Origin of the sequence: Parasphingopyxis sp., from assembly GCF_028279465.1 — a bacterium.
Lineage (GTDB): Bacteria > Pseudomonadota > Alphaproteobacteria > Sphingomonadales > Sphingomonadaceae > Parasphingopyxis.
On sequence record NZ_JANQNS010000015.1, the window covers coordinates 112662 to 168555 of the forward strand.

Here is a 55894-nt window from a genome sequence, read left to right on the forward strand (position 1 = left end):
GACCCGCGATACGGGGTCATAGCTGTTCTGCTGCACGGTGTGGTTCGGCGTCGTATTGTCGCCCCAGACGCGGCGAAACAGCCGTTGTTCGACATCGTAGACGGACGCGAATACCCGCGATGCCGTCCCGCTTGTCGCGTTGATCCGCGTCGCGGCGGGGGCGCCTGTGTTCCAATATTGGGTGAAGAAATAGGTGTTGTCCGGATGGGTCAGCCGCGTCCGCACGCCATCGTCGCGATAGGCGGACTGCACCGTGCCCAGCGGCCCGGTCTCCGTCAGCTGGCGACCGAGCGCGTCATAGGTGAAGGTCAGGTTGTGACCGGTTTGCGATGCCGATGTCAGCCGCGAGAAATTATCATAGGCGTAGGTGACATCCGGTGCGGCGCCTGGCGGGTCCATGAGCGTCCGGCGGTTGAGATTGTCATAGGCAAAATTAATTGCTGCGCCTGTGCGTGGCCGGAAAGATTCCAGGTTGGAATTGGCGTCATAGGTATAGGTCTCCCGGTCGGTGATCGATGAACCGCCGCCGGTGGCGTTAGGATACCGTGTCTGTATCAGCCGGTCATGGCCGTCATATACATATGTCGTGCGATTATCTTCGCCATCCTCGACAAAGCGGACCGTGCCGTTGGGATTGAAACGCATATCGAAGGTTGCGCGCTGATCAGGCGTGTTGATGGCCTCGATACGCGCATAGAGCCGATTGTCGGCGAGATAATAGTTGCGCGATATGCGGTCGGGCCCGAAACTTCCCACAGTGCCGATCGTGCAGGCATTGGTCGGCCCACCGCCCGCGAAAAATGCCGGGTTCATGCGCACGGCCGTGCACAGGGGCTGGCTTTGCTCGTTATAGTTATAATCGGTCCTGGACGTGACGACATTGTCCGATCCGCGCAGGCGCGCGCGGACGCGCCGGCCGATATCGTCATATTCGAACAGCCGGGTCGTCGAGACATTCAGCGTGTTGAGATCAGTAAGCGTGGCGCCGTCCGTCCAGCCGCTAATCTCTTCGGTGACATTGCCATTATCGTCATAGACAAAGCGTTGCGCACGCCGCTCGATATCCGTGCCCGTGCTCGGGTCCATGCCGATCACGCCACGTAGCTGGATCCCGGCATTGTAGAAATAATAGGTTTCGTCGTCGGGGATCGGGCCATCATGGATGGTGAGATTGCCGAACGGATCGTAGGTGTAGCTGTTCGTTGCCGAAACAGAAGCGTCGCCGGCTTGCGTGGTAACCTGGGCGAGCAACAGGTTTGTCGCAGTGCTGCCGTTGTCATAGCTCAGGATCGTTTCGGTTTCATCGTCGGTTCCGTCGCATGTCGAGCCAGTCGCACAGCTTTCGGCACGCGTCAGCCGCCAGACATCGCTCGGTGCATCGATTGGTGAGCCGCCTGAGGACTGGATATAGCGCGCGGTCTGTTCTTCATAGCTATAGCGCGTCTGCGGACTCACCTGAGGGCCGCCACCGTCCGGATCGGGCAGCGTGACGCTCAACAAGCCGCCATGCGTAGCGCTCCAGTTATAATTGGTGACATTGCCCTCGGCGTCGGTAGTTGTAGCAGGCCGGTTGCAGGTGACGCTGCTCGTGCAAGGATAGGTTGCGGAGGTTTCGATTGTATCCGTGCCGGATTTCGGGCGACGAATGACGGTCGTGATATTGCCGTTGCTGTCATAGCTGTACTCGACCGAATTGCCCTCCGGCATTGTCATCTCTGTCATTCGTCCGAAGCTGTCATACTCGTAGGTCGTTTCATTGCCTGCGCCGTCGGTCACGGATGTGGGGCGCAAACTTTGCGGTGGGTCGAATTCGACCACAACGTCGCCGCCTACAGGCGCATCGATAGTGGTTTGAAGGAGGGTTCCACCCGGAAACGCATAGCTGTAGTTCCAGACACCTGCGCCGTCGTCGACCGACGATACGCGACCATCGATCCCATAGCTGATATCTATCGGTTCATCGCCAGCCTCCGGCCGTTCGACCCGTGTAACCCTGAGCGCGCTGTTACGGGTTACGCGCGTCGTGCGGCTCAGATTATCGGTTGCGGTTATGATGGTCGGCGCACTGACATCATTGTAGGTAAATGTAACGCTTGGCCAGTTTTGCGTCAGGCTGCAGCTGTCTGCCAGTGGATCGCAATACTCCTCGGCATTGTTGATCGCGATTACGCCAGTGACGAGGTTGAATCGGTCGAGCGTAGTGACACCGGTAATGAAGTCGGACAGATAATCGATATGGAGTTGATAGCCGAGATTGTTAGTGATCGACTGAACACGGTCAGCGCGAACAAGCACGACCTGTCCTTCATAGTCGATGACGTCTTGCTCGGTCTTGTAGTGGAATGTCGTGACGATACCTGATGGCTCACTGATTTCCGTCACCCGGGCGATGATATCTTCTTCCGGATAGTCAGCGTTTAGCGACGTATCGAATTCATAGGCTGTGCCATTCGTCTGCGCATAGGTGTAGATACCGCTCCCGCCATTGAAGGCCAGTGTCGATCCTGTGCCTTCCTGCGCAGTAAACACGCCAGCGGTTTCGGTGAACGATTCGGAAGTATTGCCGAAGGTCACATAGTAGGTGGTACCCGTGCTATCGGTTATGCGCTGTATCCAGCCAAGTGTAAGATCGCGGCGCGCTGTACCATAGAATTCCATCGCGAAGCCCAGCGCCTCACCGACCGATCCGCCTGTGGAAATTTGGCCGAACGTAAAGTTGAACTCGCCGTTAGACAGGTTGACGCCGTTCGTATCGATTGTCTGATAAGGTTCGGGAGGGTTCGCTGGATTACTTGGCGGTCCAGACTGTGAAACAGCCGGCGCGGCCAGGCCAAAGCTCAGGATCGTGGTCAGGAGGAATTTGGCGGCGCGGCGGCGGGTATTGGTTTTCGGTGCGGTCATGGCGGTCTCTCATCAGCATTCGGGTTTCGGATTGGGCGGATTTCGGCCGGAGTTAGTCGGGCTGGGCCGCTTGTCCGGGCTGCGCAGTGCTCAAGGGTTCGGGAGGTACCGCCGCTGATGAGGTCGTTTCGGTGACACCCGCCGATGTCCGGTTGTCGGCAGCGTCATAAGAAAATTCGAAATCGACCGTTTCGGTTGAACGATCCGATTCAACTTCGATGACACGCCCGAGCGCGTCATAGGTGAATGTAGCAGTTTCGGCCTGCATGGCGTTTGCGGCTGCGCTTTGGGTGGCCAAAGCCGCCGAGGCGAGAATGGCTGAAACGATGTGGCGATTGGTCATGGTGATCTCCCGGTTACGAATCAGGAGGTATCAACGCATTTCCAACATTAGAACAAAAAAAGAACAAATAGGTGGCGATGGCCTATCGAGCCGCTATCACGCTCTCTTTTCTGGTATATTAAGCAATATGTTAGACGAGAAGCCCGTGAGAAGACGCGGAATTGGACGTCTCGGATTGATCGCAGTCTGGACTAAGGACCAAGCGGTTGCTCCAGATCTGAATCTAGTACGTAGCGCCATCGCCTCTCAATCTCCGACTGTAAAAGGCAATTGCCGTCAGACGTCGATCGCCTCTTCATCCAGCATCGCCGCATTCTCCTGGATGAAGACGAAGCGGTGCTCGGGATGCTTGCCCATCAGCCGGTCGACGAGATCCTTCACTCCGGCCTCTTTCTGGAATTCCTGCGGCAGCGTGACTTTCAACAGCGAGCGTGTGTCCGGGTCCATCGTCGTCTCGCGCAGCTGTTTCGGGTTCATCTCACCCAAGCCCTTGAAGCGCGCGACATCGACCTTCTTGCCCTTGAATACGGTCGCTTCGATCTCGGCGCGCTCGGCATCGTCCTGCGCATAATGGCTCGTGCCGCCCGCAGTCAGGCGGTAGAGCGGCGGGCGGGCGAGGAAGACATGGCCGGCCTTCACTATTGCGCCCATCTCCTGGAAGAAGAAGGTCATCAGCAGCGTTGCGATATGCGCGCCGTCGACATCTGCATCTGTCATGATGATGATTCGTTCGTAGCGCAGCTGATCGGGATCGCATTGCTCGCGCGTGCCGCAGCCGAGCGCGAGGATGATGTCGGCAATTTCCTGATTTGCCAATATCTTGGCGGAGGTTGCTGAGGCGACGTTGAGGATCTTGCCGCGAATCGGGAGGATCGCCTGTGTCTTGCGGTTGCGCGCCTGCTTGGCCGATCCACCCGCGCTGTCGCCCTCGACGATAAAGAGCTCGGTGCCTTCGGGCCCCGCTTCAGAGCAATCGGTCAGCTTGCCGGGGAGGCGCAGTTTGCGGGCGCTCGTCGCGGTCTTGCGCTTGACCTCTTTTTCCGCCTTGCGCGCGAGCCGCTCTTCCATTCGCTCGACGCAATAGGTGAGCAGTGCTTTGCCCCGCTCCATATTGTCCGTGCAATAATGGTCGAAATGGTCGCGGATCGCATTTTCGACGAGTTTCGCGGCTTCGGGACTCGTTAGCCGGTCCTTGGTCTGGCTCTGAAATTGCGGATCCTTGAGGAACACCGAGAGCATCAGCTCGCTGCCGGACATGATATCGTCGGCCGTGATGCCCGACGCTTTCTTGATGCCGACCAGTTCGCCGAAGGCCCGGATGCCTTTGACGAGCGCTGCGCGCAGGCCCGCTTCGTGGGTGCCGCCGTCGCGGGTCGGTATCGTGTTGCAATAATAGCTGTAGGCGCCGTCCGAATAGAGCGGCCAGGCGACCGCCCATTCGACCGAGCCCAAGCCATCCGGGAAATCCTGCTTGCCCGCAAAGAAGTCCGTCGTCGCGCAGGGGCGCTCGCCGACTTCTTCGGCGAGATGGTCGGCGAGACCGCCGGGAAACTGGAAGACGGCCTCGGGCGGCGTATCGTCCTTGATCAGGCTTTCGTCGCATTTCCAACGGATCTCGACCCCGGCGAACAGATAGGCCTTGGAGCGCGCGAGCTGGTGCAACCGCTGCGGCTTGAACTGTGCTTTCTTGCCGAAGATTTCGGGGTCGGGAATAAAGGCGACCGTCGTCCCGCGCCGGTTCGGCGTATCGCCGACCTTTGCGAGCTTCGACGTCACCTCGCCGCGCGCATAGGTTTGGCGATGGACTTCCTTGTTCTTCGCCACCTCGACGATCGTTTCCTTGGACAGCGCATTGACAACGCTGACGCCGACGCCGTGCAGCCCGCCTGACGTTGCATAGGCTTTGTCGGTGAATTTGCCGCCCGAATGGAGCGTCGTCATGATGACTTCGAGCGCCGATTTCTTTTTGAATTTCGGATGCGGATCGATCGGAATGCCCCGGCCGTTATCGCTGATCGTCAGCCGGTTTCCCGGTTCGAGGCTGATCTCAATCCGGCTCGCATGACCCGCGACTGCCTCGTCCATCGCATTGTCGAGCACTTCGGCCGCAAGATGATGCAGCGCGCGCTCGTCGGTGCCGCCGATATACATGCCGGGCCGCCGCCGGACGGGTTCAAGCCCTTCCAGCACCTCGATCGCGGAGGCGTCGTATTCGTCGGAGGCGCCGCCTCCCGATGATCCGGAGAACAGATCGGTCATGCCAATCGATATAAGAATCGCGGAGTCGCTGCGCTAGCGCTCGGTCGGCGACTTATCCCCAACGTCGCGCCAGGGCTGCCCGACAAAGCGTTTCCAGCGATCGCGAAAGCCCCAGAGATAGTTCACGCGCCGCTCGGCGATGCCGGACAGGCTGAACGGATCGAGGCCGGTCCATGGGAGATAGGGATTGCGCCGGCCATAGGCCCAGATCTCCACGCGCGTGGAGGGCCGCACGGACGGCCCGCGCGCGTGAAAGCCGAACGTGTCGCCGACGACGAGCGTGTTGGCGAGTACAGCGAAGGACTGGGGCTCTGGTAAGCGGAGGCCGGGCAACTCTTCGCGCGTCACCCGGAAGGAACCACGCGATGAGAGGCGATCGACACCGTCCGGCGCCTTGATGCTCATCTGCCGTTCCCATTCCAGCCGCTCGGGCGTCAGCCGATGCGAGCCGGGCACATAGCAAAACGGCCCCTCGTCCTCGGCGACATCGGTCAGGAACAGCCATGCCTTGACCGTCGGATGAAACGTATCGGCGTGGAAATGGGTCTGCGGGTCGGGATCGGCGTCGCGCATATGCGAAAGGATCGATTGAATATATGTGAGCGGCTCCTGGTCGAAGCTGCCCGCATAGCGGATCAGTCCGCGCCAGTCGGGATTGGACAGCAGCGCGCGGGCCTCTGGAATCTTCGCAAGCAAGACCGGGTCGAGCGCGAACCGCCGCGTGATCGTGTCGCCCTGCACCATGTCGCGGGCCGGGCCGCGATGGGCGAGCACCGCATCGCGCAGCCGCGCGAACTGGTCCGCCGGCAGGAAATCGGGCTTGGCGACGAAGCCGTCCCGGTCGAACGCCGCGCGGTCCGCCGGATCGATCAGTTTCGCGAGTCTTTCACGCCGCTTCCACGCCATCGCATGCGCGCGCTTGACCCGCGTCGCATGCAGCCCGCGGGTATTGAGCCGGTGCGAGCCGATGATCGGATTCTTGCTGAAATTCTTCGCGCCCGTAGCGAGCTGCGCGACCCATATTGGAGCAAGGAGATAGCGGGCAAGACGCATAGGGGCTTTCTGGCAAAATCGATTAGCGATGTTATTAGCCGGAATTGTCAGCGAAAAGGAACGGGATATCGAGCAGAAAGCCAAGCGCCTCGTTGTGCATATCGGAATGCCGAAAACCGGAACGTCCGCGCTGCGGCATCTTTTGGCCGACAATGCCGATTACTTGGCCTCACACGATATTCTCGTGCCGATGCCGATGGCGGACAAAAAAGCCTGGCATCGTAGATTCGCGCGCGAATTGGCTGGTCGCTCGGAAGAGGGTAGTGCGACGGGCTATTGTGAGCGCATGTCTCACGCCATCGGCGGCTCGGGCGCGACAACAGCAATTTTGTCGGCGGAGACATTCTCGACGCTTGGGCCATCTTCGGATGTCGCGAACCGCCTTGCCGATTTCGCGCAGTCGATTGGCCGACGTGTCACCATAATCATCTTTCTCAGGCGGCAGCAGGATTATGCGGAATCGCTATACGTACAACGAGTCAAAACGGGATATCTAAACAGCGATTTCGAGACATTCGTAGAAGAGAATCTCGGAAAACCGGTGTTCGACTATACGAAGCTGTTGGCGCCCTGGGAGACTGCCTTTGACGACATCGTCGTGCGCAAATTCGTCCCCGAAAACATCGCTACGGATTTTTTCGATGCGACGGGCCTCCATGTTTCACCCGAGCAGCTGCCGGCGCCCATCGGGCGGTACAATCTCAGGATGACAGCACGAACAGTGGAGCAATTGCGCTTCTGTACAAGTCTGTTGGAGAAAGAGGGTGTCGGCAGGTTCGAACGGGGCAAGTTGCTCGCTCGTGTGATGGAGGTGTTGCCCGATTCCCATGGCCCGGCCTTTCACGCGCTGACGCCCCAACTGTCGGAACGTATCCGGCGGACATGCGATGACACGAATGACGAAATTGCGCGCCGCTATTTCGATAGCCCACCACTGTTTCCGGATACCGGCCCATTACCCGAACCGACGGTAGTGCGAATCGACGACCCTCAGGAACAAGCGCGATTAACCGACTTGGTGGCGCGTCTCCACGGACCGTAGAGCCGCCTCCTACCGCACCCGCGGACCGCCGAAGGGCAGGGGTGGCGGCGGGCGTCGGTCCTTGCGCGGGAGCTGCGCCTGATAGGCGCGGCCGCAATGCTCGACGCAATAGGGAAAGCCCGGATTCACCGGCTTGCCGCAGAAATGGAAATCGGATTCGCCAGGATGGCCTATCGGCCATTTGCAGATCCGCTCTGTTAGGTCGAGCAGGCCCGTCTTGTCCTCATATTCGGGATCGAGCTTTTGTGGAACGAGTCGGCGCGGCGGCGCTGGCGGCAGTGGCTGCTGATCGGCCGGCGATTGGCGGGTAAAGCCGCCCGGACCAATCGAACGGTACTGCGGCCCCGAAGGCGCGGGTGCGGCTTTCTGTTGCGGCGCTTCCGCGGGCTTGGCCGTTTTTGCGGGCGTTTTCGGCGCGGTTTTCGCTTTCGCCTTAGTGGCTGTCTTGGTCTTCGGAGCGGCCTTCTTCGCAGCAGGCTTTTTCTTCGCCTTCGACTTGGCTTTCACGGGCGAGGGGCGGGATTTGAGGCCCAGGCGATGGGCCTTGCCGATCACCGCGTTGCGGCTCACGCCGCCAAGCTTCTCGGCGATCTGGCTCGCCGTCATGCCTTTTTCCCACATCTTTTTCAGATCATCGATGCGTTCGTCGGTCCAGGCCATCAATATTCCTTCTTTAGTGCAAAGCTCATCTGGCTTGCCGGAGCGTGCCGCAGCGGATAATCGCGTTGGCAATGTCAGACCAGCCCAAATCGCACCAGACCCAATCGCGCGATACCGATTTTCCAATACCGGAAGCCCGAACACTGCCCGAACCGGGCGTACCCTCGATCGCTTTCGTCAACTGGGTTGGATTACGAACGCTCTACATTAAGGAGGTTCGCCGTTTCTTCAAGGTCCAGCTGCAAACCGTCTGGGCTCCGGCCGTCACGACATTACTGTTCTTGGTGATATTCACTGTGGCGCTCGGCCGTGGCGATCGCGAAGTGCTGGGCGTCCCGTTCAACACCTTTCTCGCGCCCGGCCTCATCGTGATGGGCATGATTCAGAATGCCTTCGCCAATTCCAGCTTCTCCCTGCTCGTCGGGAAGATCCAGGGCACGATCGTCGACTATCTGATGCCGCCATTGTCCACGCTCGAACTGCTCATTGCGCTCGTCGCCGGTGCCGTGACCCGGGCGTTCTGTGTCGGCATCGCCGTTTGGGTTGCGATGTGGCTCTGGGGTATCGACGTTTCGACAGAGCATGTCTGGGCCATCGTCTATTTCGGCCTGATGGGCTCGATCATGCTCGCCTTTCTCGGCGTGCTGACATCGATCTGGGCAGAAAAATTCGACCATGCCGCAGCCGTGACCAATTTCGTCGTTGCTCCGCTCGCCTTGTTGTCCGGCACCTTCTACACGATCGAGCGGCTCGATCCGATCTTCCAGGCGGTGAGCGCGCTCAATCCGTTTTTCTATGTGATTTCCGGTTTCCGATATGGGTTTATCGGCGCGACGGATTCCAATCTGGCGATGGGCGTTGTCGTACTGCTGGCCCTCAACGTTGCCCTGTGTGCGCTGTGCTACTGGCTGCTCGTGCGCGGGTGGAAGATAAAGAGCTGAGGCGCGTTTTCGGCATTTGACGGACTCGTTCCGCGCTCGGTATAAGGCGGTCCGATTGGCGGCCATCGGGGCCGCCTTTTGCTTTTGCGAACGCCGAACAGGAACGCCACAATGACGATCACGCCGCTGATGCCCGTTTATCCCCGCAGCCCGGTGCGTCCGGTGCGCGGCGAGGGCGCCTATCTGTTCGGCGAAGAGGGCGAGCGCTATCTCGATTTCGCAAGCGGCATTGCGGTCAACCTGCTCGGCCACAGCCATCCGCACCTGACGAAGGCGATCCAGGACCAGGCGGCGCAGCTCGTCCATGTCTCGAACATGTATGGCTCTCCGCAGGGCGAGCATCTGGCGCAGCGGATTTGCGATAACAGTTTCGCCGATACGGTCTTCTTCACCAATTCGGGTGCCGAAGCGGTCGAGTGCGCGATCAAGACGGCGCGGCGCTATCATCACGCGAACGGCGCGCCCGAACGCAAGAAGCTGATCACCTTCTCCGCCGCTTTCCACGGCCGGACGATGGCGACGATCAGCGCTGCGGGATCGGAAAAAATGGTTGGGGGCTTCGAGCCGGTGCTGCCGGGTTTCGAAACGGTCGAGTTCGACAATCTCGACGCAGCCGAAGCGGCGATCGATGCGCACACGGCGGGCTTCCTCGTCGAGCCCGTGCAGGGCGAGGGCGGTATCCGCCCGGCTAGCGAAGAGTTCATGCAGGGCTTGCGCAAGCTTGCGGACGAGCACGATCTGATTCTGGCGCTCGACGAGGTGCAGTGCGGCTATGGCCGGACCGGCACCTTCTTCGCCTATGAGCAATATGGGATCGAGCCCGATATCCTCGCCTCGGCCAAGGGCATTGGCGGCGGTTTCCCGTTGGGCGCGTGCCTCGCGACCGAAAAGGCAGCCTCCGGGATGGTCATCGGCACGCACGGTTCGACCTATGGCGGCGGTCCGCTCGCGATGGCGGCGGGCGAGGCGGTGCTCGACGTGATCCTCGAAGACGGCTTCTTCGATCATGTGAAGCAGATGGGCGACCGGCTCCGCCAGGCGCTGGAGCAGATGCTGCCCAATCACGATCATTTGTTCGAAGGCGTACGCGGCAAAGGGTTGATGCTCGGCATCAAGATGAAGGTCGATAGCAAGCCGTTCGTCCCGTATCTGCGCAGCAAGGGCCTGTTGATGGTCGCGGCGGCCGGCGATGTGGTCCGCGTTCTGCCACCGCTCAATATCGAAGAAAATCATATTGCCGAGTTCATCGAACTGCTCTCCGACGCCGCGCGGGATTACGAACCGCCGCAGGACTCATGACGCGGCATTTCCTCGATATCGCGGAGCTGGACGGCGACGCGCTGGCGGCAATCCTCGACGATGCGCTGACGGCCAAGGCCGCGCGCACCGGCAAGCCGAAGGGCGCGGCTGACGATGACGCGTCGCTGGCGGGCCATGCGCTGGCGATGATTTTCGAGAAGAATTCGACCCGCACGCGTACCTCATTCGATATGGCGATCCGGCAGCTCGGTGGCTCGTCGATGGTGCTGGAGTCCGGTGCAATGCAACTCGGCCGCGGCGAAACCATCGCCGACACCGCCCGCGTACTTTCCCGTTATGTCGACGCGATCATGATCCGCACCGATGATCATTCGAAGCTCACGGAAATGGCGGACTATGCGAGCGTGCCTGTCATCAATGGGCTGACGGACCGTTCACATCCCTGCCAGATCATGGCGGATATGCTGACGGTGCTGGAAAAGCTTAACCGCCTAGCGAGAACGAAATGGGCCTGGCTGGGTGATGGCAATAATGTTCTGACCTCGATCATCGAGGCAGGCAGCCTGCTCAAATTCGATGTCGCTGTCGCCTGTCCTGAAAATCTGCCGCCTCCCGAGGATGTCGTAAGCGCCGCGCGCAAACGGGGCGGCATGGTCGAGATCACGCGCGATCCGATGATTGCGGTCGTCGATGCCGATGTCGTCGTAACGGACACCTGGATTTCGATGGGTCAGAAGGGCGGGGAGGCTAAGCTTGCCGCGCTCGAACCCTATCAGGTGAGGGAAACCGTAATGGCCGCCGCGAAGCCCGATGCGATCTTCCTCCACTGTTTGCCCGCGCATCGCGGTGAGGAGGTGACGGCGGAGGTGATCGACGGGCCGCAATCGGCGATCTGGGACGAAGCGGAAAACCGTCTGCATGCGCAAAAGGCAATCCTGCGGTGGTGCTTCGGCCTGATCGGATGACGACTGCGGTGATGGACAGTTCGCTCGGTTTTTCGATACCGGGCAGCAACGCGCGCGGCCGCATCGTGCGCATCGGCCCGGCACTGGACGCTGTGCTGGAGGCACATGCCTATCCCGAACCACTTGCCCGGCTGTTGGCCGAAGCGCTGGTTCTGGCCGGGCTTCTCGGATCGACGCTGAAAGAGGCGGGCGGCCAGCTGACGATCCAGGCGCAGACGCAGAATGGCGTCGTCGAGCTGCTGGTCGCGGATTACAAAGGCGGCGAATTGCGTGGCTATATCCGGCATGATGCCGAGCGATTGGCGGCAGCGCCGGCCGACCCCTCGCTCTTCGCGCTGTTCGGGCAGGGCTATCTCGCGATCACCTTCGACCAGGCCGTTACCGGCGAGCGCTATCAGGGCATTGTTCCGTTGGAAGGCGGATCGCTGGCCGAAGCGGCCGAGCATTATTTCGTGCAATCGGAACAGATTCCGAGTCTAATCCGGATTGCTGTGCGGAAGAATGGGAAAGGTGGCTGGGTTGCAGGCGGCCTGCTGTTACAGCATCTGGCCGAGGGCGAAGAGGGGCGCGAGCGGCTGCATGTCCGGCTCGATCATCCCGAATGGGAGCATATCCGTACGCTGGGCGAAACGGTCACCGCAGACGAACTCGCCAGCGATGCGTTGGAGATGGATGCGCTCGTCTGGCGGCTCTTTCACGACGAGGGCGAGATTCGGGTGCTGCCGCAAAATCCGCTCGGCAAAGGCTGTCGCTGCGATCCGGTCCATATCCGGCAGGTCATCGGTCAATTCAGTGCGGAAGAGCGTGTCGAAATGGCAGATTCCGACGGCATAATCCGCGTGAATTGCGAATTCTGCGCCAAGAGTTTTCCGATAGAAGCTGCTGAGCTTTAAGCCAAATTTGTGACTTTCAGCACTGGTTCACCTTGTTTCGGTTATAAAATGGTCGTGATGGCGGAGTATCGCCGTCCGCTATGGGAGTGAACATGCGTAAATTTCCGCGCCTCAAGCCGGCCCTGATGGGTGCGGCCGCATCGATGCTGCTCGCGACGCCGGGTGCCGCGCAGGCGCCCGCCGCGCTATCCGGCTTGCAAAGCGGCAACTGGGAATTGCGCGACCTGGGGCGTTCGGGCGCGCGTACGCAGATTTGCGTCCGCAATCCCGCGCGTTTGCTGCAAATTCGCCATACGGGCCGATCCTGTCCGCGCCGTGTATTGAGCGAAGACGGCCGTTCGGTCACAGTGCGTTACGATTGTTCGGGGGCGGGTTGGGGCCAGACTGAAGTGTCGGTCGAAACGCCGCGGCTCGCGCGGATCGATACCCAGGGCATCGCGAATGGCAGCCCTTTTCATAACGTCTATGAGGCGCGCCGGACGGGCGAGTGCCGCTAACCAGCCTTAACCCGTTGTTTACCATCTTTGTTTAGGACCATGTGCGTGCCTTTCATGGGGCACGCTTTCCTCCCTAGCGGGCCGAGTTGGCCCAACCTGGCCGCCTTTACGGGCGGCCTTTTATTTGCGGGCTAAGCTTGCGCCGGGCCGCGCGCGCGCATAGCTGCGTCGCCGATGGGTGACGATACGGAAAAATATGCGGTGCTGCTCCTGTCGGGCGGGCTCGATTCCATGGTGACGGGCGGCTTCGCGCGCGAAGCCGGATATCGGCTGTTCGCCTTGACCATCGACTATAATCAGCGCCATCGGATCGAATTGGAGGCGGCCGCGCGCGTCGCCAACGCGCTTCGGGTTGCAAAGCATATCATTTTGCCGCTCGATCTATCGCAATTCGGCGGATCGGCGCTGACCGACGATATCGACGTGCCGAAAAGCGGCGTCGGCGACGATATTCCGATCACCTATGTTCCCGCGCGCAATACGATCTTCCTTTCGCTGTGCCTGGGCTGGGCCGAGGCCGTGGACGCGCGCGATATCTTTATCGGCGTCAATGCGCTCGACTATTCGGGCTATCCCGATTGCCGGCCCGATTTCATCGCGAGTTTCGAGGCGATGGCGAATCTCGCGACCAAGGCCGGTGTCGAGGGCGATCGCTTCTCGGTGCGCACGCCGCTTATCGATATGAGCAAGGCCGATATCGTGCGCGAGGCGGATCGGCTGGCTCTCGATGCCGGGATGAGCTGGTCCTGTTACGATCCGACGCCCGATGGAAAGCATTGCGGCCTGTGTGACAGTTGCCGCCTCCGTCGCAAGGGCTTTGCCGAAGCAGGGATTGCCGATCCGACCGATTACGCGGCCAGCCCGCCCCGCGCGGGGCACGGGCTGTGAGCTACACCGTCAAGGAAATGTTCCTCACGCTGCAGGGGGAGGGGATGCAGGCGGGCCGCAAGGCCGTGTTCCTGCGCTTTGCCGGCTGCAATCTCTGGACGGGCCGGGAACAGGATCGCGCGACGGCCGTCTGCCAGTTCTGCGATACCGACTTTGTGGGCACCGATGGCGTGAATGGTGCGCGCTATGCCGATGCCGAGGCGGTGGCGATGAAGGCGGGCGAGTTGTGGGGAGAGGATCGCACCAAGGCCTATATCGTCTGCACGGGCGGCGAGCCGCTGCTCCAGCTCGATGCGCCGCTGATCGATGCGCTCCATGCCCAGGGATTCGAGATTGCAGTCGAGACCAATGGCACGATTGCGGCGCCGAAGGGTATCGACTGGCTCTGTGTGAGTCCGAAAGCCGGGAGCGAGGTGGTTCAGCGTTCCGGCGACGAACTCAAGCTGGTCTGGCCGCAGGGGGGCATCGATCCCGGCGAGTTGCTAAGCTGGGGTTTCTCCAATTTCCTGATCCAGCCGATGGATTGTGAAGAGGCCGACGCCGCGCGGCGGGCTGCCATGGACTATGTCCGCGCGCATCCGGAGTGGCGGCTGACCCTCCAGACTCATAAGATGCTTGGCATTCCCTAGCCGCTAATATTGTACGGGCTTGGCGCGGCTGATGCTGTTCCACAGCGCGCGCAGCCAGCGCAGCCTTTTATGGCCCGGATCGGGCGCATCGGCTGCCAGCCAGTCGACAATCTCCTCAGGCGCACAGGGCAGGCGCGTCGGCGGATGGATATAGCGCGGGTAGAGGATGAGCGTGCCGGCAACGAGCGCGTCGAGCGACAGAGTGCGCGTGCGGCGATCGAAGTCGAGCCGGTCCTCGGTCAGGCCCCAACCTGCATAGAATGGTCCGCCATAGGTCAGCACCGTTTTGCTACGCATCAGCGCTTCGAAACCGGCGAGCGAAGTCATCGTCGCGAGACTATCGCAGGCCGCGATACACGCATCGATATTGGCGTCGCGGACGATCCGGTCCGCCAGTTCCGCGCTATCGCCGTCTGCTATCCGCCCTTTCCGGTTGCCGGTCTCCACATCAGGATGCGGTTTGTAGACGATATAGGTGTCCGGGTGATCGGCACGCACGGCTTGAAGCAGACCGAGATTGGTGACGATGTCGGCAGTCCCACGCTTGATGGAGCGGTCGTCCTCGACCTGTCCGACGACGAGTATCGACGCGCGGCCCTCCGGCGGATCGATATCGATATGCGCGCCGACATTATATTTGCTGATTTTGGCGGCGACGAGCCGCTCGCGCAGCCGCGCCGCGCGATCCAGAAGTCCCGGCGAGAACTCGGCGGTCTCGAGTATCATCTCAAGGCGCGAGCTTTGATGCCTGTCGAAATACATGCCGCGATCGTCGATCACGACCGAGGCGGGCAGGTGGAAATCCGAACCCAGCCCGCGCGAGCGCAAAAACCCGTCCTCCATCCGCCATACGGGCGTTCCGTTGCGCACGAGCTGATCCCGTTTCTTCGGGTCCTCCTTGCCAGCCCAGATCAGGATCCTGCCGTTCTGGCCCTTGGCATCGCGCGCCGCGCTGTCGACCGAGCGGTGAAAGCGGATGCTGTTGCGCGGGCCGGCCATCATGTTGCGGACCGCCGCCCGCTTCCACGGCGTGAACCCGACTGCCGCGAAATGGCCGGCATTGCGGTCGGCGATGCGCCGCCAGTGATGCAGGCGCTCGATGGTCGCTTCCAGCGTGGTCGGCTGGCCGCTGATTGGATCGACATAGCGCGAATAGAGGAGGTAAGCGGCGGCGAATATCTCTTCGACGCTGCGCGTGGCCGTCCGGCGATCGCAGCCGATTTCATCGCGCGTTGCGCCCCAGCCGGCGTAGAAGGGCATGCCGAAACAGCGCACAGGCTTGCCGAGTATCAATGCTTCGAAGCCCATCAGGCTCGTCACGCAATAGACGGCATCGACACGCGCGAGAATGTCGGCGGCCCGCGCCTCGCTATCGAGCAGGGTGACGCCGTCCAGCGCATCGGTCGGGATGCACCCTTGTTTGAGACCGGCGGCAACGGCGGGGTGGCGGCGCACCACGATCTCGGCATCCGGCTCGTCGCGTTTTGCGGCCGCGACCATTTCGGCAAATCGTGCCGTGTCCGCAAGGCCCCCGGCAATGGACACATCGCCCAACGTCTGGTCTACGACCAAAACGCGCCGTGTGTCCGTCGCCGGCAGCAGGTGCGACGCCAGTTTCGGAGCGGCGTTCGTTTTGCTCAGCCCATAGTCCGCGATCCGTTGCATGGCATGGCGCGCGCGCTCTAGGAGTTCGGGCGTCTGCCAGCCCCCTTCTTCCAGCAACTGTTCAATCCGCGAGGGCGAGCGGGCGTCATAATAAATGCCGATATCATCGGCGATCAGGCTGAGCGGCGGTGTGCCGGCTTCACCCAGCCCTATCGAGCGGAGAAAGCCGTCTTCCAGCGCGATATAGGGCAGCCCCTTTTCGGCGGCGATGGCGCGGGCGCGTTTAGCGGTCGGCTTGTAACCCCATCCGGCAACGGCATCGGTACCGGCGCGTGCCGAGCGGTTGCGATCCACATGCTCGACCTCCGGCAGAAACGCGTCGAGATGGGGGATAGCCCCGACGCCCCGTCCGGGGACGAGCAAGCGGCGCGCCGCAAGGCGGTGATGGACGGGATCGGACATTGCGGGCGGGATGCAAGGCCCCGCCTATTTTGGCAAGGCCGGGCCGGGCGGTCGTCAGCAGCGACGGCTGTTATAACTGTCCCCGCGCCAGCAGCGGTCTTCGAGCCGCAGAATGGGCGGGAGCGGCACCGGTTCGTGATAGAGCATGATCGCATCCGCATAGGAGACGAGGCTGTTACGCATCTCGCGCATCCGGTTCTGCGCGGTTATGTGTAGCTGTCCCTTGGGCCGTGCGAGCGCATCGCGCGCGATATCGGCCGCCGCATGGCAGAAGCTGCGCTGCGAGCCGACCCGGACATAGCTTTGATACATGGTGGTTGTGTATTCATCCATTGTCGACTGCCAGCGGCGGCCGACCGTCCGTCGGAAATAGCTTTTGAGCCCTTCATAGGCGGCATTGAGCTCATCGGCATGATGGGTCAGGATCGCATTGTAATTGTCGACCGACATGGCGGAAGGCCAGAACTGACAATTGAGCGCGGCGACGTTGAGACTGGAGCGCAGATTCCAGACGAGATTGGCGCGAATATCGGCCGGCTGGCCATTGGTCATCGCCGGCACGAACAGGCCGGGCTCCGCGCCGGATACGGGCTGGCCCTGATGCTCGGGCGGGAAGAAGAATATCTGCGCCGATGCCGGGCTGCCCATTGCCAAACCCAGCATTGCCGCGATTCCGGCAAAGGCCGTCTTAATCCTGCGCATCCTTACTCTCCCTCGCTCACTCGACTGGCTTATTATCACGTTGCTGCGAAGAACCATCGCGCAGCGGCTCGTTTCGCCGCACCGTCGACTCGCTCCGGCCCGTACCTACTCGGCGGCTTCCTCGTCGCCGCCTTCATCTTCGGCCGGTTCTTCTTCCGGTGTGGGGCTCGGTGCTTCGGTTTCGTCCGAAGCGGCCTCGCCGCCCGATCCGGCTGCCGGAGCCTCCGGCGTGCTGTCGCTATCGGCCGGCATACGGCTTTCCATCCCCATCGTTTCTTCGGCGCCGATCGTGCCGTCGATCAGCGTCGTATCATTGATCGTGCCATCGCCTTCGCCGGGATCGACATCTGTCACCGCCGTATCTTCGTCGGTCGTCGCAGTTTCATTGCCCCCGCCGCAGGCCGCTAATGCGAAAGCCGCCATGGCGATCGCAGAACCGTTCAGAAATCTGGTCGAAATGCGCATCTTCCGTCTCCCTTGTCCGATCCGCTGGATAGCGACCCGATTCTGACGTCACAAGCCCATGCGCGCCGGAGCTGGGATCAACGTTTCGAAGGTGCGGAGTCGAGCTTTTTCAGGAAGCTAGGAAATTTTTCCTCGATCGCTGTATCGACGCGCGCCATCTCGACGGTCGCGCCGAGTTTTTTTAGGCTGGTTACCGGATATTCGGCGATGCCGCAGGGCACTATGCCGTCGAAATGAGATAAATCGGGTGCGACGTTCAGCGCAAAACCGTGAAAGCTGACCCATTTGCGAATGCGCACGCCGATCGCGCCGATCTTGGCCTCGCTTTCTCCATCGTTGGCCCAGATACCGATCCGGCCCTCTGCACGGCGCGCATCGACACCGAGATCGGCCAGACTGTCGATCACCCAACCTTCCAGCGCATGGACGAAACAGCGCACATCACGGCCGCGCTTTGCGAGATCGAGCATCACATAGACGATCCGTTGGCCCGGCCCGTGATAGGTATAGCGCCCGCCGCGTCCGGCAGTGAAAACCGGAAAACGTCCGGCACTCAGCAGTTCGGCAGGATCGGCGCTGGTGCCGGCCGTGTAGAGCGGCGGATGTTCGAGCAACCAGATGCACTCCCTGGCCTCGCCACGATGGATGGCTGCCGCGCGCGCTTCCATATCCGCCAGTGCGTCGGGATAGGCCGTGAGACCGGGCGACACACGCCATTCAATATCAGTGTCTTCCATCGCAGTGATAGATGCGGGCCGTGTGCGCCACGATCAAGGGTTGTGCCCGCGCGCCAGTCGCCGCATGAAGGCAGGCATGTCCGATAGCTTTCGTTTTTCGCCCAGCACCGGCTGGGACGAGGTGCGCCAATTGCTTGGCCGTGAGATGCAATTGCTGGTCGCGATTGCCGGGGTGTTCTTCCTTTTACCCGGGCTCGTGCTGTCCTTCGTGCTGCCGCCGATCGAGGATATCAGCAGTCTCGAGGCGATCGTCGCCGCGCTGCAGCCCTATCTGTTGCTGATCATCCTGGTCAGCCTCATCCAGATGATCGGCCAACTCGCGATCTGGACGCTCGTTATGGCGTCGGATCGGCCGACGGTCGGGGAAGCTATCAAGGCGGCACTGCTATTCCTGCCCTTCTATTTCCTGATCAATATTCTCAGCAACCTGATCGTCGGCGCCGGGCTGCTGCTCTTTATCCTGCCAGGCATTTATCTGGCCTGCCGCCTTGCACCGATTGGGGTTATCGCGGTCGCCGAGAATGTGCGCAATCCGCTGACCGCGATCCAGCGCAGCTTCGAAGTCACGAAGAGTAACGCGCTGCCGATCTTCGCCTTTCTGCTGATCGTCGGCGTGACCTTCTTTCTGATCACGTTGGCGGTGTCTTTCGTGTTCGGCACGCTGTTCGTGATTGTCGGGCTGGAAATGGACCCGGGCGGCACAGGCTCGACGTTGCTCGCATTTGTGACCGGTATCGTTTCGGCGGCAGGCACGACGATCTTTGCGCTGATGCAGGTAGCCATCTATCGCCAGTTGACCGGCGCGGGCACTCCGGCCGTCTTCGACTAACTCTCCAGCAGCGGCACGTGCGGGGCCGCATCGCGCGGCAAAATGCCGGCGAGGCGCGGATCGGGAAAGGTTTCGACGGCCCGTCCGCGCGGCACGAAGCCCATACTGCGGTAAAAGGCGAGGGCGTTCGGATGATCGAGTGTGCAGGTATGGAGATGCACGCGTTCGACTTCCGCTCGCCAGGCGAGCGCCAGTGTCTGCATCATCAGCCAGCGGCCATGTCCTTTGCCGGCCAGTTCCGGTACCAGCCCGAAAAACTGGATTTCGCATTGGCGCTCTTCGCGGAAATCGAGTTCGATCATGCCGATCTCGATCCCTGCGCGGTCCTCGACCGCGTAAAAGTCGATATCCGCGTGATTGATGATCGCATCGAGGTCCGCCTCGTCCATCACTAGCCGCGAATACCAGAGCCAAGGCGCGCCGACCCGTTCGAACAGGATACGATACTTGCCGAGATCGACCGGCTTCCAGTGATTGATCCGAAGCGGCGATTCCGGCATCGGTGTGGGTTTCGGCCGCTCGCGCATATCCAGATAGGTCACGACCTCGGCCAAATGCCCGGCCGGGATTTCGTGCAGTTTCATGTCCATATGGCGCGGGGCGGCAGGCTCATCAGAATAGCATCGATATTGCCGCCGGTTTTGAGGCCGAACAGCGTGCCCCGGTCGTAGACTAGGTTGAACTCGGCATAGCGACCGCGCCATTCGAGCTGCTGCTGCTCTTCTTCGGCTGTGAATTCGGAATGCATGCGTTTGCGGACCAGCGCGGGAAAGGCCTTGAGGAAGGCATCGCCGACATGATCGACAAAGGCGAGATGCGTGTTGAACGATTCGTCGTCTTCGATTTCGAGATGATCGAAAAAGATGCCACCCACGCCGCGTGCGACATTGCGGTGCGGGATCCAGAAATAGTCGTCGGCCCATTTCGAGAACTTCTCATAGTCGCCGGGCTCGTGCGCATCGCAGGCCTTGAACATTTCCGCATGGAAGAATTCCGTATCCTCCTTGTAGGGGATTGGCGGGTTAAGATCCGCGCCGCCGCCGAACCAGCGTTTCGTCGTGTTGAGAAAGCGCAGATTCATGTGGACGGCCGGTACATGCGGGTTTGCCATATGGGCGACAAGGCTAATCCCGGTCGCAAAAAAGCGCGGATCGTTTTCCGCGCCATGGATGGTTTTCGAGAATTCCTCGCTGAACTGCCCGGCGACGGTCGAGACGTTGACGCCGGCCTTTTCGAAAACCTTGCCCTTAATCAGTCCCTGGACCCCGCCGCCGCCGGGCGCGCCGGTTTCATCCGGCCGGTCCCAGGGCGTGTAAACGAAACGCGCATCGCTGCCGGCTTCGCCCTCGATCGCTTCATATTCGGCGCAGATCCGGTCGCGCAGCTTCTCGAATGTGGTTCGCGCCGCCTGTTGTTGCGCGTCGAGTTCGATCATTCGGGCCATCCTCCAGTTTGCCTGATTGCTTCGCCGAGAGCGATGCCCGTTGCTATCGCGACATTCAAGGATCGAAAACCCTGGCGCATCGGTATGCGCACCCGGAGGCCAGCCGCATCGTGCACATGTTCGGGCACGCCCGCGCTTTCCGATCCCATCAACAGGATATCGTCGGTCGCGAACCGGGCATCGGGCAGCGGTGTGCCGCCGCTCACCGTGAGCAGGATCAGCCGCGCGGTTCGCGATTCGCGAAATGCGGCCCAGTCCGCATGGCGCGTGACATCTGCGGTGGCCGCATAATCCATCCCGGCGCGCTTCAACCCACGGTCGGAAAAGGGAAAACCGCAGGGTTCGATAATATCGACCTGTACCCCGAGGCAGGTAGCAGTGCGCAGTATAGTGCCTACATTTCCGGCGATATCGGGTTGATATAGAGCGATTCTCATGCCGCAGTCATTCGCATCGCAGCGTCATTGTCACAAGCCGGTCAAAAACGCTGTTGGCAAATGGCATCGAGGGCGGCTATCAGGCCCCCCAAGAGGGGCTGGGGGACGTCTGTCTGCCCCGATATCATTTGAACCACGAAGGCCCGAGGAATGGCAACCGAAGACCATGTAGACCAGCCCGCAGCCGACCAGCCCGAAGAGGGCGTGCGTCGGCGCGATTTTCTGAACGTTGCGGCAGTGAGCGTCGCCGGCGTCGGCGGTGTGATCGCGATACTGCCGCTCGTCAATCAGATGAACCCGGACGCCGACGTTCTGGCGCTGGCGTCGATCGACGTTGATCTCTCCGCCGTGGAGCCGGGGCAAACGATCAAGACGTCTTGGCGCAAGCAACCGCTGTTCATCCGGCACCTGACCGAGGATGAGATCGCGGAAGCCCGCGCCGTTGACGTTTCGGCTTTGCGCGATCCCCAGACGCTCGAAGAGCGTACCGCCGAGGGCTATGAGCAATGGCTGATCTCGCTTGCGGTCTGCACGCATCTGGGCTGCATCCCGCTGGGCGCCGCTCCGGGCGAGAATAAAGGCGAATTCGGGGGCTATTTCTGCCCTTGCCACGGTTCGCACTACGACACCGCCGGCCGCATTCGCAAAGGCCCGGCCCCGACCAATCTTGTCGTGCCGGAATATGCATTCACCTCCGACACAACCGTCACGATCGGATAAGGCAGACTGACATGAGTTTTCCCTGGGCAGAACAGTATACCCCGAAGAATCCGTTCATGAAGTGGATGGATGAGCGGCTGCCGATACCGCGGCTCGTCTATAATTCAGTCGGCGCGGGCTATCCGGTGCCGCGCAATCTCAACTATTTCTGGAATTTCGGCGTGTTGGCCGGTCTGGCGCTGATGATCCAGATCGTCACCGGCATCGTGCTCGCCATGCACTACACGCCTGAGGCCGGCATGGCCTTCGCTTCGGTCGAGCATATCATGCGCGACGTGAATTCGGGCTGGCTGCTGCGCTATCTCCATTTCAACGGCGCCAGCTTCTTCTTCATCGTCGTGTATATTCACATCTTCCGCGGACTTTATTTCGGCTCCTACAAGGCGCCGCGCGAGATGGTCTGGCTGCTCGGCGTTGTCATTCTGCTGCTGATGATGGCGACGGCGTTCATGGGCTATGTCCTGCCCTGGGGTCAGATGAGCTACTGGGCGGCGCAGGTTATTACCGGTCTGTTCGCGGCGATCCCGCTGGTCGGCGAATCGCTTCAGCAATGGCTGCTCGGCGGTTTTGCGCCCGACAATGCGACGCTGAACCGTTTCTTCTCGCTCCACTATCTGCTGCCGTTCGTGATCCTCGGCTGCATCATCCTGCACATCTGGGCGCTGCACCTGCCGGGCTCCAACAACCCGACGGGCATCGATGTAAAGGGCCCGCAGGATACAATCCCGTTCCATCCCTATTACACGGCCAAGGATGGCTTTGGCGCCGGGGTGTTCCTGATTGCGCTCGCGATTGTCGTCTTCTTCGCGCCGAATTTCCTCGGCCATGCCGACAATTATATCGAAGCCAACCCGCTTTCGACGCCGGCGCATATTGTGCCCGAATGGTATTTCTGGCCGTTCTACGCGATCCTGCGTGCCTTCACCGTCGATTTCATCCTCGAAGCCAAGCTCTGGGGCGTCATCGCGATGTTCGCGTCGATCATCGTGTTGTTCTTCCTGCCGTGGCTCGACAGGTCGCCGGTCCGGTCCGGCACGTTCCGACCCAAGTTCAAGATCTGGTTCTGGGTGCTGGTGGTCGACATCATCGCGCTCGCCTATCTGGGCGGGGCACCGGCCGAAGAGCCTTATGTGATGTTTAGTCAGATCGCCACGATCTACTATTTCGCACATTTCCTCATCATCCTGCCGCTGATTTCGCGGACGGAGCGGCCGTTGCCGCTGCCCAACTCGATCACCGAAGCGGTGCTCGGCAAAGACAAGACCACGGCACAGCCCGTGGCGGCCGAATAAGGGGTTTCGACATGGTTCGCGTTATCGGTTTTCTCGTGGGGCTCGGCTTCGTCGTCGTCCTTGGTTACTCGCTGATCGTCGGTGCGATCGCCTATTTCACTGAGGAAGAGTCGGGACCGACATCCTATGACTATCACCTCTATGCGCAGGATGTGAGCTTCCCGAGCGACGGTCCGCTCGGTCGGTTCGACCGGCAGCAGCTGCAGCGCGGTTTCCAGGTATTCCGGGAGGTCTGCGCCGCCTGTCACAGCCTCGAATATGTCGCCTTCCGTAACCTAACGGAAATTGGCTTCACTGAAGCCGAGGTCGATGCGATCGCCGACCAATGGCCGATCCAGGTGCCGACCGTCGACGAGAATACCGGCGAGGAAACGACGCGCAACGCGGTTCCCGCCGATAATTTCCCGCGGGTTTACGCGAACGAAGTCGCTGGCCGCGCGGCGAACAATAACGCCTATCCGCCCGATCTTTCGCTGATGACGAAGGCGCGCGGCGAGGGCGCGGCCTATCTCTATTCGCTGCTTGTCGGCTATCAGGATCCGCCCGCAGACCTGCCCGAAGAATTCCTTCCGACTACGGGGCTCTACTACAATCCCTATTTCCCGAACCTCAATCTCGCGATGCCGCCGGCGCTGTTCCCGGACCAGGTAACCTATGCGGACGGAACGGAAGCGACAGTTCAGCAAATGGCATGGGACGTGACGGCCTTCCTGATCTGGACGGCCGAACCGCGGATGGAAGCGCGCAAGGCGACCGGTTGGGCCGTCCTGATCTTCCTGATTTTCGCGACCGTTCTCGCCTTCCTGTCGTACAAAAATGTCTGGCGGGACCAGAAGCACTAGAGCAATGGGCGGCGGGGCTGAGCGCAACGCCGACTTGAAGGCGCTGATCCGGACGATCCCCGACTTTCCGAAGCCGGGGATCCAGTTTCGCGACATCACGACGCTGCTGCTCGATCCGGCCGGGCTTGCGACTTCTGTGGAACGGCTGGCCGGGATGGCCGATGGCCCCATCGACGCCATCGCCGGGATCGAGGCGCGCGGCTTTGTCTTCGGGGCGGCGCTGGCACGCGAACTGAGCGTCGGGCTCGTGCTGGTCCGCAAGCGCGGCAAACTGCCTGGCAAGACGCTGACCGAGGATTATGCGCTCGAATATGGCAGCGACAGTCTGGAGATGCATCACGACGCCATTCCGCAGGGCGCGCGCATCCTGCTGGTCGATGACTTGCTGGCTACCGGCGGTACGGCGCTGGCCGCGGTAAAGCTGTTACGCGGGGCAGGGGCCGAGGTCGACCAGTCCCTGTTTGTGATCGATCTCCCGGACCTTGGAGGCGCGTCGAAGCTGCGCGAGGCCGGCGTATCCGTCGAATCGCTGGTCGAATTCGAGGGCGACTAGCGCTTAGTCGTCGGACGACCGTCTGCGGATCAGCCCGATCGAAATGAAGGACATGACCGGCTCGTCGTGCTGGTTGAAGACAGTAGTTCGGCCCCGGTAGGAGCCCATGTCCGGACGGCTCCTGGACGGTGTCTTGTCCAGTATCTCGCTCTCGCAGCGCAGCGTATCGCCCGGGAAGACCGGCCTGAGCCAGCGCAGTTCGTCCACTCCGGCGCCGCCAAGGCCCGCCTGGCGATTATTTGCCATATTGCCGACGATCATCCGCATCGCGATCGCGCAGGTATGCCAGCCGCTCGCCGCGATCCTGCCAAAATGGGTTTTCGCGGCGGCCTCGTCGTCGAGATGGAAGGGCTGGGGGTCATATTTCGACGCGAATTCGATGACTTCTTCGCGTGTCACTTCATAGCGGCCGAAAGCGGATTTCGTGCCGGGCTCGATATCTTCGAAATAGATCATGAAGCCATATTACCACAACTTTACGTTTACGCAAACGTAAAGATGATCAGGCGTTGAATTTGAACAGCATCACATCGCCATCGGTGACGGTGTAATCCTTGCCTTCCTGGCGCAGCTTGCCGGCATCGCGGGCGCCGGCTTCGCCGCCGAGCGAGATATAATCGTCGTAACCAATCGTTTCCGCGCAGATGAAGCCGCGTTCGAAATCGGTGTGGATCACGCCGGCCGCCTGCGGCGCCTTGGCATTTCGCGCGACCGTCCAGGCACGCGATTCCTTTGGTCCCGCAGTGAAGAAGGTGATCAGGTCGAGCAGCTGGTATCCGGCGCGGATGACGCGGGCGAGGCCGGTTTCGTCCAGGCCCAGATCGGCGAGGAATTCGGGCCGGTCCTCGGGATCCATCGTAATGATCTCGGCCTCGATGGCCGCGGAGATGACGACGGCTTCCGCGCCCTCCGCCTTGGCCTTTTCGAAAACGCGTGCGCTATGCTCATTGCCGTCAGCGGCCGACGCCTCGTCGACATTGCACACATAGAGCACGGGCTTTGCCGTCAGCAGCTGTGCCTCACGGAAGAGGCGCGCCTCTTCCTCGTCATTGGGTTCGGTCAGCCGCGCGGGTTTGCCGTCCTTGAGCAGCTCCAGCGCTTGGCCGAGTACCGACGCGATCGCCTTCGCCTGTTTGTCGCCGCCAGTTGCCCGGCGCTTGGCGTTCTCGACGCGCTTTTCGACCGATTCCAGATCGGCGAGCAGCAGTTCGGTTTCCACCGTTTCCGCATCCGTGATCGGATCGATCCGGTTATCGACATGCTGGATATCGTCATCCTCGAAACAGCGCAGGACATGGACGATCGCATCGACCTCGCGGATATTTGCGAGAAACTGATTGCCGAGACCCTCGCCCTTGGATGCGCCTTTCACGAGCCCGGCGATATCGACGAATTCGAGCTGGGTTTCGATCTTTTGCGCCGAGCCCGCGATTTCGGCGATTGTGTCGATGCGCGGATCGGGCACGGCGACCTTCCCGACATTGGGCTCGATCGTGCAGAAGGGATAGTTGGCCGCCTGCGCCGCCTGCGTCTCGGTGAGCGCGTTAAAAAGCGTCGATTTGCCGACATTGGGCAAGCCGACGATACCGCATTTGAAACCCATGGGAGTCTTTCGTCTGGTTCGTTAGTCGAGAGGCGACTTAGGCGCAGCGCGTGCTCGCGACAAGCGTCGCGCAGATACCGGAACGCCTAATCGTGCACCGCTCGAATCCATGGGCCGAAGCCCGATTCGCCAAGCCACGCCACCTGGGTTTCCGCCGAGACACGATTGATCGCTTCCTGCGGAATGCGGACAGGATGGACGGCGCGGCGCAGCGGGCGGGTGCCGGGCGGCATGGCGGCGATTTCCGCGATGGCGCGGGGGATATCCATCGGATCGGCGCTGCGTCCGCTGCCATCCTCGGTTCCCATACGCTCGACAAGCGCCGGATAAGCTTGCAGCCGCTCCTCCGCGGTCCGCTCGCGCAGATTGCCGGTATAACGGTTACGGTTGACCCAGATCTGCGTCGGATAGCCGCCTGGCTGGATGACGGTTACCTCGATATTGTGGGGCACGAGCTCATAGGCCATCTGCTCGCTCATCGCTTCGAGCGCGAATTTGGTTGCCGAATAATGGCCGGCGCCCGGCACGATTACGCGGCCAAGCTGTGAGGAAATATTGAAAATCTGCCCCGAGCCCTGGGCACGCATCGCCGGGAGCACGGCGCGCGCCATGCGCTGGCAGCCGAAGACATTGGTATCGAAGGCGAGCCGCGTCGCTTCCATATCCTGCAGTTCGACGGGCCCGGTAATGCCGATCCCCGCATTGTTGACGAGAATGTCGATTGCGCCGCCCGCGATCCGCTCGGCTTCGGCGACGCCCGATGCGACTTGTTCGTCGGAGAGCACGTCGATCTCGACGATATGGAGATCGAGCTCTTCGGCCGCCGCTTCCGCCGCCAGCGACTCCGCTTCCGGGCGCGGCAGGTTGCGCATGGTGGCAATGACCTTCGCGCCGAGCCGCGCATAATGAATCGCACCAAGCCGCCCGAAACCGGACGAAGTGCCGGTGATCAGGATCGATTTCCCGGAGAGGTTGGGAGTCGTTTGCGCAAAACTGGGCGTGCTCGCTGGCATGGCGGACAGCGCAGCAATAGCGGCGGTTCCGGCGAGCAAATGGCGGCGGCTGATATCGGGCATTGGGAATCTCCTGCTTTTCGAGGGTTTAACAGAAAGCCGGCGCGGCTTCACGTCTGCAATCTCAGCGCCACTTCATTCAGAAATCGCGCATCGTCGCCATCTGCGAGCCAGACAGCTTCTGCCGCAATCGCGCCGAGCAGGTCGGTCAGCGGTTCGATCTCGGCCCTGGGGTAATTGCCGAGCACATGGCGGGTCACGCGGGCCTTGTCGCCCGGATGGCCGATGCCGATGCGTACGCGGCGGAAATCGTTGCCGATATGCGCGTCGGTCGAACGGATGCCGTTATGCCCGGCCGTCCCCCCGCCGCGCTTCACCTTGATCTTGAAGGGCTCAAGGTCGAGCTCGTCGTAGAAAACGGTCACGTCTTCGGGGCCGAGCTTGTAGAAGCGCATCGCCTCGCCGATCGATTGGCCGGACTTGTTCATATAGGTGGCGGGTTTCAGCAGCAGGATCTTTACACCGCCGAGCCGGCCTTCCTGTGTCCAGCCCTGGAAGCGCGTGCGCACGCTGTCGAAATCATGCACCTCGGCAATCGCGTCGACCGCCATGAAGCCGACATTGTGCCGCTGCATGCTGTGCTCTGCGCCCGGATTGCCGAGGCCTACCCATAATTGCATCGATATTCGCTCCGCCTTGCCGGAATGTCTCGCCCAAAAGAAAACCGGCCTGTTCGATAGAACAAGCCGGTCTTTCTATCCACTTCAAGCGGAAATGGCAGGGGAGGGGACTTAGCTGTCCTCGCCTTCGCCATCCTCGCCGCCATCGCCCTGTGCGGTGGTCGGGACTTCGTCGGCTGCGACTTCTTCGCCGTCTTCGCCCTCTTCGCCTTCCTCGGCTTCGGCCTCATCGCGCTTAAGCGCGGACGGCGCGACGACGCCGGCGACGGTGAAGTCGCGATCTTCGATTGCCGAAACGACGCCTTCGGGCAGGGTGATCTCGGAAATATGGATCGAATCGCCGACCTCGAGACCGTCGAGCGCCACAACGATTTCGCTCGGAATTTCGTCGGCCGGGCAGGTGAGCTCCAGCTCATGCCGCACAACGTTGAGCACGCCACCGCGCTTGAGGCCGGGCGAGGCGTCTTCGTTGATGAAGCTGACCGGCACTGCGAGCGTAACCTTGGCGCCCTTGCCGATGCGCATGAAATCGACATGCAGCGGGCGATCGGTGACCGGGTGGAACTGCACATCCTTCGGCAGCGCTTTCGTCGTGTCCTTGCCGACGGTCAGCGAGACGAGGCTGTTCATGAAATGGCCGGTATGCAGCAATTTCATGAGCTCGCGCTCTTCGAGGTGAATGGGCTGTGCGTCTTTCTTGTCGCCGTAGATAACGGCGGGAATACGACCTTCGCGACGCATGGCGCGAGAGGCTCCCTTGCCCGCTCGCTCGCGCACTTCGGCCGACAGGGTCAGCTGATCGCTCATCTGATGTCTCCAAATGCTGGTTGGTTGGTATCAATCGCCCGCCACGCCTCCAGGGTGCACATAGCGGGGAAGCGGCGCGTATAGGCGGGGGAGCGGGCTTTGGCAACTGTTGTCAGGCGTGTTCAACAATCAGGCTGAACCCGGTGAATAGTGCTTTACTGCACTCGCTCGACGGCGATGCCGGCCTCGGCCAGAAAATCCTGCACGGTGAACTGTCCGGCCAGATGCCCAGCGCCGACTGCCATGAATACCGTGCCCGGTTCGGCGAGCCGTTCTTCGATCCATTCCGCCCAATTGGCGTTGCGGCGGGTCAACAGCGCTTCGCGCAGCGGATCGGATTCGACAAGTTCGCCGTCGAAGGCTTCGGCGATGGCCGCTTCGTCGCCGCGGCGCCAGGCGCTGAGCATCGCGGCGAACTCCTCGCGCGCTTCCTCGACCGATCCGACTACGGAGCTCAGGAAGTAGCGCTGGGCTTCTTCGGGCAGCGTATCGAAAAAGCCGAGCTGCTCAGCCGGCGTTTCGAGGCCCGAGATCGGCTTTTCGGCGAGCTCGAACATCAGCTCGAGCTGTTCTTCCACGCCGCTCTCGGGATCGAGCCCAAGATCGGCCAGTGTCACTTGCACCAGCATCAGCGCCGCCGCCCAGGTTTCCAGCCCATTCAGGAAGGATTCGGGAAAGGGGCCGCGTTCGATCATCGCGGCGAGTTCGGCCTGCACGTCTTCATCCACGCGCTCGCCGATTGGGGGCAGATCGGGCGAAATGCCGAGCCGCATCAGCAGTAGCGCGGCATCGCTCTGCTCGCCCGAGATCACGGTTTCGATGACCAGATTGTCCGATTCGGCGATGGCCGCGTCGATCGTCGCGTTGCGCCATTCGAAGCCGGTCGGCAGGATATGGATCGTGCCGAAGAGCCAGATCGTCGTATCCTCGTCGGCGATCCGCCAGAGCGCGGGCGATATTTCGGGCGCCGTTTCCGCCGCTACAGGCGCGGGTGCCGGTTCGGCCGTTTGTGGAGCCTGTGCCTGGGCGCAGGCCGTGAGAAAGATGCCGGTCAGCGCGGCGGTGATCATCTTCAATTTCATGGCGATCCCTATCTGCGATTTGCCCGGTAAAGAAAAGCCTGCATCACTGCACGCGCTCGATGGCATAGCCGCGCGCTTCGAGCATGGTCTGGACCGATGCTGTGCCGGCGAGGTGGCAGGCTCCGACGGCGAACAGCACATCGCCGGGGCGGTCCAGCCGGTCCACCAGCCATTCGATCCAGTTGGCATTGCGTTGGACGAGCAAAAGCTCCCGCAGCACCGGCGGGAAATTGTCCGCATCGTCGCACTGTTCGGCCATGGTGCCCATATTGCCCGTCACCCAGCCCTGCAGAAGCGTATCCTCCGCGGCGCTTTCGGAATCCGGCGGGCCCGATCCAACCAGGCTTTCCAGCAGTTCGCGCTGCCGCTCTTCGGTTTGCAGGCGGAAGAAATCGATCTGCTCCATCGGCCGTTCGACAGCGCCGATCGGCTTGTCCTGCGCGTCGAAGATATCGATCAGCTGATATTCGACGCCGGTCGCCGCATAGTCCTCGCCTTCGCCATAGGCGTTTTCGAAGGATGCGGCGATCAGATAGAGGATGACCATCCAAGTCTGCATCTGATCGAGTTCATCGAGCTCGATAGAGCTGTATTTGATCACCTCCCAAAGCGGCATCCGATATTCGCGCGATACGCGATTGAGGATCGGCACGGGCTCGTCCAGCATCATCATCGCCGCGAAACGCTCGGTATCGGCATATAATTCCGCGGCTTCCTCCTCGCTGGATTCGAGGATCAGCTCGTCCGCCTCGGCGATGATCGCGTCGAGCTCCGGGCTGCGCCAGGCGAAGCTGTGGGGCAGCACGTGATTGGTCCCGAACAGCCAGATGCGCGTGTCCGCGTCCGACAGAAGCCAGATCGCCGGTTGCGGCGCGCCGGCTTCAAGCGTGCGATCCGGTTCCACGGACGGTTCAGGCGGCGGTGCTGCCGGGGCGGCGACCGCAAACAGCGGCAGCGCGGCGGCGCGGATCGCAAATTTCAGGACTGATCGGAGCGGCATCTACTCTACTTTCGCGGGCGTCGGACATGGTCGACAGGATTTGCGCCGCCGTCAACCATTTGGTGGCGGTTTGCGGCGACTGCCGGGCTGTGGGCATCCGCGCTATGCTTCGCTTGACCCGTGCGGCCGCATGCGCCAATCCGCGCGCACCGTTTATTGCAACTGCGAAGGCATGGCTTCGCGCAGCCGAAGGGCCGACCATTGGGCGATAAAACCCCGCTCAGTTTCCAGCGCTTGATCCTCACGCTTCACGATTATTGGAGCGACAAGGGGTGCGTGATCCTGCAGCCCTATGATCTCGAAATGGGGGCTGGGACCTTCCACCCCGCCACGACGCTGCGCGCGCTCGGTCCCGATCCGTGGAACGCGGCCTATGTGCAGCCATCGCGCCGCCCGACCGACGGCCGCTATGGCGAAAATCCGAACCGGCTTCAGCATTATTACCAGTATCAGGTGATCCTGAAACCGAGCCCCACCGATATCCAGCAGCTCTATCTCGACAGTCTGGTCGCGATCGGCATCGATCCGCTCAAACACGATATCCGCTTCGTCGAGGACGATTGGGAAAGCCCGACGCTCGGCGCCTGGGGGCTGGGCTGGGAGGTCTGGTGCGACGGGATGGAGGTGACGCAGTTCACCTATTTTCAGCAGGTTGGGGGCTTCGATTGCAAGCCCGTGTCGGGCGAGCTGACATACGGGCTGGAACGCCTCGCCATGTACATTCAGGGCGTCGACAGCGTCTACGATCTCGCCTTCAACGATGACGGTGTCAGCTATGGCGACGTCTTCCTCGATAACGAAAAGCAATTCAGTGCCTGGAATTTCGAGCACGCCAATACCGAAACCCTGTTCCAATGGTTCAAGGACGCGTCGGCAGAGGCGAAGAACTGCATCGCGGCCGAACTGCCGCTCCCTGCCTATGATCAGGCGATCAAGGCCAGCCATATCTTCAACCTGTTGCAGGCGCGCGGCGTAATCTCGGTCGCTGAGCGCCAGGCCTATATCGGCCGCGTCCGCGATCTCGCGGTGGGCGCGTGCGAAGCGCATATGGCGAAGAACGGGTGGGCGGCGTGAGTCCTCCCCGGCACGGGGAGGGGGACCGCGCGCAGCGCGGTGGAGGGGGCTCTGCATCTTTGCGCCGTCCGGAAACCTATACCGCACGCCGTCTGCGTCGTGAGATGACGTTGCCGGAGACACTGCTTTGGAAACAAATCAGAGGGAAACGATTGGGCCACAAGTTTCGTCGGCAATACCCAATTGGCCCTTATATCGCCGATTTCTATTGTTCCTCCGCAAGGCTCGTGGTCGAAATCGACGGGCAGGCGCATGACAATGCCATACGCTCGGAAAGGGATGTAAACCGGGATCGGTTTTTCGCCGAGAATGGCTATAGTGTGCTTCATATCAGGGCGGCCGAAATCTTGAGTAACATGGAAGAGGCTTTGCAGGTTATCGCTTCGCGAGTCGAAAGCCCCCTCCACCAGCCTTCGGCTGGTCCCCCTCCCCGTACCGGGGAGGATATCTGATGGCCGATTTCCTGCTCGAACTGCTGTCTGAAGAAATCCCGGCGCGGATGCAGCGCAAGGCGCGCGCAGACCTCGAACGCCTGTTCACGGCCGAGCTGGAGGGTGCAGGCCTAAAGGCCGAAAGCATCGAAACTTATTCCACGCCGCGCCGGCTGGCGTTGATCGCGCGCGGGCTGCCGACCGAAACCGAAGCGACTCGCGAGGAGCGCAAGGGGCCCAAGGCCGACGCGCCCGATCAGGCGATCGACGGTTTTCTGCGGTCTACGGGTCTGACCCGCGACGATCTGGAAACCCGCGACGTGAAGGGCAAGCCGACGCTGTTCGCGGTGATCGACAAGCCGGGCCGCAAGACGGCGGACGTGCTGGGCGAGGCGATCCCCGCCATCGTCCGCGCCTTTCCCTGGCCCAAATCGATGCGCTGGGGTTCAGCCTCGGCGAGCACCGAGAGCCTGCGCTGGGTCCGCCCGTTGCAGGGTATCGTCGCGATCCTCGGCAAAGACCTCGTCGCATGCGAAATCGACGGCATCGCTTCGGGCTATGAAACGGTCGGGCACCGCTTCCATCATCAGGGCGTGGTCACCATCGGCGGGGCGGACGACTATGCCGAGAAGCTCCGCGCCTGCCATGTGGTCGTCGACCATAAGGAGCGCGAGGGCATCATCCGCACGCGCGCCGATGCGCTGGCCGAGGCGGCCGGTCTCACCCGCAAGCAGGACCCGGGACTGGTCGAGGAAAATGCCGGGCTGACCGAATGGCCGGTGCCGCTGCTAGGCAGCTTCGACGAAGCGTTTCTTGAGGTCGCGCCCGAGGCGATCACGCTCGCGATGCGCAGCCACCAGAAATATTTCGCCTGCCTGAAACCGGACGGCAGCCTCTCGCCCCATTTCATCTGCGTCGCGAATCTGGAGCCCGCAGACGATGGCGCGCATGTCGTCGCGGGCAACGAAAAAGTGCTGGCCGCGCGGCTGTCCGACGCCAAGTTCTTCTGGGAGCAAGACCAGAAGGTGCCGCTCGCCGAGCAGGCGAAAAAGCTCGACCAGATCGTCTTCCACGAAAAGCTCGGCACGGTGGCCGATAAGGTGGAGCGTGTCGCCAAGCTCGCGCGCTGGCTGGCGGAAGAGGGGATCGTCCCCAATGCCGATCCCGACAAGGCCGAACAGGCTGCGCGCCTCGCAAAGGCCGATCTCGTCACCGGCATGGTCGGCGAATTCGCGGACCTCCAGGGGATCATGGGCGGCTATTATGCGGCCAATGAAGGGCTAGACGAAGAAGTCGCCGCGGCGATCCGCGATCACTACAAGCCGGTGGGGCAGGGCGACGAAGTGCCGACCGCGCCGGTGACGGTGGCTGTGTCGTTAGCGGACAAATTGGATACGTTGGCGACCTTTTTCATTATCGAACAGAAACCCACTGGTTCGAGAGATCCATACGCCTTACGCCGAGCCATGTTGGCTATTGTTCGGCTGTGGCTGGCCAACAGTATTCGTCACGGCTGGACAGAAGTTTGGATCCAAGCTTCTGAATATGCCTATGAACCGGTGCTTGCAGAAAAGCTAAGAGACTTGGGCTCTGTCGCCGAAGGCTTAGCTGCGTATCGCTGGCCGAGCCAACCCGATCAGGATGATTATGGCATAACACAGGATGTTATTTACGCCTTTCGCTTTGAGGCTGAAGCGACCGACAATGCGGTCAAAAAAGCGCCTGTCGAACTCAGCGAATTCATCGTAGATCGCCTCAAAGTCCAACAGCGCGAGGCCGGTGTCCGGCACGATTTGATCGATGCGGTGTTTGCGCTGGGCGGGGAGGACGATCTCGTCCGGCTGCTCGCGCGGGTCAAAGCGCTGCAGGCTTTCCTCAAGACGGCTGACGGCGCGAACCTGCTTGCTGGGTATAAACGTGCGGCGAATATCCTCAAAAAGGAGGAGTGGGAGCCGGTCGAGGGCGACTATTCGCCTGAACCCGAAGAGGCGTTGCTGCGTGAGGCGCTGAAGCGGGCCGAACCGGAGGCCGAGGCCGCGATCGAAGCGGAGGATTTCGAAAAGGCGATGGCGGCGCTCGCCACGCTGCGCAAACCGATCGATGCGTTCTTCGACACAGTCACGGTGAATGACGACGATCCGGTCAAGCGCGCTGCACGGCTCGGCATGCTCGCGCGGTTCCGCGACGCCGTCCATCGGGTCGCCGATTTCTCGAAGATCGAAGGATGAGCATGCGTTCTCGCATCTTGAACAGGAATCCTCTCTCCCCTTGCGGGAGAGAGGTTTGGAGAGAGGGGATCGCGAAGCGATTTTTGACCTCGGTGGCATCGAGCCGCCTCGCTCAACCCCCTCTCCCTAGCCCTCTCCCGCAAGGGGAGAGGGAATGGAGGTAAGATGAGCGTTCAGTACGTATACCGGTTCGGCGGCGGTGTGTCCGATGGCGGGCAGGGGGACAAGAACCTCCTCGGCGGCAAGGGCGCGAACCTCGCCGAAATGGCGTCGATCGGCCTGCCGGTGCCGCCGGGTTTCACGATCAGCACCGAGATGTGCACGCGCTATTATGACGAGGGCGAGGTGTTCCCGGACGAGCTACGCGAACAGGTCGCCACCGGCATCGCGCATGTCGAGAAGGTAACGGGCAAGCGTTTCGGCGACGCGGCCGATCCGCTGCTCGTCTCGGTGCGTTCGGGCGCGCGGGTGTCGATGCCGGGCATGATGGATACGGTCCTCAACCTCGGCCTCAATGACGAGACGGTACAGGGGCTCGCAGAAACCTCCGGCGATCCGCGTTTCGCCTGGGATAGCTATCGCCGATTCATCCAGATGTATGCCGATGTCGTGCTCGGGCTCGATCATGGCGCGTTCGAGGAAGCGCTCGAAATCGCCAAGGAAGACAAGGGGATATATCTCGATACAGAGATGGAGGCTGAAGACTGGCAGAAGCTGGTCGGCGACTATATGCGGATCGCCGAAGAGGAGCTCGGACACCCTTTTCCGCAGGACCCGCAGGATCAGCTCTGGGGTGCGGTCGGCGCAGTGTTCGGTTCCTGGCAGGCGGAGCGAGCGAAAGTCTATCGCCGGATCAATGATATTCCCGGCGATTGGGGCACGGCGGTCAATGTCCAGGCGATGGTCTTCGGCAATATGGGCGAGACATCCGCGACCGGCGTCGCCTTCACGCGCGATCCCTCGACAGGCGAGTGCGCCTATTATGGCGAGTGGCTGATCAACGCGCAGGGCGAGGATGTCGTCGCGGGTATCCGCACGCCGCAATATTTGACCAAGGCCGCACGTGAGGCCGCGAATGCGAAGCCTGCCTCGATGGAAGAGGCGATGCCGGAAACCTATGGCGAATTGGCCAAGGTCTTCGATCTGCTCGAAAAACACTATCGCGATATGCAGGATATCGAGTTCACCGTGGAACGCGGAAAGCTCTGGATGCTGCAGACTCGCGCGGGCAAACGTACGGCGACGGCCGCGCTCAAGATCGCCGTCGATATGGCGGGCGAGGGGCTGATCAGCGAAGAGGAAGCCGTGCAGCGCGTCGATCCGGGCGCGCTTGACCAGCTGCTCCATCCGACGCTCGATCCCGACGCGGAGCGCGATGTCATCGCGCAGGGCCTGCCGGCTTCCCCGGGCGCGGCGTCCGGCGTCGTCGTGTTTGATGCCGACAGCGCCGAGCGGCACGCGGCGGCGGGTGAAGATGTGATCCTGGTGCGCGTCGAAACGTCGCCCGAGGACATTCACGGGATGCATGCGGCCAAGGGCATTCTCACCGCCCGCGGTGGCATGACGTCACACGCGGCGGTGGTCGCGCGTGGCATGGGGCGGCCGTGCGTTTCGGGCACTGGCAGCGTTTCGATCGATGCCAAGGCAAAGCAGTTCACGGTGATGGACCGTGCCTTCAAGGAAGGGGATACGATCACCATCGACGGCGCGACGGGCGAGGTGATGGCGGGCGAAGTCGCGACCGTGAAGCCGGAACTAGCCGGCGATTTCGCGCAGCTGATGGAGTGGGCCGACCGGGCTCGGCGGATGCGCGTGCGCACCAATGCGGAAACCCCGGCGGATTGCCGCACGGCGCGCGAATTCGGCGCGGAGGGTATCGGTCTGTGCCGCACCGAACATATGTTCTTCGATGCGCGCCGGATCACCGCGGTGCGCCAGATGATCCTCGCGACGAACGAGGCCGGTCGGCGCGATGCGCTGGCGAAACTGCTGCCCGAACAGCGCGGCGACTTTGCCGAGATTTTCACGATCATGTCCGGGCTGCCAGTGACGATCCGGCTGCTCGATCCGCCGCTGCACGAATTCCTGCCGCATGGCGAGGACGAGATGCAGGATGTCGCCGATGCGGTGGACGTGTCGATCGATACGCTGCGGCGGCGCGTGCAGGAGCTGCACGAGTTCAACCCGATGCTCGGCCATCGCGGGTGCAGGCTCGGCGTCACCTATCCCGAGATTTACGAGATGCAGGCGCGCGCGATTTTCGAGGCCGCGCTCGACGTTGCGGCCGAGAGCGACGAGGCGCCGATCCCCGAAGTCATGGTCCCGCTGGTCGCGACGCGGCGCGAGCTGGAGCTGATGAAAGCGGTGATCGACCGGACAGCCGAAGCCGTGTTCGAAGAGAAGGGTGCGCGCGTCGACTATATGGTCGGCACGATGATCGAACTGCCGCGCGCCGCGCTCCGGGCCGGCGAGATCGCGGAAGAGGCCGAGTTTTTCAGCTTCGGCACCAACGATCTCACGCAAACCGCGCTCGGCGTCTCGCGCGACGATGCCGGGCGTTTCCTCGGCGCCTATGTCGATCAGGGCGTCTATCCGCGCGATCCGTTCGTCAGCCTCGATGTCGAAGGGGTAGGGGAATTGATCGCGCTTGCGGCCGAGCGGGGCCATGCGACGCGCGACGGGATCAAGCTTGGTATTTGCGGCGAGCATGGCGGCGATCCGGCTTCTATCGGATTCTGCGAGGAAACTGGTCTCGATTATGTGTCGGCCTCGCCCTATCGCGTGCCGATCGCGCGGCTGGCGGCGGCACAGGCGGCCCTGCGGAACAGCGCATGAAGCTGGCGCTGAGAATCCTCTTCGCGCTGATCCTCGGCATCGCGATCGGGCTCGGCGCGACCTGGCTCTCGTTGCGCGCGGGTATCTCGGCCTTCGAAGAACGCAGCGGGCCATGGATCACGTCGCGCGATTTCGGCTCCGAGGAGGCCAGTGACCGGACGCGCGCCATCGTTGCCGTGCGCGGCCTGATGGCGCTGCCGGCCAGCGAAGCGATTTATTTCAACGCGGCGACCGATAGCGAGGGGAGGGCGCTGGATGGCGGCTGCCGCTATCGCATTTCCGGCCCACCACTGGCTGCGCGCTGGTGGAGCGTGACCGCCTATGGTGCGGACGCCCACCTTATTCCCAATCCGGGCCACGCCTATTCGGCAGGCGGCGACGGCGCCGAGGCCGTTCTCGCACAGACTGGCCCGGAGCCGGGGATAGGCGAGGTCGCGACTCTGGACGGCGAGCCGTTCGAACTGACGCTGCGCGCATACGGGCCCGGCGAAGACCTTCTGGACGGCGAATTGCCGGCCATCGAGAGGCTATCATGCTGAGCAGGATTGGCTGGATCGCCTTGGTCACGGGTGTCGCGATGATGGTCTACTGGACCGCGATGGCGCTGATTCCGGGGACCATGATGCACATGGCGATGGGGCGGCTCGAGCAAAATGCGGGCGTGAACAGCATGGGCCATGCGCCACTGAGCACGGCCGAGCGGCGGATCATCGTCCGGCCGAGCCCCGATCTCGCCTATTCGACCTGCCTGTTCGATGTCAGCGCGGGGCCGGTCGAAATTTCGGTGCCGCCGATCGATGCGCCCTATTGGTCGCTCTCCGTTTATGACGCGCAGACGAACGCCATATTCGTCCGCAACGATCGCGAGGCAGACCAACGGCCTATCCGGATAGCGTTGACGGGCCCTGGTCAGACTGCGCCGGATGGGTTGGAGGCAGTGCGCGTATCGACGGATCGCGGTTTGGCGCTGGTCCGCATCTTGGTGCCTGAACGGGATGCGTTCGACGCCATCGACGCGGCGCGGCGCTCGGCGAGCTGCAGTCTGGTGGAATAGTTACCTGCCGGGCGCGGCAAGAAATCGGACGGAGCCGGGAGAGAGGAACCCGGCTCCGCCGCGATATCATCAGCCAACGAGATTGTCCGAGATCGAGCAGGCCGCAGGGCCAAGGATCACGACGAACAGCGTCGGCAGGATGAAGAGGATCAGCGGAACGGTCATGATCGCCGGCAGGCGCGCGGCCTTTTCCTCGGCGCGCATCATGCGCTCGTTGCGGAATTCGGCCGAAAGTACGCGCAGCGCACTGGCGAGCGGCGTACCGTATTTCTCGGTCTGGATCATCGTTGTAACCACGCCGCGAACCGCTTCGAGGTCGACGCGATAGGCGAGATTTTCGAAAGCCTGACGCCGTTCGGTCAGGAAGCCGAGCTCGATCGCCGTCAACGCGAATTCGTCGCCAAGCTCCGGATATGCTGCGCCCAGCTCGCGGGCGACGCGCGTAAAGGCGGCATCGACGGTCAGGCCGGCTTCGGCGCAGATGACCAAGAGGTCGAGCGCATCGGGCAGGCCCTTGCGGATTTCATCGGAGCGCTTGGCGACCTTATTGGCAACATAAAGGTCCGGCGCCTTGTAGCTGAGCAGCAAGGTGCCGCCGACGATCATGAATTTCTTGAACGGCGTGTAGTCGGCGAGATAACCAAAACCATAAACGGCAATAGCCAGACCGCCGCCGATGACGATCGGCAGTACCAGCCGTCCGAAAATCACGGCAACGGCCAGGTCCTTCGAACGGATGCCGGCTTGAGCGAGACGCTGTTGCGCCTTTTCGACCTGTTCGTCCTGAAGCGTGTTGAGCGACTTCAGGAAAGAGCGCATCCGGTCCGTCGTCTCATTCTTCCGGACGAGCGACTTGCGTTCGCGGCGCGCCGATGCGGTGATCCCGGCTTTGAGCTGTTCGCGGCGGTCGTTGAGCGATTTGACGCGCTTGGCCATCGGATCGCGCACGGTTGTCGCGGCATAAAGCGCGACGAGCACGGCGAAGGTGGCTACCGCCGCGAGCAAGGTCGCAACGAGGATCACATCGATGCCGAGGATCGTGGGTCCGGCAGCTTCAGTCATATCTGTCTCGCTCCCTCGGCCTAGATTTCGAAGTTGACCATTTTGGCCATGATGAACACGCCAATACCCATCCAGACGAGACCGCCCAGACCGGCGATCATCAACCGTTCATCGACGAAAAAATCCCCCATATAGCTGGGATTGATCATCATGATCATGCCGAAGACGATGAAAGGCAGTGAACCGACGATATAGGCCGAAGCCTTGGATTCCGCCGACATCGCCTTGATCTTGAGCTTCATCTGACTGCGCTGACGCAACACATTGGCGAGGTTGGACAGCGTCTCGGCGAGGTTGCCGCCCGTCTCGCGCTGGATGGCCAGCGTAATGCAAAAGAAGTTGAATTCAGGCGTGCCGAGACGTTTCGCCGTATCCTCGAGCGCTTCGTCCATCGTCTTGCCAATCTTCATTTTGTCAACAACTTCACCGAATTCGGCGCCGACCGGGTCGGGCACCTCGCTGGCGACGACTTGGAGCGTCTCGGAGATTGGCAGGCCGGACCGCAGGCCGCGGACAAGCAGTTCGATCGCGTCCGGGAACTTCGTATTGAACTGGTTGATCCGCCGCTTGATCAGGAAACCGACGACCAGATGCGGCAGGCCGAAGCCCACAAAGGTTCCGATCAGCAACCCCAGATACCAGGGAAGTCCCTGGAAATAGAGAAGCCCGCCGACGACGATCGTTAGCGCAACGACCGCCATTCCATATTGGCCAAGCGTCCAGTTCGTGCCAGTTTGCGACAGACGTGTGCGCAGCATTTCGGGGCGCGGAATGAACCGACCGGCAAAGCTGTCCATCTTCGTGTCGCGCTTGGCGAGGATGCGGTTCATCTGCGCTTCGGCGGAGATCTGGCTGCTAGCGGCCGCATGCCGCTGCCGCACTGACTTCAGCCGCTTGGATTGCGCCTTTTGCACATTGGGACCTGCAAACGCGAAATAGAGCAGCAGCAGGAAACTAAGCGCCCCGGCGAAGAAGATGATCATCGGAAGGATCGTCATAAACTGCTTTCCATTCGCTACCTGTTCCGTACCCCTTTCGGGGCGCGGGGTTTTACGCGTCCGCTACTTCCTGCTTGCCCGGCTTCTTGGCGATCAGAGACTTCAGCCCGCCAAGCTTGTCCATTAGCGAACCGCCGGCATCCGCCGCCGCTTCCTGTTCTTCGCCATCGAGGCTCGACACGCGGTCGGCGAGCTGACGCAGCGCCGATCCGACCTTGTTCGAGCCAGACGCTTCGGCAAGCGTTTTGCCGAGCTTGGCGGCCTGGACGGCAGTCTTCTGATCGAACGGGATGGCGATATCGACCTTGCGTTCGACGGACGTTTCGAAGTCCTTGCGCGATATCTCGAGCATATTGCCCGCCGGTACTCGGTTCGCCACGAGGATCACCTGCGCCTGCGGTGCGTTCGACTTGAACCAGGACAGCAGGCGGATCGTGTCACGGGTCGCCGCGAGCGTGAGCTCGGTAACGATAACCGCGCGATTCACATCATTAAGCAGATGCGGATACTGGATCAGCGTCTGCCGCGGAATGTCGATCACCGAAAGCTCGAACGCGTTACGGATCTCCTCTTCGAGCTGATAATAGGCGCTGCCATCGGTCAGCATGGGCTGATTGATCGGCGCCTCGGCCGAGAGCACGGCGAGCTTTTCATTGGCTTTGACCATTGCGCGCTCGATGAACAGACCGTCGATGCGGCTCGGATTTTCGATCGCGTCGATCAGGCCGCGGCCCGGTTCGAGATCGAGCGCCAGCGCGTCGGTGCCAAAATGGATGTCGAGATCGAGCAGCGCCGTCAGTCGGCCCTCTTTCTCACTCGTCAGCCAGGCGACAGAACTCGCGAGCGTCGAAGCGCCGACGCCGCCGCGTGTGCCGATAAAGGCCGTCATGACGTGCGGACGATCCTGTTCCTCACCATCCGCATTGCGCGGGCCGGAGAGGACCATCTGCGCCTGGGTCAGAGCGTCGCGGACTTGGTCGGCGCTGAACGGCTTGAGCAGATAATCCTGAATACCGCTGGTCAGAAGATCGCGATACAGGCGCACATCGTTGACCTGGCCCGCTGCGATAACGATCGTGCCGGGTTCGCAGACTTCCGCGAGACCGTTGATATCGTTGAGCGGGTCACTGCTCTCCGAAAGGTCGACGAACAGGATATTCGGGCTCGCTGAAACCGAAAGCGACTGTACCGCATTGGTCAGGCCGCCCTTGGCGACTTTTTCTTGCGCCCAGCCGAGTTCCGAAGCGATCGGCTTCATCAGCTCGGCGGTTTCATCGTCGCAGACATAGGCCTGGAACGGATCGCGCAACGAGGCCGCACCGGAGTTAAAAGGAGCGTTCATTAATTGCCTCCTGTCGTGGTTTCTTGCTGCAGGCCGTTACCGGCGCCGGTCGGAACGGCTTCGCGATAGCTGTCGATAGCGCGCGACGTCGTGCGCGGATCGACGGTGCCGTCGCCGCGCTGACCGCGGACCAGATCTTCGGGATTGGCGACCATGGCGGCGAGGTTGCCATTGGTAGCGCAGCCATAGTTGGAGCCTGTCGATCCGTCATAATTCCAGAGCGAATCGCGATCCCAGTTCGGGCAATTCGGAACTTCGGCCTGCATGCGGCTGACAACAACGCGCATCCGGCCCGGCGCGACCTGACCGGCTGTCACGGGCGCTCGGTCGGCGAGCAGAAGGCCGTAGCGGCCAGCCAGCTCGGCCACGGCTTGCCGCCGACCAGCCTGGCCGTAAGGGCTCGGATCGTCGATCGAAACGCGGTCACCATATCCCAGTTCGATCGTCTCGAACCAGTCGGCGAGCCGGGCCTGTTCGGCGTAGGACAGCGTGTCGCCGCCTGCATTAACGTCGAACACATAGTCCGACCGGCTGACGACCGGCTGGTTTACCGGCGAAAGACCCGGGTTGGACGGACCTCCCGCGCAAGCGGACAGCGTGCCGGCGGCTAGGGCGAGAAGGGCGGAAGTGGCAAGAATGCGCATAATTATCTTCTCCAAGAAACGCTGAAACTAGTCCGTGAACGAAAAGCCGGGAGCGGCACTGCGGGCTGTCTCGGTCGGCGCGGCATTTTGCTGCGTCGCCGGAGCCTGGTTGGCCGCACCGGTTTCAAGGCCCGGCTGTACGGTCGTCGGCGGTGCCATGGTCGGACCCGGGCGCGTCGCTCCTGTCTCACCGCCATAGGTGCGGCCGAGGAAAATGCGCTCCAGATCGTGCGGCGAACGATAGCCGTCGGTCGGCAAGGCGATCTGATTGGCCGTTACCGGCTGCACTAGATACGGCGTCACGACGATCACAAGTTCGGTTTCCTCGCGCCGCCACCGGTTGGACCGGAACAACGCGCCGAGGATCGGCACATCGCCAAGGCCAGGCGTACGGTCGACCGTCGAGTTATGCCGGTTGTTCATCAGGCCGGCGATCATGAAGCTCTGGCCGGAGCCGAGTTCAACCGTCGTTTCGGCCCGGCGCGTTGTGAGCGCAGGAACGGTAAAACCGTTGAGTTCGATCGCGCCATTGTCCGAGAGTTCTGACACTTCCGGACGGACCCGCATCGAGATGCGGCCATTGGCGAGCACGATCGGCGTAAAGGCGAGGCTGACGCCGAACTGCTTGTATTCGATCGAAACCGAACCCAGACCCTGCGAAAGCGGGATCGGAAATTCGCCGCCCGCGAGGAAGCTGGCGGTTTCGCCCGACAGCGCCGTCAGATTCGGTTCGGCAAGCGTAACAGCCTGACCTTCGGTCTCGGCGAGATCGAGCGCGCTAGCGATATCAACACCGAACAGATTGCCGAGCCCGGCAATCGTGGAACCGCCGTCTATGCCGGTTACGACGGTGCTACCACCGGTCGCGGCGGTGACGCCAGTGAAGGTCGTGCCGCCGGGCGCGTATTGCGGAAACGCGTTGCGGCCGCGTGTTACTCCGAACTGGAACCCGCTCGTACCGTCGAATGTCGCTAGGTTGACGCCGATATCGCGGACAACCGAACGGCTGACCTCGGCGATGCGCACCTGCAGATTGACCTGGAGCGGCGTGGCCGTGCGCAGACGGCTCACCACCTGCGTGCCTTCGCCGACGAAAGCCTGCACCAGAGACTGGGCTTCCTGGACATCGCTTGGCGACGCCACAGTACCCGTCAGCAGCACGAGGCCGTTCATGGGCGTTGCGACGATCGACGCTTCCGGCATGGCCAGATCGAGCATCGATGAGACGCTGTTGAGATTCTGACCCACGCGGACGGTCGTCGAGTAGACGACGTTGCCGACGGCGTCGGTCGCGTAAACCGTGGTCTCGCCAGCGGCCTTGCCGAAGACATAGAGTGCACGCGAGGAGCGAACCTGCACATCTGCGATCGCGTCATCGGCGACGAACAAATCCGTCATCGACCGCGGCAGATTGACCAGCTGACCGCGGCCAACCGAAAGCGTCAGGCTGCTCGTCGGCTGGGGCCGGGCGCCAACCTGGGCTTGTACGGGATCGGCGGCGGGCGCACCGAGACCGAGGACAATTGCCGACACTGCGGCAGCAGCCATGGCCGTAAGGCGGGTTTTGCGTGAAATGCTCATCTTAGTTACCCCCAACAGGTACATGCGTGACGGAATTGCCGCGGGCGACGCGCACCGAAGGTCCTTCAGGACGCGTGCTGGATTGGGCGTTCGGGATCGGGTTGCCAGTCGCGGCAGCCAGCATGGCGGCGGCCATCTGAGCGGCAGTGCTGCCCGGACCGTCATTGTTCTGGCTCTGGGCCGGCACCGTCCGGCGCTGGAAGCGCGAGACATCACCACCCGTGACATAGGTCGTGTCGGTATCGACCGGACGCTGGGCGACCTCGATCAGCATGCGCCGTTCGGCTTCCGGATCGTCGCCGTCCGGCATTTCGATCTCGCCGGCGGCGATGGCACGTTCGAGTTCAGCCGTATTGTCGGCGATCGAGCGCAGAGATAGCGACAGCGAACCCATGGTCTGCGCAACGGCGATCTTCTCGGCGATGCGCGGCGTGACTTCGACCGTAACCGTATTCGACACCTGGACGCGCGTATCGCCTTCCTCGGTGGTCTCGGTTTCGGTGCGCTGGTCGGTTGCCAGGATGCGCAGGTTACGAATGATCGTTTCGGACGCGTGCAGCGCCGGGCCTTCGCCGCCGCCCTCGACTTCCTGAGTCAGGACGAGATCGACGCGGTCACCCGGGAACACGAAGCCGGCAACGCCGCTCTGCACCGAAACCGGCACCGTGACGGCGCGCATGCCCGGTCCGAGCGCTGCGGCAAGGAAGCCGCGATCGCCGGGGCGCACGAGCGAACCCTGTGTGATCGGCTGGCCGGCCGTGATGTCGTTCCGCACGACCGTACCGAGCAGATCGTCGATGTTGGATTCGTCGCGGATGAAATAGCTGCCTTCGATCAATTCTTCCGGCCAGGGCTGGAAGCGGAAGCTGTCCTGGTTGATGATCGTGCCGATGGGAAGCGCGCGCGTTGCGACGAGCACCATCGGCCCTTGCGGTTCGGCTTCCGCGGCAACCGCAGTCGGCGCACCGCCGTCCGCGAACATGCTGCGTGCCATAAAGGCGGTGACGGCTGCGACGAGCAGCGCACCTACGAGCAAAATGACTTTACGTGCATCCATGACGGTCTTTGCCTCCTGTCAGGCTTTCTTGGCCAGTCAGTTCGTTACGGCCCCAATGGTTAAAATCTCGTTCAGCACCACCCAGAGACCGCCGATGGCGATTGCGATGCCGTAGGGGATCTCCAGTTTTTCGGGCTTTTTTCGAGAACGGTGGTAAATCAGCATCACTGTGGTCAGGATGCCACCGGCAATCGCCATGACCACGAGCATCACCGGCAGTTGCATCGGCGTCATCCAGAGCGCGAGGGCGCCGATCATCTTGACGTCGCCGCCGCCCATCGCGCCGATCGCGAATGCGCCGGTAAACAGAATGAACAGCGCGAGAGCCAGCCCGACGATGATCGCGATCTCCGGCCAGAGCGAAAAACCGGCCGCCCACCAATAGAGCGGCGCGGTCAGCGCAATCGCGGCATTCAGCTTGTTCGGAATGTCCCGGCGCAGCCAATCGCCATAGGCCGCGTAAAGCAACGCGGGCGCCAGCAATGCCAGTGAAAAAAGTGGTGCTGCCCCTGTCATGGGGGATGGCCCTAAGGCTTACTGCTTTCTAAACCGTAACCAGCAACTATGAAAAATACTGCCGTAGATCGCCGCGCATATCCCGAAGGACTGGTTTTGGACCGGTGGCACGCCCTGGATGGCTGGGACCATCGCCGCTGGACCTGGAACGTGCCCGAACCGCGTAAAGCGCGCGGCAGCATCGTTTTTCAGACGGGCCGGGGCGACATTTTCGAAAAATATCTCGAAACGCTTGCCGAATGGCATCGCGCGGGATGGAATCTGACCGGTTTCGACTGGCGCGGGCAATCGGGCTCCGGGCGGTTTCTGACCGATCCCACCGTCGGCCATATTCCAAGTTTCGACCCCTGGATCGACGATCTCGACGAATATGTTCGGGTCTGGCGCGCCGAAATGCCGGGGCCACACATTCTGGCCGCGCATTCAATGGGCGGACATCTCGCCATGCGTTATCTGATCGATCACCGACCGGGACTGGACGGCGCGATACTGAGCGCCCCGATGCTCCGCGTCGTATCGAAACCGCTGCCGAAGCGGCTCGCGGCCTTTATCGCCCGGCAATTCGCCCGCTTCGGTTTTGCCGACCAGCATGCCTGGCAGGAGAATGAGCGTCCGTCGCTACCGGGCAGTTCGCGGCAAAAGCTGCTGACCCATGATTTTGAGCGCTATTCGGACGAAGATTGGTGGTTGAAGCACAAGCCGGAGCTCAAGATCGGCCCGCCGAGCTGGCAATGGCTGGTATCGGCCTATGCCTCTTCGGCGGCGATGTTCGCACCCGACACGTTCGAGAATGTAACCACGCCGGTGTTGATCGTTGCAGCGTTGAAAGACCGGCTCGTCGACGCGAATGCCATCAAGGAAGCCGCGCGGCGGCTCCCGAACGCCAGATTGTTCATACACGACTATGCCGCACATGAAGTGCTGCGCGAGCGCGACGATATGCGCGAGGAGTTTACGCGCGAGATCGAACGGTTTCTCGAGGACCGCGCAAAGCAGGCCGCATGACATTCGATTTCGCGATTATCGGCGCTGGCATGGCGGGCGCCAGCCTTGCAGCGGAACTGGCGCCCGCAAGCAGGGTGGCGATGCTCGAAGCCGAAGACATGCCGGGCTATCACGCGACCGGGCGCTCTGCTGCTTTCTGGTCGGAAACCTATGGCGGGCCTGCGGTACAGCCGTTGACCAGCGCGTCCCATGATTTCCTCGCTGCCCCGCCGCCGGAATTTTCGGACCGACCATTCCTCGTGAAGCGCGGCGCGCTCCACATTGCGCGGCCATCCGGAGCGCGGCTGCTCGACCATTTTCTGGCTGAGTTCGACCATAGCAACGTTGCGCTGGAACCTCTGGCCGGCGCGGAGTTGACCGCCTACTGCCCCGGCTTGTGCGAAGATTGGAGCAGGGCCGTCTGGGAACCGAGCTGCGCCGATATCGATGTCGGCGGATTGCATCAGGCCTATCTGCGCGCCGCCAAACGCGCGGGCGCCGAGCTGCGATGTTCGGCAGCGGTTACGCGGATACAACGCACAGGCGACCGCTGGCGCGTCCAGTGCGGTGGCGAAACGATAGACGCCGCTATCCTGATCAATGCGGCTGGCGCATGGGCGGGCGATATCGCGGCCATGGCTAGTGCGAGCGCGATCCGCATCGCCCCGTTTCGGCGAACGGTCGTGCAGGTACGGACCGAGGCCGAAGCGCCGCAAGGTCTGCCACTGGTGATCGATGTCGAGGGCAGTTTCTATTTCAAGGGCGAAGGGCAGGGCAGGATTTGGCTGAGCCCGAACGACGAAACCCCCGCGCCTGCGGGCGATGCCGCTGTCGAGGAAATCGATATCGCACACGCCATTGACCGGTTCGAAAAGGCGGTCGACTGGAAAGTAGCGGCTGTCGAGCGCAAATGGGCGGGTCTCAGGAGTTTCTCCCCCGACCGTTTACCGGTGTACGGCTTCGATCCCGTAGCGCCCGCTTTCTTCTGGTGCGCGGGGCAGGGCGGCTTCGGTATCCAGACCGCGCCTGCCGCCGCCCGGCTCGCGCGCAGCCTGCTGCTCGGCGAGCCCATGCCTTGCTCGCTCGACCAAGTCGACCCGACCCTCTACGCACCGGAGCGCTTCGCTTGACGCTTTTGTTACAGTTTCGGGACGTATGGCCTAGGCGACCGACATGCTTTCGCCTAATGCCGGTGCTCCAACACATAACCGGGAGGCCTTGATGGCGCACAAGTTCGAAATCTGGAAAGACAAAAAGGGCGAGTTTCGCGTTCGCTTCAAATATAATTCGGAAGTGATGTTCTCGACCGAAGGCTATTCGAGCAAATCGAGCGCCAAAAACGCGATCAAGTCGATCCAGACCAACGGCCCGGATGCGCCGATTGAAGACAACAGTTAGGGGCTAACGGCTCGCTATCGCAATCGCTTCGGCGGCGTCGCTGGCGAGCCGGTCCGCTCGCTCATTGTCCGGGTGGCCGTCATGGCCCCTGACCCAGGCCCATTCGATATCGTGTGGTTCCGTGGCGGCGAGCAGGGCCTGCCATAGATCGGCGTTTTTGACCGGCTTCTTCGCGGCCGTGCGCCAATTGTTGCGCAGCCAGCCATGAATCCACTTCGTAATGCCGTCCTTCACATAATTGCTGTCGGTGGTCAGCTTTACGCGGCTCGGCCGCTTTAGCGCTTCGAGCGCCCGTATGGCCGCCATCAACTCCATGCGGTTGTTGGTGGTTTCCGGTTCGGCCCCAGACAGTTCCTTTTCATGCTCGCCATAACGAATGACCGCGCCCCAGCCGCCCGGGCCCGGATTGCCCTTACAGGCGCCGTCGGTGAAGATCTCGACGACGCTCATCCGCCGAAAATTCCGCGATCGGCATTGCGATAGAATTGGAGCCGGTGGAGAAAAGCCAACGGGTCCTTCCGGGTCACGAGCGCGTCCGCCGGCGTGTTCAACCAGTCCCATGCGCGGGTGAGCAGAAACCGAAGGGACGCACCGCGTGCGAGGATAGGCAAGGCGGCGCGTTCGGCATCGCTTAAGCGGAGCTGCGCATCGTATCCGGAAATCAGCGCATTCGAGCGCTCGGCATCGAAGCCGGTACCTGCATCGTCAAAACACCAGGCCGCATGGGTGACGGCGAGGTCATATGCGCGGATATCCGTGCACGCGAAGTAGAAATCGATAATGCCGGTCACGCGATTGCCGAGCATCAGCACATTGTCCGGGAAGAGGTCGGCATGGATGGCTGAGCGTGGCAGGGACTCCGGCCAATGGGCGTCCAGATAGGTGAGTTCCTCGTTGACGGTCGCGCCAAGGCCCGGTTCGATTTCGTCGAGCGCGGCACCGCATTTGTCGGCCAGGTCATGCCAGCCCGCGAGCGACAGGGTGTTCGGCCGTGTATTCGAGAAATCCGCCAGCGCCGCGTGGAGCTTGCCGAGCGCTTCGCCCGTCGCGCCAGATTGATCGGCATTCGGCTCGCCCAGTGATACGCCTGGCAGAAAGGCGATCAGACAGGCGGGCCGGTCCTCTACCGTCTGAATCCTGCGGCCGTCGCGATCGGTGATCGCGGGCGGCACGGGCTGGTCGCGCTGCGCCAGATGATCGAGCATATCAAGAAAGAAGGGGAGATCGCTCGCATCGACGCGCTTCTCGTATAGCGTCAGAATGAAGCGGTTTTCGCTCGTCTCGATCAGATAATTGCTGTTCTCGACACCCTCGGCGATTCCCTTGGCCGATACGAGCGTGCCGACGTCATAGCCTTCGAGCAGCCGCGCGATCCTCTCGGCGGAGACATGGGTGTAAACGGCCATTGAGTTTGCGGCCTAGGCGGCTTCGAGGCCGCGTGGCAGTTTGAACAGCATCTTTTCGCGCGTGGTTTCCACCTCGCGCTCGGTAATGTCGTAGCGTTCGGCGAGCGTATCGACGACCTCGCGGACGAGGATTTCGGGGGCAGAGGCGCCAGCCGTAATGCCAAGCGTCTTCACGCTGTCCAGCCAATCGAAATCGATTTCCGTCGCGCGTTGGATGAGGCATGCGCGCGTGCCCTGACGCTCCGCCACTTCGACCAGCCGGAGCGAATTGGAGCTGTTCGGCGCGCCGATTACGAACATGGCATCGCAGTTGGACGCGATCGCCTTGACGGCTTCCTGCCGGTTGGATGTCGCATAGCAGATGTCCTCGCTGCGCGGCGCGTTGATGTTCGGAAAGCGTCGCTGCAGCACCTCGATCATATCCGCGGTATCGTCGACCGACAGCGTCGTTTGCGTCAGAAATCCGAGATTGTCGGGATTCTCCACTTCGACATTCTCGGCATCGTCATGCGTCTCGATCAGCGTCATCGCGCCGGGCGGCACTTGGCCGAATGTGCCGACCACTTCGGGGTGATCGCGATGACCGATAAAGAGGATATGCTGGCCTTTCTCGACGAGCCGTTCCGCCTGGCGATGGACCTTCGAGACTAGCGGGCAGGTGGCGTCGAGATACTCAAGCCCGCGCTCCTCCGCCTTTGCGGGGACGGCCTTGGGCACGCCATGCGCAGAAAAGACGACCGGAACACCGTCCGGTACTTCATCCAGTTCTTCGACGAAGACCGCGCCCTGTTCCTTGAGCGCATCGACGACATAGCGGTTATGGACGATCTCGTGCCGGACATAGACCGGCGCGCCATATTTCTCGATCGCCAGTTCGACGATGCGGATCGCGCGGTCGACGCCGGCGCAGAAACCGCGCGGCGCGGCGATCAGGAGTGTAAGGGCCGTTTTGCTGTCATTCATATCCAGCGTCTTACGCGATTGCTTGCAGCGACGGAAGCCGCTTCCTATGAGGGGCACGCGTTTTCGCGCGCCGCTGTGCGGCGCGGATATTGGAGTAAGGATTTCGTTTGTGCGGAAATATGGAAATATCGCTCTTGTCGCCGCAATAGGGCTCGTCCTGGTGTCATGCGGACGCCGCGACGTCATTACGGCGGGCGAATCGGGCATCGGGCTTCTGGTGAACCGCACGGCCTGCCCGGCGGTCGCGACGCCGGTACACACCAACGAGGTCACATTGTTCAATCCGCGTTCCAGCCGCGAGGCGAGCGCGATCGATGCGACGGCAGTCATCACCAATATCCGCAGCACGTGCGGCGATGCGGCCGACTCCGTCGAGACCATCGCGAGCTTCGAGGTGCAGGCGCGCCGCACCAATCCGCGCGGCGAACGGCAAATAGTGCTTCCCTATTTTGCCACCGTGTTGCGCGGCAACGGCCAGATCGTTTCCAAAGAGATCGGCCGCGTCGGTTTGACTTTCGCCGACGGCCAGTATCGCGCGACGACGAGCGGCCAGGCGACGGCCCGCGTGTCCCGCGCTGCGCTGACCCTGCCGCCCGATATCGAGGAACGGCTGACCCGCCGCCGTCGCCCGGGCGATGCGGATGCCGCGCTCGATCCTATGGCCGATCCGGCAGTCCGGACGGCCGTCAATAACATAACCTATGAACTGCTGATCGGATTTCAGCTAGAGCCTGACCAACTCGAATATAACGCGACGCGCTGACGGCGATGGCGGCCTATACGGTCGATGCCGTGTTGACCGGCCGGTCGGAGCCGCTTCGCGGTGAAGAACTCAGCGCCATCCGCAAGGAAGCCGAAGACGGGCCGGTAGAGATCGGCGTTCTCGGCCTGATCGGCGACGAGCAGGCGGATTTGCGCGTTCATGGCGGCCCGGACAAGGCGATCCACCATTATCCGTTCGACCATTATGCCTTTTGGGAATCGCTGAGCTTTATGCATCCGAAGCTCGAACAGCCTGGGGCGTTCGGCGAGAATATCTCCACCTCGGGCCTGGTTGAAAGCGAGGCCTGTATCGGCGACCGCTATCGGCTTGGCACCGCGCTCGTGGAACTGTGCCAGGGTCGGCAACCCTGCTGGAAACAGGCACATGTCATGGATTGGCCCGAACTGCTTTCGCTGATGGTCAAGCATCGCAAGACCGGCTGGTACTACCGCGTTATTGAGCCAGGTGCGGTGGCTGCAGGAGATAGCTTGGAACTGCTTGAGCGGCCCCATCCCGAATGGAATGTGGAGCGCGTTTTCGGGCTCCTGGTGGCCGGCGATGCCAAGGGCGATCCGGCTGCGGTGAAAGCGCTGGCGGCGCTACCGGTTTTAGCCGAAAGCTGGCGCGCGAAGGCAGAAAAGCTCGCTGCCCGCTGATTTCGGCGCGTTCGCCACCAGCTTCGCCGCCTTTCCCGTTGACTCTGCTGCACGCGCGCGCCAATTCCTGTTGCACCGCCGCTGCCGGGAAACCGGCGGATGGCCGCGCGGGAGAGGGTGCGCCTGCCGCACCGCCGAAGGAGCAACCGCCCCGGAATCTCTCAGGCGAAAGGACCGCGCAGCCAATCGGTGCTCTGGAAAGTGGATATGGCCCGGCCATATCCCGCCGAAGGGGTAAGCCGTGCACCTAGGTACATGGTGAAAGCTCTCAGGCTTCCGTGACAGAGGGGGCAGGTCGGCGCGGTCCGGCCGTTCTGGTCACGGAGTGTTGTATATGGGCGACGACGCGAAACTTCCTCTCGATAGCTGGCACAGGGCCCAGGGCGCGCGCATGGTCGGCTTCGCCGGCTATGAGATGCCGATCCAGTATGAAGGGATCATGGCCGAGCATCTGTGGACGCGCGAAGCGGCAGGGCTGTTCGATGTCAGCCATATGGGGCAGCTCCAGCTGATCGGGGAGGGCGCGGCCGAAGCGCTCGAAGCGGTCGTGCCCGGCGATATCTCGGCGCTGAAGCCCGGACGGATGCGGTACACGCTGCTGCTCGCACCGGACGGCGGCATCCTCGACGATCTGATGGTCACCAATACCGGTCGTCACCTGTATCTCGTCGTAAACGGCGCGACCAAGCATGCGGATATCGCCTATCTGCGGTCGAACCTGCCCGATTCCGTCGCACTCAAGCATCTCGAAGGCGAGGGGCTGCTGGCCCTTCAGGGGCCGAAAGCGGCGGAGGCATTGGCACAGCTTGATATCAAGGGCTTTGAAGACGGCTGGCCTGCGCCCGGCGATCTCTATTTCATGCAGTCCGCGCCGTGCCTCTGGGGCGATGTCCCGCTCGGGATCAGCCGCTCCGGCTATACCGGGGAAGACGGATTCGAGATCAGTGTGCCCGCCGCCCATACCGAAGCGCTTGCCGAGGCTTTGGTTGCGCTGGATGCGGTGAAGCCGATCGGTCTTGGTGCGCGCGACAGCTTGCGGCTCGAGGCGGGTCTGCCGCTCTACGGCCATGACCTGACGCCTGAGACTCTGCCGGTGGAAGCGGGCCTGAATTTCGCGCTGAGCAAGAAACGCCGCGAATCGGCCGATTTTGCCGGGGCAGAGCGCATTCTGGCACAGTATCCCGACAAGGCGGACCGCCTGCGGGTCGGGCTCATCGTCGAGGGTCGCCAGCCCGTGCGCGAAGGCGCGGTCGTCGTCGACGATAGCGGCGCAGAGATCGGGCAGGTGACGAGCGGCGGCTTCTCGCCGACGCTGCAGCAGCCGATTGCCATGGCCTATGTGCCCGCCAGCCTCGCCGCGCCCGGCACGCAAATCGCGTTGCAGCAGCGCGGCAAACCTTTCACCGGCACCGTGACGCCGATGCCGTTCGTTCCGCAAAATTACCACAGACCGCCAAAAAGCTAGGGGAGACCGCGATGGCCCGATATTTTACCGAAGAACATGAATGGATCGATGTCGATGGCGACCACGCGACGATCGGCATCACCGATTATGCGCAGGAACAGCTCGGCGATATCGTATTCGTCGAAGTGCCCGAGAGCGGCGCGATGCTCGAAAAGGGCGGTGAAGCGGCCGTCGTCGAATCGGTCAAAGCGGCCAGCGATGTCTATGCGCCGGTGTCCGGCGAGGTGACGGAAGGCAATGATGCGCTCGTCGACGAGCCCGCGTTGGTGAACAGTTCACCCGAAGAAGAGGGCTGGTTCTTCCGGATGACCTTGTCGGATGCGGACGAGCTCGAGGGGCTCATGGACGCCAAGGCATACAAGGCGTTCGTCGATAGCCTTTAGCAACGCGCATGCGCGCGACGGAGAATAGAGATGCGCTACTTACCCCTTGAACCGTCCGACCGTCAGGCGATGCTGGCGAAGATCGGCGCGCCGGATATCGACGCGCTGTTCGCGGATGTGCCGGAAGAGGCGCGTCTCGACGGGCCGATCCGCGATCTGCCCAACCACGCATCGGAAATGGCGGTCGACGCGGCGTTCCGGAAGATGGCGCGCAAAAACAGCGCGGCGGCGGACATGCCTTTCTTCCTGGGCTGCGGCGCGTATCGCCATCATGTCGCGGCGAGCGTCGATCACCTGATCCAGCGCGGCGAATTCCTTACGGCTTATACGCCCTACCAGCCGGAAATCGCGCAGGGCACGCTGCAGATGCTGTTCGAATTCCAGACGCAGGTCGCGCGCCTGTTCGGAACCGATGTCGCCAACGCCTCCATGTATGACGGATCGACCGCCTGTTGGGAGGCGATCGTCATGGCGCGGCGGATCACGAAGCGGGGCAGGGCGATTCTCTCGTCCGGGCTGCACCCGCATTACGTCTCCGTCGCCAAGACCATGGCCCGTTTCACGCGGGACCAGATCGTGCATTCCGCCCCGGAACTTGTGGCGCAGGGCGATACGGACAGCTTGCTCGACCAGATCGACGACGACACGAGCTGCGTCGTCGTGCAATATCCGGATATTCTCGGCCGGATCGCCGATATGAGTGCGCTTGCGGACAAGGCGCATGCGCACAAGGCGCTGCTGATCGCGGTCGTCACCGAGCCCGTTGCGCTTGGCGCCTTGACGCCGCCCGGTGAGATGGGCGCGGATATCGTTGTCGGCGAGGGTCAGTCGATTGGCGTCGGCCTCAACTTTGGCGGGCCCTATGTTGGCCTGTTCGGCTGCAACCAGAAATATGTGCGGCAGATGCCGGGCCGCCTCTGCGGCGAGACTGTCGATGCGGAAGGCAAGCGCGGCTATGTGCTGACGCTTTCGACTCGCGAGCAGCATATCCGGCGCGAAAAGGCGACGTCCAATATCTGCACGAATTCAGGGCTTTGCGCGCTGGCTTTCTCAATCCATATGACATTGCTCGGTGAGGCGGGTCTGCGAAAGCTGGCGGCGATCAATCATGCGAAAGCGGTGCGCGCGGCCAATCGCCTCGCCGAGATTCCGGGCGTGGAGGTTGTCAACGACGCTTTCTTCAACGAGTTCACCGTCACGCTCCCGGAGCGGGCACGACGGATCGTCCGCACGCTGGCCGATCAGCGAATCTTGGCGGGCGTGTCCTTGAACCGGATGTATCCGGACGAGGAGGCGCTCGCGCACGGCCTGGTCGTCGCCGTCACCGAGACGACGAACGACGAAGACATCGAGACGCTGGCGGAGGCACTCGAGGCCGCTCTGGCGTCCACGCGCGAGGAGGTGCCGGCATGAGCATGAACAATCAGGGCCGCCCGACCCAGCCGGACATGGCCGAGGGTACCGTTAAGACCTTCACCGGCAATCGCGCATTGATGCTTGAGGAGCCGCTGATCTTCGAGATCGGTGCGGCTGAGGAAACCGGCGTCGATTTCGAGGACGTCCCGGAAACGGAGAGCCGGCTTGGCGGTCTCGAACGCAATCAGCCGATCGGGCTGGTCGGCCTGTCCGAACCCGAAACCGTGCGGCATTATACCCGCCTCTCGCGGATGAACTACGCCATCGATCTCGGCCTGTTCCCGCTCGGCTCGTGCACGATGAAGCACAATCCGCGGCTAAACGAACGCGTCGCCCGGATGAAAGGCTTTGCGGACATTCATCCGCTTCAGCCCGTTGATTCAGTGCAGGGGGCGCTGGAAGTGATTCACGATCTCGGCGAATGGCTATGCAAGCTGACGGGCATGCCGGCCGTGGCGATGAGCCCCAAGGCGGGCGCGCATGGGGAGCTGTGCGGGATTCTCGCGATCCGTTCGGCGCTCGAGGCGCGCGGCGATGCGCGCGAGGTGATTCTTGTGCCTGAAAGCGCACACGGCACCAATCCGGCGACCGCTGCCTTTGCCGGTTACCGGGTCGAAGATATCCCGGCGACGCCCGAGGGCCGCGTCGATCTGGCGGCGCTCGAAGAGCGGCTTGGCTCGGACGTTGCGGGTGTGATGATCACCAACCCGAATACCTGCGGTCTGTTCGAACCGGATATGAAGCGCATTTCGGACGCCGTGCATGCGGCGGGCGGCCTCGTCTATTGCGACGGCGCGAATTTCAACGCGATCGTTGGGCGCGTTCGCCCCGGCGATCTCGGCATCGATGCCATGCACATCAATCTCCACAAGACTTTCTCGACGCCGCATGGCGGCGGCGGACCGGGTTCAGGTCCCGTCGTTTTCTCCGAAGCGCTTGCGCCCTACGCGCCGTTGCCTTTCGTCGAAAAGCAGGGCGATCACTACGTCCTGATCGAGGAAGAAACGGCCGAGGATCACCACGCATCGAGCTTC

General features: G+C 62.1%; 57 protein-coding genes and 1 riboswitch (2 of these 58 only partly in view). Of the genes, 28 read left to right on the forward strand and 29 right to left on the reverse strand.

Going from position 1 to position 55894, the window contains the following annotated elements:
* The 4 genes from Q0974_RS09905 to Q0974_RS09920 all read right to left on the reverse strand — a co-directional run.
* Positions 1-2901, reverse strand: the 5' portion of a protein-coding gene (locus tag Q0974_RS09905; protein ID WP_299327098.1) for an RHS repeat-associated core domain-containing protein. It extends 1485 nt beyond the left edge of the window; only the first 2901 of its 4386 coding nucleotides appear in the window; its start codon is at positions 2899-2901; its stop codon lies off the left edge, out of view.
* A 52-nt stretch (positions 2902-2953) separates the two neighbouring features.
* Positions 2954-3244 carry a hypothetical protein gene (locus Q0974_RS09910; protein WP_299327100.1) on the reverse strand — a complete coding sequence of 97 codons (291 nt, stop codon included), beginning with the start codon at positions 3242-3244 and terminating at the stop codon, positions 2954-2956.
* 276 nt (positions 3245-3520) lie between these two features.
* A complete protein-coding gene (gene parE, locus Q0974_RS09915; protein WP_299327102.1) occupies positions 3521-5503 on the reverse strand; it encodes a DNA topoisomerase IV subunit B in 1983 nt (660 codons plus the stop codon).
* A 33-nt stretch (positions 5504-5536) separates the two neighbouring features.
* A complete protein-coding gene (locus tag Q0974_RS09920) occupies positions 5537-6556 on the reverse strand; it encodes a phytanoyl-CoA dioxygenase family protein (RefSeq protein WP_299327103.1) in 1020 nt (339 codons plus the stop codon).
* 28 nt (positions 6557-6584) lie between these two features.
* Here Q0974_RS09920 and Q0974_RS09925 point away from each other — a divergent pair, with 28 nt between their 5' ends.
* Positions 6585-7598 (forward strand): hypothetical protein, encoded by a 1014-nt coding sequence (locus Q0974_RS09925; RefSeq protein WP_299327104.1) that lies wholly within the window; start codon positions 6585-6587, stop codon positions 7596-7598.
* A gap of 9 nt (positions 7599-7607) precedes the next feature.
* Here the strand turns inward: Q0974_RS09925 and Q0974_RS09930 are convergent, their stop codons facing one another.
* Positions 7608-8258: a GcrA family cell cycle regulator gene (locus tag Q0974_RS09930; protein WP_299327106.1), complete on the reverse strand. Its 651-nt coding sequence runs from the start codon at positions 8256-8258 to the stop codon at positions 7608-7610.
* 71 nt (positions 8259-8329) lie between these two features.
* Between Q0974_RS09930 and Q0974_RS09935 the strand changes: the two genes are divergently transcribed.
* From Q0974_RS09935 to queE, 7 genes are all read left to right on the forward strand, one after another.
* Positions 8330-9199, forward strand: a complete 870-nt coding sequence (locus Q0974_RS09935) for an ABC transporter permease (RefSeq protein ID WP_299327108.1) — start codon at positions 8330-8332, stop codon at positions 9197-9199.
* A gap of 111 nt (positions 9200-9310) precedes the next feature.
* A complete protein-coding gene (locus tag Q0974_RS09940) occupies positions 9311-10498 on the forward strand; it encodes an aspartate aminotransferase family protein (RefSeq protein ID WP_299327110.1) in 1188 nt (395 codons plus the stop codon).
* Positions 10495-11424 carry an ornithine carbamoyltransferase gene (gene argF / locus Q0974_RS09945; protein WP_299327112.1) on the forward strand — a complete coding sequence of 310 codons (930 nt, stop codon included), beginning with the start codon at positions 10495-10497 and terminating at the stop codon, positions 11422-11424. The genes Q0974_RS09940 and argF overlap by 4 nt, the downstream gene beginning before the upstream one ends.
* Positions 11421-12317 carry an Hsp33 family molecular chaperone HslO gene (locus tag Q0974_RS09950; RefSeq protein WP_299327114.1) on the forward strand — a complete coding sequence of 299 codons (897 nt, stop codon included), beginning with the start codon at positions 11421-11423 and terminating at the stop codon, positions 12315-12317. Before argF ends, Q0974_RS09950 begins: the two co-directional genes overlap by 4 nt.
* A 92-nt stretch (positions 12318-12409) precedes the next feature.
* A complete protein-coding gene (locus Q0974_RS09955; RefSeq protein ID WP_299327116.1) occupies positions 12410-12814 on the forward strand; it encodes a hypothetical protein in 405 nt (134 codons plus the stop codon).
* Positions 12815-12988: 174 nt separating this feature from the next.
* Positions 12989-13702 (forward strand): 7-cyano-7-deazaguanine synthase QueC, encoded by a 714-nt coding sequence (gene queC / locus Q0974_RS09960; RefSeq protein ID WP_299327118.1) that lies wholly within the window; start codon positions 12989-12991, stop codon positions 13700-13702.
* Positions 13699-14331 (forward strand): 7-carboxy-7-deazaguanine synthase, encoded by a 633-nt coding sequence (queE, locus tag Q0974_RS09965; RefSeq protein ID WP_299327120.1) that lies wholly within the window; start codon positions 13699-13701, stop codon positions 14329-14331. The genes queC and queE overlap by 4 nt, the downstream gene beginning before the upstream one ends.
* Before the next feature lie 3 nt (positions 14332-14334).
* On the opposite strand, the gene Q0974_RS09970 is transcribed toward queE, so the two are convergent.
* From Q0974_RS09970 to lipB, 4 genes are all read right to left on the reverse strand, one after another.
* On the reverse strand, positions 14335-16398 hold the full coding sequence (locus Q0974_RS09970; protein WP_299327122.1) for a hypothetical protein: 2064 nt from the start codon (positions 16396-16398) through the stop codon (positions 14335-14337).
* A gap of 54 nt (positions 16399-16452) precedes the next feature.
* Complete coding sequence (locus Q0974_RS09975; protein WP_299327124.1) at positions 16453-17100, reverse strand: hypothetical protein; 648 nt, start codon at positions 17098-17100, stop codon at positions 16453-16455.
* A gap of 105 nt (positions 17101-17205) precedes the next feature.
* Positions 17206-17565, reverse strand: a complete 360-nt coding sequence (locus Q0974_RS09980; protein WP_299327126.1) for a hypothetical protein — start codon at positions 17563-17565, stop codon at positions 17206-17208.
* A 77-nt stretch (positions 17566-17642) separates the two neighbouring features.
* On the reverse strand, positions 17643-18302 hold the full coding sequence (lipB, locus tag Q0974_RS09985; protein WP_299327128.1) for a lipoyl(octanoyl) transferase LipB: 660 nt from the start codon (positions 18300-18302) through the stop codon (positions 17643-17645).
* A 76-nt stretch (positions 18303-18378) separates the two neighbouring features.
* Here lipB and Q0974_RS09990 point away from each other — a divergent pair, with 76 nt between their 5' ends.
* Positions 18379-19131 (forward strand): hypothetical protein, encoded by a 753-nt coding sequence (locus Q0974_RS09990; RefSeq protein WP_299327130.1) that lies wholly within the window; start codon positions 18379-18381, stop codon positions 19129-19131.
* On the opposite strand, the gene Q0974_RS09995 is transcribed toward Q0974_RS09990, so the two are convergent.
* Genes Q0974_RS09995 through Q0974_RS10005 form a run of 3 tightly spaced genes read right to left on the reverse strand, consistent with a single transcriptional unit; the run spans position 19128 to position 21012 of the window.
* Entirely contained in the window at positions 19128-19715 is a 588-nt protein-coding gene (locus Q0974_RS09995) for an N-acetyltransferase (protein WP_299327132.1), read from the reverse strand. The two genes, Q0974_RS09990 and Q0974_RS09995, sit on opposite strands and share 4 nt — an antisense overlap.
* Positions 19712-20566: an oxygen-dependent coproporphyrinogen oxidase gene (hemF, locus tag Q0974_RS10000; RefSeq protein WP_299327134.1), complete on the reverse strand. Its 855-nt coding sequence runs from the start codon at positions 20564-20566 to the stop codon at positions 19712-19714. Before hemF ends, Q0974_RS09995 begins: the two co-directional genes overlap by 4 nt.
* The gene (locus tag Q0974_RS10005) at positions 20563-21012 is read right to left on the reverse strand and encodes a tRNA (cytidine(34)-2'-O)-methyltransferase (protein WP_299327136.1); all 450 of its coding nucleotides are present in this window, start codon (positions 21010-21012) and stop codon (positions 20563-20565) included. Before Q0974_RS10005 ends, hemF begins: the two co-directional genes overlap by 4 nt.
* 150 nt (positions 21013-21162) lie before the next feature.
* Here Q0974_RS10005 and petA point away from each other — a divergent pair, with 150 nt between their 5' ends.
* The 4 genes from petA to Q0974_RS10025 are packed head-to-tail and all read left to right on the forward strand — an operon-like array spanning position 21163 to position 24419.
* A complete protein-coding gene (petA, locus tag Q0974_RS10010) occupies positions 21163-21732 on the forward strand; it encodes a ubiquinol-cytochrome c reductase iron-sulfur subunit (RefSeq protein WP_299327138.1) in 570 nt (189 codons plus the stop codon).
* Between the two features lie 11 nt (positions 21733-21743).
* Positions 21744-23024 (forward strand): cytochrome b/b6, encoded by a 1281-nt coding sequence (locus Q0974_RS10015; RefSeq protein WP_299327140.1) that lies wholly within the window; start codon positions 21744-21746, stop codon positions 23022-23024.
* A gap of 11 nt (positions 23025-23035) precedes the next feature.
* Positions 23036-23866, forward strand: a complete 831-nt coding sequence (locus Q0974_RS10020; protein ID WP_299327142.1) for a cytochrome c1 — start codon at positions 23036-23038, stop codon at positions 23864-23866.
* A gap of 4 nt (positions 23867-23870) precedes the next feature.
* The gene (locus tag Q0974_RS10025; protein WP_299327144.1) at positions 23871-24419 is read left to right on the forward strand and encodes an adenine phosphoribosyltransferase; all 549 of its coding nucleotides are present in this window, start codon (positions 23871-23873) and stop codon (positions 24417-24419) included.
* 3 nt (positions 24420-24422) lie between these two features.
* On the opposite strand, the gene Q0974_RS10030 is transcribed toward Q0974_RS10025, so the two are convergent.
* The 7 genes from Q0974_RS10030 to Q0974_RS10060 form a co-directional block, all read right to left on the reverse strand.
* Positions 24423-24875, reverse strand: coding sequence for a MaoC family dehydratase (locus tag Q0974_RS10030; RefSeq protein ID WP_299327146.1), 453 nt, complete (start codon positions 24873-24875; stop codon positions 24423-24425).
* Between the two features lie 46 nt (positions 24876-24921).
* Entirely contained in the window at positions 24922-26022 is a 1101-nt protein-coding gene (ychF, locus tag Q0974_RS10035; RefSeq protein ID WP_299327148.1) for a redox-regulated ATPase YchF, read from the reverse strand.
* A gap of 86 nt (positions 26023-26108) precedes the next feature.
* A complete protein-coding gene (locus Q0974_RS10040; protein ID WP_299327150.1) occupies positions 26109-27098 on the reverse strand; it encodes an SDR family oxidoreductase in 990 nt (329 codons plus the stop codon).
* Positions 27099-27145: 47 nt separating this feature from the next.
* Positions 27146-27715, reverse strand: coding sequence for an aminoacyl-tRNA hydrolase (gene pth / locus Q0974_RS10045; protein WP_299327152.1), 570 nt, complete (start codon positions 27713-27715; stop codon positions 27146-27148).
* A 111-nt stretch (positions 27716-27826) separates the two neighbouring features.
* The gene (locus tag Q0974_RS10050; protein ID WP_299327154.1) at positions 27827-28522 is read right to left on the reverse strand and encodes a 50S ribosomal protein L25/general stress protein Ctc; all 696 of its coding nucleotides are present in this window, start codon (positions 28520-28522) and stop codon (positions 27827-27829) included.
* A gap of 155 nt (positions 28523-28677) precedes the next feature.
* The gene (locus Q0974_RS10055; protein WP_299327156.1) at positions 28678-29604 is read right to left on the reverse strand and encodes a TraB/GumN family protein; all 927 of its coding nucleotides are present in this window, start codon (positions 29602-29604) and stop codon (positions 28678-28680) included.
* Positions 29605-29647: 43 nt separating this feature from the next.
* Positions 29648-30604 carry a TraB/GumN family protein gene (locus Q0974_RS10060; protein WP_299327158.1) on the reverse strand — a complete coding sequence of 319 codons (957 nt, stop codon included), beginning with the start codon at positions 30602-30604 and terminating at the stop codon, positions 29648-29650.
* 201 nt (positions 30605-30805) lie between these two features.
* Between Q0974_RS10060 and Q0974_RS10065 the strand changes: the two genes are divergently transcribed.
* The 6 genes from Q0974_RS10065 (at position 30806) to Q0974_RS10090 (ending at position 38226) form a co-directional block, all read left to right on the forward strand.
* A complete protein-coding gene (locus tag Q0974_RS10065) occupies positions 30806-31678 on the forward strand; it encodes a glycine--tRNA ligase subunit alpha (RefSeq protein WP_299327159.1) in 873 nt (290 codons plus the stop codon).
* Entirely contained in the window at positions 31675-32130 is a 456-nt protein-coding gene (locus tag Q0974_RS10070) for an endonuclease domain-containing protein (protein WP_299328482.1), read from the forward strand. The genes Q0974_RS10065 and Q0974_RS10070 overlap by 4 nt, the downstream gene beginning before the upstream one ends.
* Positions 32130-34337 (forward strand): glycine--tRNA ligase subunit beta, encoded by a 2208-nt coding sequence (glyS, locus tag Q0974_RS10075; RefSeq protein ID WP_299327161.1) that lies wholly within the window; start codon positions 32130-32132, stop codon positions 34335-34337. The genes Q0974_RS10070 and glyS overlap by 1 nt, the downstream gene beginning before the upstream one ends.
* Positions 34338-34502: 165 nt before the next feature.
* Positions 34503-37172 carry a pyruvate, phosphate dikinase gene (gene ppdK / locus Q0974_RS10080; RefSeq protein WP_299327163.1) on the forward strand — a complete coding sequence of 890 codons (2670 nt, stop codon included), beginning with the start codon at positions 34503-34505 and terminating at the stop codon, positions 37170-37172.
* Entirely contained in the window at positions 37169-37711 is a 543-nt protein-coding gene (locus Q0974_RS10085) for a DUF1214 domain-containing protein (RefSeq protein WP_299327165.1), read from the forward strand. Before ppdK ends, Q0974_RS10085 begins: the two co-directional genes overlap by 4 nt.
* Positions 37705-38226, forward strand: coding sequence for a DUF1254 domain-containing protein (locus Q0974_RS10090; RefSeq protein ID WP_299327167.1), 522 nt, complete (start codon positions 37705-37707; stop codon positions 38224-38226). The genes Q0974_RS10085 and Q0974_RS10090 overlap by 7 nt, the downstream gene beginning before the upstream one ends.
* Positions 38227-38295: 69 nt before the next feature.
* Here Q0974_RS10090 and Q0974_RS10095 read toward each other — a convergent pair whose 3' ends face one another.
* From Q0974_RS10095 to Q0974_RS10125, 7 genes are read right to left on the reverse strand one after another with little or no spacing between them, the layout of a single operon-like run.
* The gene (locus Q0974_RS10095; RefSeq protein WP_299327169.1) at positions 38296-39288 is read right to left on the reverse strand and encodes a type II secretion system F family protein; all 993 of its coding nucleotides are present in this window, start codon (positions 39286-39288) and stop codon (positions 38296-38298) included.
* Between the two features lie 20 nt (positions 39289-39308).
* A complete protein-coding gene (locus Q0974_RS10100) occupies positions 39309-40286 on the reverse strand; it encodes a type II secretion system F family protein (RefSeq protein ID WP_299327171.1) in 978 nt (325 codons plus the stop codon).
* 52 nt (positions 40287-40338) lie between these two features.
* On the reverse strand, positions 40339-41628 hold the full coding sequence (locus tag Q0974_RS10105) for a pilus assembly protein CpaE (RefSeq protein ID WP_299327173.1): 1290 nt from the start codon (positions 41626-41628) through the stop codon (positions 40339-40341).
* Positions 41628-42272, reverse strand: coding sequence for a CpaD family pilus assembly protein (locus tag Q0974_RS10110; RefSeq protein ID WP_299327175.1), 645 nt, complete (start codon positions 42270-42272; stop codon positions 41628-41630). The genes Q0974_RS10105 and Q0974_RS10110 overlap by 1 nt, the downstream gene beginning before the upstream one ends.
* Positions 42273-42299: 27 nt before the next feature.
* Complete coding sequence (locus Q0974_RS10115; protein ID WP_299327177.1) at positions 42300-43853, reverse strand: type II and III secretion system protein family protein; 1554 nt, start codon at positions 43851-43853, stop codon at positions 42300-42302.
* Between the two features lies 1 nt (position 43854).
* Positions 43855-44910 (reverse strand): Flp pilus assembly protein CpaB, encoded by a 1056-nt coding sequence (gene cpaB, locus Q0974_RS10120; RefSeq protein WP_299327179.1) that lies wholly within the window; start codon positions 44908-44910, stop codon positions 43855-43857.
* A 36-nt stretch (positions 44911-44946) separates the two neighbouring features.
* Complete coding sequence (locus tag Q0974_RS10125; RefSeq protein ID WP_299327181.1) at positions 44947-45426, reverse strand: prepilin peptidase; 480 nt, start codon at positions 45424-45426, stop codon at positions 44947-44949.
* A gap of 48 nt (positions 45427-45474) precedes the next feature.
* On the opposite strand from Q0974_RS10125, the gene Q0974_RS10130 reads away from it, so the two are divergent.
* The 3 genes from Q0974_RS10130 to Q0974_RS10140 all read left to right on the forward strand — a co-directional run bounded on the left by Q0974_RS10130 (position 45475) and on the right by Q0974_RS10140 (position 47808).
* On the forward strand, positions 45475-46431 hold the full coding sequence (locus Q0974_RS10130) for an alpha/beta hydrolase (protein WP_299327183.1): 957 nt from the start codon (positions 45475-45477) through the stop codon (positions 46429-46431).
* A complete protein-coding gene (locus Q0974_RS10135; protein WP_299327185.1) occupies positions 46428-47540 on the forward strand; it encodes an FAD-dependent oxidoreductase in 1113 nt (370 codons plus the stop codon). Before Q0974_RS10130 ends, Q0974_RS10135 begins: the two co-directional genes overlap by 4 nt.
* Positions 47541-47631: 91 nt before the next feature.
* Positions 47632-47808 carry a YegP family protein gene (locus tag Q0974_RS10140; protein WP_299327187.1) on the forward strand — a complete coding sequence of 59 codons (177 nt, stop codon included), beginning with the start codon at positions 47632-47634 and terminating at the stop codon, positions 47806-47808.
* Positions 47809-47811: 3 nt separating this feature from the next.
* Here Q0974_RS10140 and rnhA read toward each other — a convergent pair whose 3' ends face one another.
* From rnhA to ispH, 3 genes are read right to left on the reverse strand one after another with little or no spacing between them, the layout of a single operon-like run.
* Positions 47812-48258, reverse strand: coding sequence for a ribonuclease HI (gene rnhA / locus Q0974_RS10145; protein ID WP_299327189.1), 447 nt, complete (start codon positions 48256-48258; stop codon positions 47812-47814).
* On the reverse strand, positions 48255-49214 hold the full coding sequence (gene thrB, locus Q0974_RS10150; protein ID WP_299327191.1) for a homoserine kinase: 960 nt from the start codon (positions 49212-49214) through the stop codon (positions 48255-48257). The genes rnhA and thrB overlap by 4 nt, the downstream gene beginning before the upstream one ends.
* Before the next feature lie 12 nt (positions 49215-49226).
* On the reverse strand, positions 49227-50177 hold the full coding sequence (gene ispH, locus Q0974_RS10155; RefSeq protein ID WP_299327193.1) for a 4-hydroxy-3-methylbut-2-enyl diphosphate reductase: 951 nt from the start codon (positions 50175-50177) through the stop codon (positions 49227-49229).
* Positions 50178-50286: 109 nt separating this feature from the next.
* Here ispH and Q0974_RS10160 point away from each other — a divergent pair, with 109 nt between their 5' ends.
* The 6 genes from Q0974_RS10160 to gcvPB form a co-directional block, all read left to right on the forward strand.
* On the forward strand, positions 50287-50940 hold the full coding sequence (locus Q0974_RS10160) for a hypothetical protein (protein WP_299327195.1): 654 nt from the start codon (positions 50287-50289) through the stop codon (positions 50938-50940).
* Positions 50941-50945: 5 nt separating this feature from the next.
* Positions 50946-51596 carry an MOSC domain-containing protein gene (locus Q0974_RS10165; RefSeq protein WP_299327197.1) on the forward strand — a complete coding sequence of 217 codons (651 nt, stop codon included), beginning with the start codon at positions 50946-50948 and terminating at the stop codon, positions 51594-51596.
* 98 nt (positions 51597-51694) lie between these two features.
* Positions 51695-51783: riboswitch (glycine riboswitch) on the forward strand.
* A gap of 147 nt (positions 51784-51930) precedes the next feature.
* On the forward strand, positions 51931-53061 hold the full coding sequence (gene gcvT / locus Q0974_RS10170) for a glycine cleavage system aminomethyltransferase GcvT (RefSeq protein ID WP_299327199.1): 1131 nt from the start codon (positions 51931-51933) through the stop codon (positions 53059-53061).
* Between the two features lie 11 nt (positions 53062-53072).
* Positions 53073-53444: a glycine cleavage system protein GcvH gene (gene gcvH / locus Q0974_RS10175; protein WP_299327201.1), complete on the forward strand. Its 372-nt coding sequence runs from the start codon at positions 53073-53075 to the stop codon at positions 53442-53444.
* A gap of 30 nt (positions 53445-53474) precedes the next feature.
* Positions 53475-54857 (forward strand): aminomethyl-transferring glycine dehydrogenase subunit GcvPA, encoded by a 1383-nt coding sequence (gene gcvPA, locus Q0974_RS10180; protein WP_299327202.1) that lies wholly within the window; start codon positions 53475-53477, stop codon positions 54855-54857.
* A protein-coding gene (gcvPB, locus tag Q0974_RS10185; RefSeq protein WP_299327204.1) for an aminomethyl-transferring glycine dehydrogenase subunit GcvPB crosses the window boundary here: on the forward strand, positions 54854-55894 show its 5' portion. It continues 522 nt past the right edge of the window; 1041 of the gene's 1563 nt are visible here — the first part of the coding sequence; it begins with the start codon at positions 54854-54856; its stop codon lies beyond the right edge, outside the window. The genes gcvPA and gcvPB overlap by 4 nt, the downstream gene beginning before the upstream one ends.

Excerpts from the sequence above, each read along its gene's own strand:
- Q0974_RS10115 (WP_299327177.1), bottom strand. The coding sequence starts at position 43,853 with ATGAGCATTTCACGCAAAACCCGCCTTACGGCCATGGCTGCTGCCGCA.
- Q0974_RS10140 (WP_299327187.1), top strand. The coding sequence starts at position 47,632 with ATGGCGCACAAGTTCGAAATCTGGAAAGACAAAAAGGGCGAGTTTCGC.
- Q0974_RS09940 (WP_299327110.1), top strand. The coding sequence starts at position 9,311 with ATGACGATCACGCCGCTGATGCCCGTTTATCCCCGCAGCCCGGTGCGT.
- Q0974_RS09925 (WP_299327104.1), top strand. The coding sequence starts at position 6,585 with ATGTTATTAGCCGGAATTGTCAGCGAAAAGGAACGGGATATCGAGCAG.
- Q0974_RS10055 (WP_299327156.1), bottom strand. The coding sequence starts at position 29,604 with ATGAAATTGAAGATGATCACCGCCGCGCTGACCGGCATCTTTCTCACG.
- Q0974_RS10085 (WP_299327165.1), top strand. The coding sequence starts at position 37,169 with ATGAAGCTGGCGCTGAGAATCCTCTTCGCGCTGATCCTCGGCATCGCG.
- Q0974_RS09970 (WP_299327122.1), bottom strand. The coding sequence starts at position 16,398 with ATGTCCGATCCCGTCCATCACCGCCTTGCGGCGCGCCGCTTGCTCGTC.
- Q0974_RS10040 (WP_299327150.1), bottom strand. The coding sequence starts at position 27,098 with ATGCCCGATATCAGCCGCCGCCATTTGCTCGCCGGAACCGCCGCTATT.
- Q0974_RS10105 (WP_299327173.1), bottom strand. The coding sequence starts at position 41,628 with ATGAACGCTCCTTTTAACTCCGGTGCGGCCTCGTTGCGCGATCCGTTC.
- queC (WP_299327118.1), top strand. The coding sequence starts at position 12,989 with ATGGGTGACGATACGGAAAAATATGCGGTGCTGCTCCTGTCGGGCGGG.
- Q0974_RS10125 (WP_299327181.1), bottom strand. The coding sequence starts at position 45,426 with ATGACAGGGGCAGCACCACTTTTTTCACTGGCATTGCTGGCGCCCGCG.
- Q0974_RS09930 (WP_299327106.1), bottom strand. The coding sequence starts at position 8,258 with ATGGCCTGGACCGACGAACGCATCGATGATCTGAAAAAGATGTGGGAA.
- ppdK (WP_299327163.1), top strand. The coding sequence starts at position 34,503 with ATGAGCGTTCAGTACGTATACCGGTTCGGCGGCGGTGTGTCCGATGGC.
- lipB (WP_299327128.1), bottom strand. The coding sequence starts at position 18,302 with ATGGAAGACACTGATATTGAATGGCGTGTGTCGCCCGGTCTCACGGCC.
- gcvT (WP_299327199.1), top strand. The coding sequence starts at position 51,931 with ATGGGCGACGACGCGAAACTTCCTCTCGATAGCTGGCACAGGGCCCAG.
- ychF (WP_299327148.1), bottom strand. The coding sequence starts at position 26,022 with ATGGGTTTCAAATGCGGTATCGTCGGCTTGCCCAATGTCGGCAAATCG.
- glyS (WP_299327161.1), top strand. The coding sequence starts at position 32,130 with ATGGCCGATTTCCTGCTCGAACTGCTGTCTGAAGAAATCCCGGCGCGG.
- rnhA (WP_299327189.1), bottom strand. The coding sequence starts at position 48,258 with ATGAGCGTCGTCGAGATCTTCACCGACGGCGCCTGTAAGGGCAATCCG.
- Q0974_RS09980 (WP_299327126.1), bottom strand. The coding sequence starts at position 17,565 with ATGCGCATTTCGACCAGATTTCTGAACGGTTCTGCGATCGCCATGGCG.
- Q0974_RS10030 (WP_299327146.1), bottom strand. The coding sequence starts at position 24,875 with ATGATCTATTTCGAAGATATCGAGCCCGGCACGAAATCCGCTTTCGGC.
- Q0974_RS10100 (WP_299327171.1), bottom strand. The coding sequence starts at position 40,286 with ATGACGATCCTTCCGATGATCATCTTCTTCGCCGGGGCGCTTAGTTTC.
- Q0974_RS10050 (WP_299327154.1), bottom strand. The coding sequence starts at position 28,522 with ATGAGCGATCAGCTGACCCTGTCGGCCGAAGTGCGCGAGCGAGCGGGC.
- Q0974_RS09950 (WP_299327114.1), top strand. The coding sequence starts at position 11,421 with ATGACGACTGCGGTGATGGACAGTTCGCTCGGTTTTTCGATACCGGGC.
- parE (WP_299327102.1), bottom strand. The coding sequence starts at position 5,503 with ATGACCGATCTGTTCTCCGGATCATCGGGAGGCGGCGCCTCCGACGAA.
- pth (WP_299327152.1), bottom strand. The coding sequence starts at position 27,715 with ATGCAATTATGGGTAGGCCTCGGCAATCCGGGCGCAGAGCACAGCATG.
- thrB (WP_299327191.1), bottom strand. The coding sequence starts at position 49,214 with ATGGCCGTTTACACCCATGTCTCCGCCGAGAGGATCGCGCGGCTGCTC.
- gcvPA (WP_299327202.1), top strand. The coding sequence starts at position 53,475 with ATGCGCTACTTACCCCTTGAACCGTCCGACCGTCAGGCGATGCTGGCG.
- petA (WP_299327138.1), top strand. The coding sequence starts at position 21,163 with ATGGCAACCGAAGACCATGTAGACCAGCCCGCAGCCGACCAGCCCGAA.
- Q0974_RS10110 (WP_299327175.1), bottom strand. The coding sequence starts at position 42,272 with ATGCGCATTCTTGCCACTTCCGCCCTTCTCGCCCTAGCCGCCGGCACG.
- Q0974_RS10165 (WP_299327197.1), top strand. The coding sequence starts at position 50,946 with ATGGCGGCCTATACGGTCGATGCCGTGTTGACCGGCCGGTCGGAGCCG.
- hemF (WP_299327134.1), bottom strand. The coding sequence starts at position 20,566 with ATGATCGAACTCGACGCGCAACAACAGGCGGCGCGAACCACATTCGAG.
- Q0974_RS10095 (WP_299327169.1), bottom strand. The coding sequence starts at position 39,288 with ATGACTGAAGCTGCCGGACCCACGATCCTCGGCATCGATGTGATCCTC.
- Q0974_RS09990 (WP_299327130.1), top strand. The coding sequence starts at position 18,379 with ATGTCCGATAGCTTTCGTTTTTCGCCCAGCACCGGCTGGGACGAGGTG.
- argF (WP_299327112.1), top strand. The coding sequence starts at position 10,495 with ATGACGCGGCATTTCCTCGATATCGCGGAGCTGGACGGCGACGCGCTG.
- Q0974_RS09935 (WP_299327108.1), top strand. The coding sequence starts at position 8,330 with ATGTCAGACCAGCCCAAATCGCACCAGACCCAATCGCGCGATACCGAT.
- Q0974_RS10025 (WP_299327144.1), top strand. The coding sequence starts at position 23,871 with ATGGGCGGCGGGGCTGAGCGCAACGCCGACTTGAAGGCGCTGATCCGG.
- Q0974_RS09995 (WP_299327132.1), bottom strand. The coding sequence starts at position 19,715 with ATGAAACTGCACGAAATCCCGGCCGGGCATTTGGCCGAGGTCGTGACC.
- Q0974_RS10020 (WP_299327142.1), top strand. The coding sequence starts at position 23,036 with ATGGTTCGCGTTATCGGTTTTCTCGTGGGGCTCGGCTTCGTCGTCGTC.
- Q0974_RS09975 (WP_299327124.1), bottom strand. The coding sequence starts at position 17,100 with ATGCGCAGGATTAAGACGGCCTTTGCCGGAATCGCGGCAATGCTGGGT.
- Q0974_RS10130 (WP_299327183.1), top strand. The coding sequence starts at position 45,475 with ATGAAAAATACTGCCGTAGATCGCCGCGCATATCCCGAAGGACTGGTT.
- Q0974_RS09955 (WP_299327116.1), top strand. The coding sequence starts at position 12,410 with ATGCGTAAATTTCCGCGCCTCAAGCCGGCCCTGATGGGTGCGGCCGCA.
- ispH (WP_299327193.1), bottom strand. The coding sequence starts at position 50,177 with ATGAATGACAGCAAAACGGCCCTTACACTCCTGATCGCCGCGCCGCGC.
- Q0974_RS10090 (WP_299327167.1), top strand. The coding sequence starts at position 37,705 with ATGCTGAGCAGGATTGGCTGGATCGCCTTGGTCACGGGTGTCGCGATG.
- Q0974_RS10060 (WP_299327158.1), bottom strand. The coding sequence starts at position 30,604 with ATGCCGCTCCGATCAGTCCTGAAATTTGCGATCCGCGCCGCCGCGCTG.
- cpaB (WP_299327179.1), bottom strand. The coding sequence starts at position 44,910 with ATGGATGCACGTAAAGTCATTTTGCTCGTAGGTGCGCTGCTCGTCGCA.
- Q0974_RS10005 (WP_299327136.1), bottom strand. The coding sequence starts at position 21,012 with ATGAGAATCGCTCTATATCAACCCGATATCGCCGGAAATGTAGGCACT.
- Q0974_RS10015 (WP_299327140.1), top strand. The coding sequence starts at position 21,744 with ATGAGTTTTCCCTGGGCAGAACAGTATACCCCGAAGAATCCGTTCATG.
- Q0974_RS09910 (WP_299327100.1), bottom strand. The coding sequence starts at position 3,244 with ATGACCAATCGCCACATCGTTTCAGCCATTCTCGCCTCGGCGGCTTTG.
- Q0974_RS10135 (WP_299327185.1), top strand. The coding sequence starts at position 46,428 with ATGACATTCGATTTCGCGATTATCGGCGCTGGCATGGCGGGCGCCAGC.
- gcvH (WP_299327201.1), top strand. The coding sequence starts at position 53,073 with ATGGCCCGATATTTTACCGAAGAACATGAATGGATCGATGTCGATGGC.
- Q0974_RS09920 (WP_299327103.1), bottom strand. The coding sequence starts at position 6,556 with ATGCGTCTTGCCCGCTATCTCCTTGCTCCAATATGGGTCGCGCAGCTC.